At 66.2% G+C, this 47,622-nt stretch carries 42 protein-coding genes and 2 tRNA genes; 32 read left to right on the forward strand and 12 right to left on the reverse strand.

Annotated features, from left to right (window positions below; genetic code table 11):
• The first annotated feature begins 231 nt into the window (after nt 1–231).
• The 5 genes from HNR60_RS21110 (at nt 232) to HNR60_RS21130 (ending at nt 7,929) form a co-directional block, all read left to right on the forward strand.
• Nucleotides 232–3,360, forward strand: coding sequence for an efflux RND transporter permease subunit (locus HNR60_RS21110; protein ID WP_184261786.1), 3,129 nt, complete (start codon nt 232–234; stop codon nt 3,358–3,360).
• Nucleotides 3,361–6,465, forward strand: coding sequence for an efflux RND transporter permease subunit (locus tag HNR60_RS21115; RefSeq protein WP_184261789.1), 3,105 nt, complete (start codon nt 3,361–3,363; stop codon nt 6,463–6,465).
• Nucleotides 6,466–6,514: 49 nt separating this feature from the next.
• Nucleotides 6,515–7,240 carry a tRNA-uridine aminocarboxypropyltransferase gene (locus HNR60_RS21120; protein WP_184261791.1) on the forward strand — a complete coding sequence of 242 codons (726 nt, stop codon included), beginning with the start codon at nt 6,515–6,517 and terminating at the stop codon, nt 7,238–7,240.
• A 62-nt stretch (nt 7,241–7,302) separates the two neighbouring features.
• Nucleotides 7,303–7,376, forward strand: a tRNA-Cys gene (locus tag HNR60_RS21125).
• A 151-nt stretch (nt 7,377–7,527) separates the two neighbouring features.
• Complete coding sequence (locus HNR60_RS21130) at nt 7,528–7,929, forward strand: BLUF domain-containing protein (protein WP_184261793.1); 402 nt, start codon at nt 7,528–7,530, stop codon at nt 7,927–7,929.
• A 15-nt stretch (nt 7,930–7,944) separates the two neighbouring features.
• On the opposite strand, the gene HNR60_RS21135 is transcribed toward HNR60_RS21130, so the two are convergent.
• A complete protein-coding gene (locus HNR60_RS21135; protein WP_184261795.1) occupies nt 7,945–8,121 on the reverse strand; it encodes a hypothetical protein in 177 nt (58 codons plus the stop codon).
• A gap of 335 nt (nt 8,122–8,456) precedes the next feature.
• Here HNR60_RS21135 and HNR60_RS21140 point away from each other — a divergent pair, with 335 nt between their 5' ends.
• On the forward strand, nt 8,457–9,695 hold the full coding sequence (locus HNR60_RS21140; RefSeq protein WP_184261797.1) for an acyltransferase family protein: 1,239 nt from the start codon (nt 8,457–8,459) through the stop codon (nt 9,693–9,695).
• Here the strand turns inward: HNR60_RS21140 and HNR60_RS21145 are convergent.
• The 4 genes from HNR60_RS21145 to HNR60_RS21160 all read right to left on the reverse strand — a co-directional run bounded on the left by HNR60_RS21145 (nt 9,682) and on the right by HNR60_RS21160 (nt 11,503).
• A complete protein-coding gene (locus HNR60_RS21145; RefSeq protein ID WP_184261799.1) occupies nt 9,682–10,494 on the reverse strand; it encodes a sialate O-acetylesterase in 813 nt (270 codons plus the stop codon). The two genes, HNR60_RS21140 and HNR60_RS21145, sit on opposite strands and share 14 nt — an antisense overlap.
• 135 nt (nt 10,495–10,629) lie before the next feature.
• A complete protein-coding gene (locus HNR60_RS21150; RefSeq protein WP_184261801.1) occupies nt 10,630–10,989 on the reverse strand; it encodes a hypothetical protein in 360 nt (119 codons plus the stop codon).
• Between the two features lie 128 nt (nt 10,990–11,117).
• Nucleotides 11,118–11,321 carry a hypothetical protein gene (locus HNR60_RS21155; protein ID WP_184261803.1) on the reverse strand — a complete coding sequence of 68 codons (204 nt, stop codon included), beginning with the start codon at nt 11,319–11,321 and terminating at the stop codon, nt 11,118–11,120.
• A 107-nt stretch (nt 11,322–11,428) separates the two neighbouring features.
• A tRNA-Asn gene (locus HNR60_RS21160) sits at nt 11,429–11,503 on the reverse strand.
• A 169-nt stretch (nt 11,504–11,672) separates the two neighbouring features.
• Between HNR60_RS21160 and HNR60_RS21165 the strand changes: the two genes are divergently transcribed.
• From HNR60_RS21165 to HNR60_RS21185, 5 genes are all read left to right on the forward strand, one after another.
• Complete coding sequence (locus HNR60_RS21165; RefSeq protein WP_184261805.1) at nt 11,673–11,879, forward strand: hypothetical protein; 207 nt, start codon at nt 11,673–11,675, stop codon at nt 11,877–11,879.
• A 157-nt stretch (nt 11,880–12,036) separates the two neighbouring features.
• Nucleotides 12,037–12,702, forward strand: a complete 666-nt coding sequence (locus HNR60_RS21170) for a protein-L-isoaspartate O-methyltransferase family protein (RefSeq protein ID WP_184261808.1) — start codon at nt 12,037–12,039, stop codon at nt 12,700–12,702.
• Nucleotides 12,703–12,904: 202 nt separating this feature from the next.
• A complete protein-coding gene (locus tag HNR60_RS21175) occupies nt 12,905–14,299 on the forward strand; it encodes a TolC family outer membrane protein (RefSeq protein ID WP_184261810.1) in 1,395 nt (464 codons plus the stop codon).
• Between the two features lie 311 nt (nt 14,300–14,610).
• Complete coding sequence (locus HNR60_RS21180) at nt 14,611–15,420, forward strand: PopZ family protein (protein WP_184261812.1); 810 nt, start codon at nt 14,611–14,613, stop codon at nt 15,418–15,420.
• A gap of 188 nt (nt 15,421–15,608) precedes the next feature.
• Nucleotides 15,609–18,467 (forward strand): valine--tRNA ligase, encoded by a 2,859-nt coding sequence (locus HNR60_RS21185; RefSeq protein ID WP_184261823.1) that lies wholly within the window; start codon nt 15,609–15,611, stop codon nt 18,465–18,467.
• Nucleotides 18,468–18,663: 196 nt separating this feature from the next.
• Here HNR60_RS21185 and HNR60_RS21190 read toward each other — a convergent pair whose 3' ends face one another.
• Nucleotides 18,664–19,266 carry a DNA-3-methyladenine glycosylase gene (locus HNR60_RS21190; protein WP_184261826.1) on the reverse strand — a complete coding sequence of 201 codons (603 nt, stop codon included), beginning with the start codon at nt 19,264–19,266 and terminating at the stop codon, nt 18,664–18,666.
• Nucleotides 19,267–19,407: 141 nt separating this feature from the next.
• Between HNR60_RS21190 and lipA the strand changes: the two genes are divergently transcribed.
• Together lipA and HNR60_RS21200 are read left to right on the forward strand one after the other, a co-directional pair.
• Complete coding sequence (lipA, locus tag HNR60_RS21195; protein WP_184261828.1) at nt 19,408–20,367, forward strand: lipoyl synthase; 960 nt, start codon at nt 19,408–19,410, stop codon at nt 20,365–20,367.
• A gap of 8 nt (nt 20,368–20,375) precedes the next feature.
• On the forward strand, nt 20,376–20,852 hold the full coding sequence (locus HNR60_RS21200) for a type II toxin-antitoxin system RatA family toxin (protein ID WP_184261830.1): 477 nt from the start codon (nt 20,376–20,378) through the stop codon (nt 20,850–20,852).
• Nucleotides 20,853–21,063: 211 nt separating this feature from the next.
• Here HNR60_RS21200 and HNR60_RS21205 read toward each other — a convergent pair whose 3' ends face one another.
• Nucleotides 21,064–21,672 (reverse strand): CinA family protein, encoded by a 609-nt coding sequence (locus HNR60_RS21205; protein ID WP_184261832.1) that lies wholly within the window; start codon nt 21,670–21,672, stop codon nt 21,064–21,066.
• Between the two features lies 1 nt (nt 21,673).
• Nucleotides 21,674–22,870, reverse strand: coding sequence for a bifunctional 2-C-methyl-D-erythritol 4-phosphate cytidylyltransferase/2-C-methyl-D-erythritol 2,4-cyclodiphosphate synthase (locus HNR60_RS21210; protein WP_184261834.1), 1,197 nt, complete (start codon nt 22,868–22,870; stop codon nt 21,674–21,676).
• 266 nt (nt 22,871–23,136) lie between these two features.
• Here HNR60_RS21210 and dusB point away from each other — a divergent pair, with 266 nt between their 5' ends.
• The 9 genes from dusB (at nt 23,137) to gyrA (ending at nt 36,564) form a co-directional block, all read left to right on the forward strand.
• Nucleotides 23,137–24,144, forward strand: a complete 1,008-nt coding sequence (dusB, locus tag HNR60_RS21215) for a tRNA dihydrouridine synthase DusB (RefSeq protein ID WP_184261876.1) — start codon at nt 23,137–23,139, stop codon at nt 24,142–24,144.
• Nucleotides 24,141–25,313, forward strand: a complete 1,173-nt coding sequence (locus tag HNR60_RS21220; RefSeq protein ID WP_184261836.1) for a two-component system sensor histidine kinase NtrB — start codon at nt 24,141–24,143, stop codon at nt 25,311–25,313. Before dusB ends, HNR60_RS21220 begins: the two co-directional genes overlap by 4 nt.
• A 9-nt stretch (nt 25,314–25,322) precedes the next feature.
• Complete coding sequence (ntrC, locus tag HNR60_RS21225) at nt 25,323–26,765, forward strand: nitrogen regulation protein NR(I) (protein ID WP_184261838.1); 1,443 nt, start codon at nt 25,323–25,325, stop codon at nt 26,763–26,765.
• 186 nt (nt 26,766–26,951) lie between these two features.
• Entirely contained in the window at nt 26,952–29,243 is a 2,292-nt protein-coding gene (locus tag HNR60_RS21230; protein ID WP_184261840.1) for a sensor histidine kinase NtrY-like, read from the forward strand.
• Nucleotides 29,244–29,260: 17 nt separating this feature from the next.
• A complete protein-coding gene (gene ntrX, locus HNR60_RS21235; protein WP_184261842.1) occupies nt 29,261–30,631 on the forward strand; it encodes a nitrogen assimilation response regulator NtrX in 1,371 nt (456 codons plus the stop codon).
• A gap of 31 nt (nt 30,632–30,662) precedes the next feature.
• Nucleotides 30,663–31,520 carry a D-amino-acid transaminase gene (locus HNR60_RS21240; protein ID WP_184261844.1) on the forward strand — a complete coding sequence of 286 codons (858 nt, stop codon included), beginning with the start codon at nt 30,663–30,665 and terminating at the stop codon, nt 31,518–31,520.
• A 188-nt stretch (nt 31,521–31,708) separates the two neighbouring features.
• On the forward strand, nt 31,709–31,957 hold the full coding sequence (hfq, locus tag HNR60_RS21245) for an RNA chaperone Hfq (protein WP_006020546.1): 249 nt from the start codon (nt 31,709–31,711) through the stop codon (nt 31,955–31,957).
• Nucleotides 31,958–31,968: 11 nt separating this feature from the next.
• On the forward strand, nt 31,969–33,354 hold the full coding sequence (gene hflX / locus HNR60_RS21250) for a GTPase HflX (protein WP_184261846.1): 1,386 nt from the start codon (nt 31,969–31,971) through the stop codon (nt 33,352–33,354).
• A gap of 435 nt (nt 33,355–33,789) precedes the next feature.
• Nucleotides 33,790–36,564, forward strand: coding sequence for a DNA gyrase subunit A (gene gyrA / locus HNR60_RS21255; protein WP_184261848.1), 2,775 nt, complete (start codon nt 33,790–33,792; stop codon nt 36,562–36,564).
• A gap of 92 nt (nt 36,565–36,656) precedes the next feature.
• Here gyrA and HNR60_RS21260 read toward each other — a convergent pair whose 3' ends face one another.
• Nucleotides 36,657–36,914 carry a hypothetical protein gene (locus HNR60_RS21260; RefSeq protein ID WP_184261850.1) on the reverse strand — a complete coding sequence of 86 codons (258 nt, stop codon included), beginning with the start codon at nt 36,912–36,914 and terminating at the stop codon, nt 36,657–36,659.
• 323 nt (nt 36,915–37,237) lie between these two features.
• Here HNR60_RS21260 and coaD point away from each other — a divergent pair, with 323 nt between their 5' ends.
• The 5 genes from coaD to tgt all read left to right on the forward strand — a co-directional run bounded on the left by coaD (nt 37,238) and on the right by tgt (nt 41,215).
• Nucleotides 37,238–37,735: a pantetheine-phosphate adenylyltransferase gene (gene coaD / locus HNR60_RS21265; RefSeq protein WP_184261852.1), complete on the forward strand. Its 498-nt coding sequence runs from the start codon at nt 37,238–37,240 to the stop codon at nt 37,733–37,735.
• A gap of 29 nt (nt 37,736–37,764) precedes the next feature.
• Nucleotides 37,765–38,328, forward strand: a complete 564-nt coding sequence (locus HNR60_RS21270; protein ID WP_184261854.1) for a peptidylprolyl isomerase — start codon at nt 37,765–37,767, stop codon at nt 38,326–38,328.
• A 32-nt stretch (nt 38,329–38,360) separates the two neighbouring features.
• A complete protein-coding gene (locus HNR60_RS21275) occupies nt 38,361–38,831 on the forward strand; it encodes a peptidylprolyl isomerase (RefSeq protein WP_184261856.1) in 471 nt (156 codons plus the stop codon).
• Nucleotides 38,832–39,002: 171 nt separating this feature from the next.
• Entirely contained in the window at nt 39,003–40,085 is a 1,083-nt protein-coding gene (gene queA / locus HNR60_RS21280; RefSeq protein WP_184261858.1) for a tRNA preQ1(34) S-adenosylmethionine ribosyltransferase-isomerase QueA, read from the forward strand.
• Nucleotides 40,082–41,215, forward strand: coding sequence for a tRNA guanosine(34) transglycosylase Tgt (gene tgt / locus HNR60_RS21285; RefSeq protein WP_184261860.1), 1,134 nt, complete (start codon nt 40,082–40,084; stop codon nt 41,213–41,215). The genes queA and tgt overlap by 4 nt, the downstream gene beginning before the upstream one ends.
• 283 nt (nt 41,216–41,498) lie before the next feature.
• On the opposite strand, the gene HNR60_RS21290 is transcribed toward tgt, so the two are convergent.
• Nucleotides 41,499–41,714, reverse strand: coding sequence for a hypothetical protein (locus HNR60_RS21290; protein ID WP_184261862.1), 216 nt, complete (start codon nt 41,712–41,714; stop codon nt 41,499–41,501).
• A gap of 227 nt (nt 41,715–41,941) precedes the next feature.
• Here HNR60_RS21290 and cysK point away from each other — a divergent pair, with 227 nt between their 5' ends.
• The 4 genes from cysK to HNR60_RS21310 all read left to right on the forward strand — a co-directional run bounded on the left by cysK (nt 41,942) and on the right by HNR60_RS21310 (nt 44,820).
• On the forward strand, nt 41,942–42,922 hold the full coding sequence (cysK, locus tag HNR60_RS21295; protein ID WP_184261878.1) for a cysteine synthase A: 981 nt from the start codon (nt 41,942–41,944) through the stop codon (nt 42,920–42,922).
• 43 nt (nt 42,923–42,965) lie between these two features.
• Nucleotides 42,966–43,205 (forward strand): BrnA antitoxin family protein, encoded by a 240-nt coding sequence (locus HNR60_RS21300; protein WP_184261864.1) that lies wholly within the window; start codon nt 42,966–42,968, stop codon nt 43,203–43,205.
• A 156-nt stretch (nt 43,206–43,361) separates the two neighbouring features.
• Nucleotides 43,362–43,562, forward strand: coding sequence for a hypothetical protein (locus HNR60_RS21305; protein WP_184261866.1), 201 nt, complete (start codon nt 43,362–43,364; stop codon nt 43,560–43,562).
• A gap of 202 nt (nt 43,563–43,764) precedes the next feature.
• Entirely contained in the window at nt 43,765–44,820 is a 1,056-nt protein-coding gene (locus tag HNR60_RS21310) for a hypothetical protein (RefSeq protein ID WP_184261868.1), read from the forward strand.
• Between the two features lie 27 nt (nt 44,821–44,847).
• On the opposite strand, the gene HNR60_RS21315 is transcribed toward HNR60_RS21310, so the two are convergent.
• Both HNR60_RS21315 and HNR60_RS21320 read right to left on the reverse strand, forming a co-directional pair.
• Entirely contained in the window at nt 44,848–45,213 is a 366-nt protein-coding gene (locus HNR60_RS21315; protein WP_184261870.1) for a hypothetical protein, read from the reverse strand.
• 175 nt (nt 45,214–45,388) lie between these two features.
• Nucleotides 45,389–45,895 (reverse strand): collagen-like protein, encoded by a 507-nt coding sequence (locus HNR60_RS21320; RefSeq protein WP_184261872.1) that lies wholly within the window; start codon nt 45,893–45,895, stop codon nt 45,389–45,391.
• 376 nt (nt 45,896–46,271) lie between these two features.
• On the opposite strand from HNR60_RS21320, the gene HNR60_RS21325 reads away from it, so the two are divergent.
• Entirely contained in the window at nt 46,272–47,231 is a 960-nt protein-coding gene (locus HNR60_RS21325; protein ID WP_184261874.1) for a glycosyltransferase family 2 protein, read from the forward strand.
• Nucleotides 47,232–47,622 lie beyond the last annotated feature (391 nt).

Genomic DNA, 47,622 nt, shown 5'->3' on the forward strand with positions numbered 1-47,622 from the left:
TTTGGGGGGGGGGGTTTTTGGGGTGGTGCTCTGTGCCGCTCCCCTCCCCGGCGCCCGGGCCGGGCCGGGGGGGGGGGGGGGGGGGGGGGGCCCCCCCCCCCGGCGGGGGGGGGGGGGGGGCCCCCCCCCGTCGCGGCTGAACACGGGCGCCCCCTCACCCGAACGCCGTCGCTACGCGCCGGCGTTCGACCTCTCCCCGCGCGCGGGGAGAGGTGAAGGTGCGAGCGCGCCATGAGCGTCTCGGAGCCGTTCATCCGCCGGCCGATCGCGACCTCGCTGCTCGGGGTGGCGCTGCTGCTTGGCGGGTTGCTGGGTTATCTGGCGCTGCCGGTGTCGGCGCTGCCGCAGGTCGATTTCCCGACCGTGCAGGTCACCACGCAGTTGCCGGGTGCCAGCCCCGACGTGATCGCCTCGCTGATCACCGCGCCGCTGGAGCGCCAGCTCGGCCAGATCCCGTCACTGTCGGCGATGACGTCGACCAGTTCGTTCGGCGTCAGCCAGGTGTCGCTGCAGTTCGACCTCAACCGCGATATCGACGGCGCCACGCAGGACGTGCAGGCGGCGATCAACGCCGCCGCAGGCGTCTTGCCGAAGAACCTGCCGTATCCGCCGACCTACGCCAAAGTGAACCCCGCCGACGCCGCGGTGCTGACGCTGGCGCTGACGTCCGAGACCACGTCGATGCGGGCGATGAGCGACATCGCCGACACGCTGCTGGCGCAGCGATTGAGCCAGATTTCCGGCGTCGGCCGCGTCACCGTGCTCGGCGGGCTGAAGCCGGCGGTGCGGGTGCAGGCCGATCTGGCGCGGCTCGCGGCCTACGGCATCGCCATGGAAGATCTGCGCACGGCGATCGCGGGCGCCAACGTCTCCGGGCCGAAAGGATCGCTCGATGGCGCGCAGCAGGCCTACACCATCGCAGCCAACGACCAGATCGCCGCCGCCGACGCCTACCGGCCGATCATCATCGCCTACCGCAACGGCTCGCCGGTGACGATCGGCGACGTCGCCTCGATCGTCGATGGGCTGGAGAACGACCGCACCGGCGGCTGGTTCAACGGCACGCCGGCGGTGATCCTCGACATCCAGCGCCAGCCCGGCGCCAATGTCATCGAGGTGGTGCGGCAGATCCGCGAGGAGATCCCCAAGGTGCAGCGCGCGATCCCGGCCGGGGTCAAGCTGACCGTGGTGAGCGACCGCACCGTCACCATCCGCGCCTCGGTGCACGACGTGCAGTTCACGCTGCTGCTCAGCGTGGTCCTGGTGACGCTGGTGGTGCTGCTGTTCCTGCGTTCGATGCGCGCCACCATCATCGCCGGCGTGGCGCTGCCGCTGTCGCTGATCACCTCGTTCGGGGTGATGTATTTCGCCGGCTTCAGCCTCGACAATCTGTCGCTGATGGCGCTGACCATCGGCACCGGCTTCGTGGTCGACGACGCCATCGTGATGATCGAGAACATCGTCCGCCATATGGAGGACGGCGAAACCCCGATGCAGGCGGCGCTCGACGGCGCCAGCGAGATCGGCTTCACGGTGATTTCGCTCACCGTGTCGCTGATCGCGGTGTTCATCCCGCTGTTGTTCATGTCGGGATTGGTCGGCCGCATGTTCCGGGAATTCGCGCTGACGCTGACCATCGCGGTGGTGACCTCGGCGATCGTGTCGCTGACGCTGACCCCGATGATGTGCTCGCGGCTGTTGAAGCATCCGGGCGAGGAGCGGCAGATCCCCGGCCTCGCCACGATCAGCGCCTGGATCGATCGCGGCGCCGAGGCCTATCACCGCTCGCTGCTATGGGTGCTGCAGCGCCAGCGCGCCACGCTGGTGCTGACCTTCATCACCGTGGCGGCGACGCTGGCGCTCTACGTGATCGCCCCGAAGGGCTTTCTGCCGCTGCAGGACACCGCCTCGATCACCGCGGTCACCGAAGCCGGACCCGACGTCTCGTTCGCCGAAATGCAGGCGCGCCAGGCTGCCACCGCCGACGCCATCAAGGCCGATCCCGACGTCACCGGCGTGGTCTCGGTGATCGGCGCGGGCTCGGTCAATCCGACCACCAATGTCGGCCGGCTGGTGATGAACCTGAAGCCGCGCGGCGAGCGCAGCGCCGACGTCGCGCAGGTGATCGAGCGGCTGAAGCAACGCGTTGCCGGAATCCCCGGCATGACGGTGTATTTCCAGGCGGTGCAGGACGTCCAGATTTCGACCCAGGCCAGCCGCTCGCAATATCAATACACGCTGACCGGCACCGACGCCGCCGCGGTGACGCTGTGGTCGAACAAACTGGTCGCCGAGATGCGGCGCGATCCGTTGTTCCGTGACGTCTCCTCGGAAGCGCAGGAAGGCGGCCTGCGCGCCTCGCTTAATATCAACCGGCAGCGCGCCGGCCAGCTCGGCGTCAGCATCCAGGCGATCAACGACACCTTGAACGACGCGTTCGCGCAGCGGCAGATCTCCACCATCTACGGCCAGGCCAATCAGTACCGCGTGGTGCTGGAGGCGATGCCGCAATATCAGCGCGATCCCTCGATCCTGTCCAAGCTCTACGTGCCCGGCACCGGCGGCGCCCAGGTGCCGATCTCGGCGGTGGCGGAGATGACGCGGACCACCGCGCCGCTGGCGATCTCGCACCAGGCGCAGTTTCCGGCGGTGTCGCTCAGCTTCAATCTCGCGCCGGGCGAAGCGCTCGGCGACGCGGTCGACGCGGTGAAGGCGATCGAGACCAGGATCGGCATGCCGGGCTCGATCGTCGGGCTCTATGCCGGCGACGCCGCGGAGTTCTCGAAGTCACTGGCCGGGCAGCCCTGGCTGATCCTCGCAGCGCTAGTCACGATCTACATCGTGCTCGGCGTATTGTACGAGAGCTACATCCACCCGATCACGATTCTCTCGACGCTGCCCTCGGCCGGCGTCGGCGCGATCCTCGCTCTGATGCTGTTCGGCCAGGATCTCTCGGTGATCGGGCTGATCGGCATCATCCTGTTGATGGGCATCGTCAAGAAGAACGCCATCATGATGATCGACTTCGCACTCGAGGCCGAGCGCGGGCATGGGATGTCGTCCTACGATGCCATCGTGCAGGCCTGCCTGCTGCGCTTTCGGCCGATCATGATGACGACGCTCGCGGCGCTGTTCGGCGCGCTGCCGCTGGCGATCGAAAGCGGCACCGGCGCCGAATTGCGGTTTCCGCTCGGCATTTCCATCGTCGGCGGCTTGCTGCTCAGCCAGTTGCTGACGCTGTACACCACGCCGGTGATCTACCTGGCGCTCGACCGGCTGAACCGCCGCATCGAAGGCGCGCTGCCGCCGGCGCCGGCGTCACCTCTGCCGGTCGTCCGAGCTGCCGGGGAGGCGCCGTAGATGGCCTCGCTGTCCGAACCGTTCATCAGGCGGCCGGTCGGCACCACGCTGTTGGCGATCGGGCTGTTTCTGCTCGGGCTCGTGGCCTACAAGTTTCTGCCGGTGGCGGCGGTGCCCAACGTCGACTTCCCGATGATCTTCGTGCAGGCCTCGCGGCCGGGCGCCGACCCGTCGGTGATGGCGGCGACGGTCGCAGCACCCTTGGAGCGCCGGCTCGGCGAGATCGCCGGCATCGACCAGATCACCTCGACGAGTTCGCTCGGCTCGGCCCGCATTCAGCTGCAATTCGCCATCGGCCGCGACATCGACCGCGCCGCGCGCGACGTGCAGGCCGCGATCAATGCTTCGCTGAGTGATTTGCCGACCGACCTGCCGACGCTGCCGAAATTCCGCAAGGCCAATTCCGCCGCGATGCCGGTGTTCATCCTGGCTTTGACCTCGAAGACGATCTCGACCAGCGCGATCTACGACGTCGCCGACACCGTGATCGCACAGCGCATCTCGCAGGTGCCGGGCGTCGGCGAGGTCACGGTGTCGGGCGCCGACCAGCCGGCGGTGCGGATCGCGCTCAACCCGGTGGCGCTGTCGACCGCCAAGATTTCCACCGAAGACGTCCGCACCGCGATCGTCAACGCCAATCCGCTGGGACCCGTCGGCATTTTCAACGGCGCCCGGCAGAGCGAGACGCTGTCGACCAACAAGCAGATGCGCACCGCGGCGGAATTCCGCGACATCGTGATCAAGAGCAGCGGCGGCAGCTCGCTGCGGCTGTCCGACATCGCCACCGTCGAGGACGCCACCCGCTCGAGCCGGTCGATCGCCTGGTTCAACAAGCAGCCGGCGGTGCTGATCCAGATCACCAAGCAGGGCGACGCCAACGTCATCGACACCGTCGACCGGGTCAAGGCGCTGCTGCCGGAACTGAAGCAATGGATGCCGGCCGGCATCGAAATTTCGACGCTGACCGACCGCACCGGCACCATCCGCGCCAGCGTCGCCGACATGCAATGGACGCTGCTCGCCACCGCCGTGCTGGTGATGGGCGTGGTGTTCGTGTTCCTGCGAAGGCTGACGCCGACCATCGCCGCCGGGGTCTCGGTGCCCCTGGCGCTGGCCGGCACCTGCGCCGGGATGTGGGTCGCGGGCTTCTCGATCAACAACCTGTCGCTGATGGCTTTGGCGATCTCGGTCGGCTTCGTGGTCGACGACGCCATCGTGATGATCGAGAACATGTACCGCAATCTGGAACGCGGCATGGCGCCGCTGCAGGCGGCGCTCGACGGCGCCAAGCAGATCGGCTTCACCGTGCTGTCGATCAGCCTGTCGCTGGTCGCGGCGTTCACGCCGCTGTTGTTCATGGACGGCATCGTCGGCCGGCTGCTGCGCGAATTCTCGCTGACGCTGACCTTTGCCATTGCGGTGTCGACGGTGGTGTCGCTGACCGTGACGCCGATGATCTGCGCGCATTATATCCGCGGGGCGGTGTCGACCAACGAGACCTGGTTCGACCGCATGGTCGAAGGCGTGCTGTCGCGGATGGTGGCGTTCTACGCCACGACGCTGCGCGCGGTGTTGCTCTATCCCGGGCTGACCATGCTGGTGTTCTTCGCCACCATCGCGCTGACGGTGACGCTCTACATCAAGACCCCGAAAGGCTATTTCCCGAGCGACGATTCCGGCTTCGTGATCGGCGCCACCCGCGCCTCGGCCGACGTCTCGTTCCAGGCGATGAAGCAGATGCAGCAGCAGCTCGCCGACATCGTGATGGCGGATCCGGCGGTGGAGGGCATCGGCTCGTCGCTCGGCGGTGGCGGCGGGCCGGGCGGCGGCGGCTCCAATCGCGGCACGATGTTCATCAGCCTGAAGCCGATCGAGCAGCGCGACGGCTTGTCGAGCGAAATGGTGATCAACCGGCTGCGCAAGAATCTCGGTGCGGTGGCCGGGATCAAGCTGTTCATGTTCGCAGCCCAAGACCTGCGCGCCGGCGGCCGGCAGAGCGATTCGGATTATCAGTACACTTTGACCAGCACCGACCTGAACCTGTTGCAGACCTGGGCGCCGCTGGTCGGCAAACGGATGGAGAGCGTCGAGGGCATCACCGACATCTCCAGCGACCGCGATCCCGGCGGATTGCAGCTGACGCTGTCGATCGACCGCAACGTCGCGGCAAGCCTCGGCGCCCGGGTCCAGGACATCGACAACGCGCTCAACAACGCGTTTTCGCAGCGGCAGATTTCCACCATCTACACCCAGCGCAACCAGTATCAGGTGGTGCTGGAGATCGACGCCAAATTTCAGAACGACCCGACCGACCTCGAACGCATCTTCGTCGCGGGTACGGATGGCGCGCAGATTCCGTTGTCGGCGCTGGTCCATACCAAACGCGATCTGTCGCCGCTGGCGGTGTATCACTCGCAGTCGTTCCCCTCGACCACGGTGTCGTTCAACCTCGCGCCCGACGTGCCGCTGCAGACCGCCACCGCCAACATCCAGCGCGCGGTCGACGAATTGCACATGCCCGAAGGCATCCGCGGCTCGTTCGACGGCAACGCCGGCGACTTCGCCAAGACCTCATCGAAACAGCCGCTGTTGATCCTCGCAGCATTGGTGGCGATGTATATCGTGCTCGGCGTGCTCTACGAGAGCCTGGCGCATCCTCTGACCATCATCTCGACGCTGCCGTCGGCCGGGCTCGGCGCATTGCTGGCGCTGCAGGTGACCAATACGCCGCTGACCATCATCGCCTTCGTCGGCATCATCCTGTTGATCGGGATCGTCAAGAAGAACGGCATCATGATGGTCGACTTCGCGCTGGAGGCCGAGCGGCACCGCGGGCTGTCCTCGGCGGACGCGATCTTCGAGGCCTGCGTGGTCCGGTTCCGGCCGATCCTGATGACCACGATGGCGGCGCTGTTCGCCGGCATTCCGCTGGTGGTGGCGATCGGGCCGGGCACCGAGCTGCGCCGCCCGCTCGGCATCACCATCATCGGCGGGCTGTTCGTCTCGCAGGTGCTGACGCTGTACACCACGCCGGTGATTTACCTGCTGATCGACCGGCTGCGGCGGCGCTGGAGCCGGGCGCCGGCGGTTCAGCCCGCGGAATAGCTGACGCCGCGGCGGTTGTGGCGGGTGGCTGCGCGGCGTATAGGGGCCGATGACCAAGATTTCAGACCAAAACGCCGCGGCCGAGCCGATCCCGGAATGCCCGCGCTGCCAGAAGCCGGTGCCCTTGTGCATCTGCGACAGCGTCACGCCGCTGGAGAACCGCACCAAGCTGTTGATCCTGCAGCATCCGCAGGAGCAGGACCGCGCGCTCGCCACGGCGCGGCTGACCGCGCTGCATTTTCCCAACGCGGTGGTGCGGGTCGGGCTGTCCTGGCCGAGCCTATCCAAGGCCTGGGGCCAGCCGGTGCATGATCCGTCGCGCTGGGCGGTGCTGTATCTCGGCTCCGCCAAGGTGGCCGAGCTCGACACCGACCGCGACATCGTGGCGATCGACCGCAAAGGCCAGGCCGAGGAGAATCAGCGCGCCATTCTCAAGGACATCGAGGGTGTGGTGCTGCTCGACGGCACCTGGAGCCAGGCCAAGGCGCTATGGTGGCGCAACGCCTGGATGCTGAAGTGCCAGCGGGTGATTCTCGACCCCAAGGCGCCGTCGCGGTACGGCAAGCTGCGCAAGGAGCCGCGCCGCGACGGGCTGTCGACGCTGGAGGCGGCGGCGATGCTGATCGCAGGCTTGGAAAAGCGTCCGGACATCGAGACGACGCTGCTGGGCGCGTTCGACCGCATGCTGGCGCGTTTTCGCGAAGTGCAGGCGACCTTGCCGGAATTGGCGCCGAAGCCGAAGAAGCGTGACTATCGCCGCAAGAAGCACGCCTGAGCTTTTCGCGACGGCGGCTCGGTTGATTATCGGCATCAGGCCGTATATTGATCCGCCGATGGGGCCACGTGGCGGAGTGGTTACGCGCCGGTCTGCAAAACCGTTTACTCGGGTTCGAGTCCCGACGTGGCCTCCATCTATTTTGTGATTCGCTCCAAGCGCTTATCGCGGCTTCTTCCTCCATCAATTGAACGCGTTCGCGGCTGGTCCGCTCGGGCGGCACCCGAGCAAGCGCGGTCTGGCGGCGGCGGCGGCGGCTGTCGGCTTCTCCAACAGCGAGACCTGCGATGTCGATGATCCAGCTGATTTACGCCTCGCGGCCGTTCGGCTTCGACGAGGCGATGCTGAACGGCATCCTGATGGATGCGCGGCGCTGCAACGCGCGCGACGACATCACCGGCGCGCTGATCTGCCGGGCGGATCTTTATCTGCAGTTGCTGGAAGGGCCGCAGGCCGCGGTCGACGCCACCTTCGCGCGGATCTCCGACGACCACCGCCATCTCGACCTGCGGCTGTTGAGCCGGCGCGAGGTGACCAAGCGGCTGTTTCCGGACTGGACGATGCGGGATGATCCGGCGCGCTCCTGGATGTGGAGCCAGCAGGAGGTCACCGCCGGCGCCGTCGAGCGGGCCACCGCCGCCGAGGCGGTGGCGATTTTCGAGCGGCTCGCGGGCGAGCCGACAGGCTGAGCCGCGGTCGGCGGATCAGCAGCAGGCGGTCCAGCCGTCCGGGAACGGCAGCAGCGGCCATTCGATCTGATTGTCGTTGGCGGCGCGGGGCGGCATGCGCAGAACGGTGGCGCTTTGGACGTTGTCCTGCGCGCTGTCCTCCATCACCCAGGCGATATCATCCAGCATCCGGTTGTACTCGTACTCGTTCATCACACACTCCCCATTGCCCGGGGAATGTCTCAGAAAGGCTTTGTGCGGTGGTTGAGCGGATCGCTCAAATTTTATCGATCGCCGATAATTCTGTCGGCGCGGGCTAACCCCGGGTTCACCATGCCAGGCAGAAAAATTCGCTCGTGGGTGGGGAGGCTCCCGTCAGGTGACAAGGCGGGCCGGCTTATTTCTGCCTGCTTCGCCGCGGAACCAAGTTCCGGTGGGCGCCGTCGGCCGTTTCGCTTTGCTCTTAACTCTGGCGATAGGATCACTGGCGATAATGTCCGCCTCGTGAGTTGGGCGGATGCGCCCCTTCATGGATCGGGTTCGTCGGCATGGCTCTCGCCCAACAGACGTCGACCAGTGCCGAGCGGGTGCAGTACCTCGAGACGATCCGGGGGCTGGCGGCGGTGCAGGTGTTGCTGCTGCATTGCCTGTCGGCCTACGCGCCGGCGCTGGTGTTCTCCAGGCTGAGTGACGGGACGGTGGCCGCCACCCTCGGCGCGTCGCCGCTGTTCTTCCTCTATGACGGATATTCGGCGGTCTACATCTTCTTCATTCTCAGCGGCTACGTGCTGACACGGTCGTTCGAAAGCCATCCGGCGGGGCCGCTGGCGAACGTGCTGGCGCGGCTGGTCCGGCTCGGGATTCCGGCGGTGGCGGCCTGCGCGGTGTCGGCGGCGCTGTATGCGCTGTTCGCCGGCGCCAATATCGAGGCCGGACAGCTGCTGCAGTCGGCATGGTTTGCAAAGCTGTGGCGGCCGGATTTGACGCCGCTGTATTTTGCCAAGGACGCGGTCGCTAACGCGCTGCTGCTCGGCTATCAGAATGCCGAAGGTCTCGGGCTGTTCACCCCGCTGTTGGATCCGCCGGCCAGATCCTTCGTCGCGCCGCTGTGGAGCTTGAGCTGGGAATTCTGGGGCTCCCTGCTCACCCTGCTGATGGTGCTGATCCGCCGCGGCTCCGCGGAGTTTCGGCTCGCCGCATTGCTGCTGTTGACCGTGTGTTTTCTGAGCAGCTCGATGTTGTGCTTCATCGTCGGTCATGTCGCCGCGCTGTACAGGATCGCCGAGAAGCCGCCGGTGCTGAATCGCTGGGCCGGCTGGGCGCTGCTTGGCGCCGGCATCGGCTGCTGCGTGGTGTCGGAGACCTGGCAGCCTGATATCCTCAAGGCATTTTGCGGCTGGTCCGGCGTCACGGTGTATCCGGGGCCGGGGCCTTACCTGTTCCAGAAGGTCATCGGCTCCATTTTGATCTGCGCCGGAATAACGCAGTTGAGTTCGCTGCGCCGCCTGCTGTCGCGGCCGCGGCTGGTCGGATACGCGCAATTGTCGTTTCCGCTCTATCTGGTGCACTGGCCGATCCTGTTCGGCCCCGGCGCGGCGCTGTTTCTCGCGACCTACGCCACCTTCGGAATCGCCGCCTCGCAGGTGCTGGCGATCGCGTTCTGTATCGTCGCCTCGCTGCTGGCGGCGCAGGCCTTCGCGCCGGTCGATCGGCTCGCGGTGCAGCTGTCGCGGATGATCCGGCGTTGGCGCGGCAGCAGGGCTGAGGTCGGCGCTACGGTTGGATGAAGGCGGCCCACAACGCCGCGTTCGCCAGCGTGCCGATCCCATTCATGTGGCATCCGTCGCGCGCATCGCGACCTTCATTGCCGATTGCATCGGTGTCCGGGCCGCGGCGGATATCCAGCGCGGCATCGACCGCCAGCAGCTGCGCCTTGCGGATCGCAGCGACATTGACCGGCGTGTCACGGCCGCATCTGGTGCTCTGGCTCACAAAGAACGGCGCCGCGATGCCGGCGGCGCGAATTCGGCCGACCAGTCTGTGCACCTGAGAGACATACTCCTCGGTGGTGGTGGCCAGCTGTGCGTCGGTTTCGCCCTGCTGAAACAGAATGTGCGTCGGCTGAAGTCCGGCGGTCTTGAGCTGGGCGATCAGCTTGTCGAGCCGCCGCACATGGGTGGTGTTGAGCGCTTCGATCGAGGCGCCGCCCTTCGACGCGGTGGCGATCACCACGCGCTGGTAGCGCCCGCTCTCGATCAATAGGTCGCCGAGCCGGGTGCCGACATGACCGCCGATCGAGTCGGCGCCGAGCAGCGGGTCGACGGCGGCGAAGCATTTGCCGCTGGCCGGATCGAAATTGTCGACGGCGTGACGCGCCTGGTAGCGCTGACTGCCGAAATTGGCGGCGTTGCTCTGGCCGTAGATCACGATGATCGCGGTGCCAGGCGAGCCGGGCTCGCAGGGACGATCACGCCGCTCGGGCGCCGGCAGCGGCGACCCCAGCCGCACGCCTCCACCGATCCGCGTGCCGGCAACGCCGATCAGGATGCCGACACCGAGGAGGGCCCACCCAACCCATCGTTTCAAGACGAATCTCCGCCACCAACCGATGCGCCACCATGATGCAAAACGGGAATCGGCGCAGCCGATAATCCGGATGCAAAAATGCCGCCCCGAAGCGGGGCGGCATGTGGCCGGTATCAGAAGCTAGCGGAGTCCTGCTTACTGGCAGGGATGCATCCGGCCGTCCTCGCCGCGGAACCAGGTTCCCGGCTGGCAGACGAAGCCGTTCCGCTTGGCGTAGGAGTCGTCATAGGCGTAGGCATCGGGGCCGCCGAACGGCGCCGCGGTGATCGCGCCGGCCGTTCCGATCGCACCACCCACGACGCCGGCGGCGACATCGGCCGGCCAGAACGCGTTGCTGTCGTAGTTGCGGTCGTGACGGTAGCCGCGCTCGGCGCGATAATCCCGGCTGTAGCTGCGATCGGGACCGTTCCAACCCGACATCTGCTGCGCCATCACCGGGGTGGCCAGGGCGGTGGTCAGAACGCCGGCGGCGGCAATAATCGACAAACGAGACATGAAATCCTCCTGCGTGATTGATGCCAAACCAACCGTCCGCAGGGCAGCGTGTTCCGCCGCGTTGTGCAGTGCAGTTCAAACCGATGTGAGCCGCGTCGCTTCCACCGCCGGGCGCGGCGGCCTCGGCGTTAACCCTGGTTGCCGTCCGCGGCCAATTCGCCGGCGATGGCGCGGTCGATCGCGTCGATCAGAATCTGCGTCTCGACGAACTTGTTGCGGGACCGCTCGGCGGTGCTGCGGTCGAACGGCGCCGCGAGAATCTTGGCGAAGCTGTCGCGATCCTCGATCATGCGCCGACGCGCCTGTTTCAGGGTTTCCAAACGCTCAGTCATGCTTCAGTCCCCGATCGCGCATCGTGTGATGCGAACGCAAAGATTTGCCGGCGAGCGCCGCGGGCGGGTTCAGAGCCATGTGGTGACGGCGATCTGATTGAGAATGTTGGCTCCCCGGGCCGGATTCGAACCAGCGACCAACCGGTTAACAGCCGGTTGCTCTACCACTGAGCTACCAGGGAACAGAGCGAAGCGAAGCTCGCGAGCGTGCCTATAGCAAGGCCTCCGCGGCTTGCAAAGCGGGAAATTGCGCAACCCGCACCGAATGTACCCCGGAATGGTCGATGTTCTGCAGGAACTTGTCTCCGGGGCCGCGGTTGACCGCGCCATCCCGGTCCGCGGAGACGTCAAATGCCCGATCCTCAGAATGATTCGCTGCGCAGTGCTGCTTGGCGCGATTCGGTGTCGCCCAATGGTCCGCTCGATGCACAAGGCGCGGCCATCAGCGACGACGAATGCCTGCGGCGGCTCGAGGTCGCGGTGGGACTGCACGACGTCGAGCGGCTCGATGAAGTCGCTTCGCTGATCGGCCGTCTCGCGGTGCCTTTGGAATGTTGATCGGGCGCTGATCGCGGGCGTCGCAGGCGTCCGACGCGACGGGCAGGGGTGATCGCGCCAGGCGGGGCAACCCGGTGCCGCACGCTGTTGCGTTTTGACAATCCTTGCATCAAACATGGCGCGCGCGGCGCGACCGTTTTGATTGCAAGGATACCTCATGCCCGATTTCTCGACCGCCCGACGGTTCATGGTGGATGGTCAGATCCGGCCCAGCAGCGTCACCGACTGGCGAATCATCGACGCGATGCGCGCGGTGCCACGCGAGGCGTTCGTGCCGGACAGTCAGAGCGAACTGGCCTATCTCGACCTCGATCTCGACGTCAGCGGCCCCGGACCTGTGAAACGCTACCTGCTGCAGCCCGCCGTCACCGCCCGGTTGCTGCAATCCGTCAATCTGCAGGCGAGCGATCGCGTGCTGGTGGTCGGCTGCGCCACCGGCTACCTCGCGGCGCTGGCGGCCCGCATGGCGGACCTCGTGGTCGCGACCGAATGCGAGCCCAGCATCGCCGCCGAAGCCAGCCAGATCCTCGGCCGCCTCGGCGTCACCAACGTCCGGGTGCATCAGGCTCCGTCGGGCGAGGGCTATGCCGCCAGTGCGCCTTACGATGTGATCATTCTCAACGGCGCCACCGAGATCGTCCCGCTGCAATTGTACCAGCAGCTGCGCGAGGCCGGCCGGCTGATCGGCGTGTTCGCGCTCGGCCGCACGCCGCGCGCCGAGATCGTGACGCGCTCCGACGACGACTTCGGCAGCCGGCCGTTGTTCGATACCTCGGCCCCGGTACTGCCCGGGCTGGAACGCCCCAAGGGCTTCGTTTTCTAGCGATTCCTGGGGTAATTCTCGTTGAAAATCAGAAGTGTGACTTGGATGCCCCAGATCGAGAGTTTCGACCGGGGCTCCGGCGAAGGGGTTCCGTCGGGCGATGCTGTGCCTTATGTTGCGGCGGGACTTCGACTGTGAAGACAGGGCGGATCGACGCGGGGTTGCGTGGGTGGCGCTTTTTGGTTGGAATGGATTGCCACGGATGGGTGGGTTTCGACGATACGCTGCCGGCACCGCGATCGCCGGACTGATTCTGGCTCATCTCGGCACGACGCCGGTGCTTGCCGATACGATCGAAGCGGCACTGGTCCGCGCCTATCAGAGCAACCCGCAGCTCAACGCCCAGCGCGCCTCGGTGCGCTCCACCGACGAGAACGTGCCGCAGGCGTTGTCGGGCTATCGGCCGCGGGTCTCGGTGACCGCCAGCGGCGGCTATCAATACACCGACGTGATCGCGACGCAGGGCGGCCAGACCGGCCGCATCCACGGCGATACGGCGCCGCGCGCGGTCGGCGTCACCGCCACCCAGACCTTGTTCAACGGCAACCAGACCGCCAACCGCACCCGCGCGGCGGAAAGTCAGGTGTCGTCGGCGCGCGAAGGACTGCGCGTGCTGGAGCAGAGCGTGATGCTGTCGGCGGCGACGATCTACATGGACTACTTGCGCGATGCGGCGATCGTCGAAGTTCAGCGCAGCAACGTCCGGGTGCTCGAACAGACCTTGAAGCAGACCCGCGACCGCTTCAACGTCGGCGAGGTGACCCGCACCGACGTGGCGCAGTCCGAGGCGCAACTCGCCGCCGGCCGCACTCAGCAGCTCACCGCCGAATCCAACCTCACCACGACGCGCTCGAACTTCCGCCGCATCATCGGCAACGAGCCCCAGGCGCTGGCGCCGGGCTCGCCGGTGGATCGTTTTCTGCCGGCGACGCTGCCGACCGCCATCGAACTCGGCCTCACCGAAAATCCCAACGTCACCGCCTCGATGTTCGGCATCGACGTCAGCTTCCTCAACGTCAAGGTCAACGAGGGCGCGCTGTTTCCGACGCTGACGCTGCAGGGCAACGCGCAGCAGGGCTACGAACAGACCATCAGCACGCCGCGCCAGTTCATCGCCTCCGCGGTCGCGCAGCTGACGGTGCCGGTCTATCAGGGCGGCGCCGAATACGCGCTGATCCGGCAGTCCAAGGAAACCCTAGCGCAGCAGCGTCTCAACCTCGAGCAGGTCCGCGACCAGACCCGCGCCAGCGTGGTGCAGGCCTGGGGCCAGCTGTTGGCCGGCCGCGCCCAGGTGTCTTCGGCGCAGGCCCAGGTCTCCGCCTCGGAAATCGCGCTGAACGGCGTGCGCGAGGAAGCCCGGGCCGGGCAGCGCACCACGCTCGACGTGTTGAACGCGCAGCAGGCGCTGGTCAACGCGCGGGTGGCGCTGGTCACCGCACAGCACGACCGCGTGGTCGCCTCTTACGCCGTGCTCAATGCGGTCGGCCGGCTGTCGCCGCAGGTGTTGAAGCTCAACACCACGGTGTATGACCCGAGCGTGCACTACCAGCAGGTCCGCGACAGCTGGATCGGCGTGCGCACCCCCGACGGTCGCTAATCGTCGCATCACTCCGCCGCGCCGATGCAAATGGCGCGGCGTGAAGCCCGGCCTTTGCTTGCAATCGATTGTTGCCGTGCCATACCTTTTCTTGAGCGGGCAGGTCGATTCGTGCGCCGTGCTCGGCATCCTACGGGTGCCGAACAGCATGGCGTTTTGCGGGGCGGCGTCGGAAACTCTGCAGCGCTTGAACTGGGGACAAGTCACGCTCGCGTGCCGAAATCCGGCCCGCGGTTTTTCGGAACCGGAAATCTTGCGCGGCTTTGGTGTAAGACGAGTGTGAGCGCGTTGACGATGATGTGGAGTTGGGGATGACGCAACCTGCAAAGGTCCAAGAGCCCTCGATGGAGGAGATTCTGGCGTCAATCCGGCGCATCATCGCCGATGACGAAGCCAAGCCTGCCGCGGCAGCGCCGGCGCCCGTTGCGGCCGCGCCGAAGCCGGAACCTGCGAAGCCCGTCGCCGCAGCCGCAAAGGCCCCCGCGATGAGCAACATCCCGCCCTCGGCTCATCCGGCCGCGCAAGCCGCGGCGGCGAAGCCCGCGCCGGTCAAGCCGGCACCGCCGCCGGCCGCCGCGACCGCCGAATCCAACAATCAGGACGACATCGACGCGCTGTTGGCCGGGCTCGACGCCTCGACCACCGAGGCCGAGGTGCGGCCCGCCGCGGTGCCCGAGCCCGATCCGGATGAGGACGTGTTCGAACTCACCGACGAGATGGCGCTGCCGGATCCCGCGCCGACGTTTCAGACCGTGGAAAGCGAGGCCGACGTGGAATTCGCCGAGGCGATCCGCGCCGAGCGGGCGCAGGCGCAGCAGCCGTCCTGGTCGATGCCGGCCCCGGCCCCGGTGATGGAGCGCGCGGCGCCGCCGCCGTATCAGCCGCAGCCTTATCAGCCGGCGCAGCAGCCGGAGATGCTGTCGCGCTCGACGGTCTCGGCGGTGGAATCGGCGTTCAATTCCCTGGCCAACACCGTGCTGAGCAACAACGCCCGCACGCTGGAGGATCTCGTCAAGGAGATGCTGCGGCCGATGCTGAAGTCCTGGCTCGACGACAATCTGCCGCAACTGGTGGAGCGGATCGTCAAGGCCGAAATCGAGCGGGTTTCGCGCGGCCGTTGACCGCGGCGCCGCGGGCGCGGCCCGCCTCGGCAGGGCGGCATTGCTGCCATTCCGAAGCGATGCCGGATTTGCCGGCGAAATCCCGATTGAATCGGCCGAGCGTGTTGACTTGGGCCGCGCTGGCGGCTTTCTAGCGCGCGACCGGCGCAATTGCAGCCTGCCGGCGAGACCTCAGAATCGACCCCGCCATGATCGAAAAGACCTACCAGCCCGCCGACATCGAAGGCCGTATCGCGCAAGCCTGGGAAGCCGAAGGCGCCTTCAAGGCCGGCCGCCCGGAGCGCCGCGACGCACCGCCGTTCTCGATCGTGATCCCGCCGCCCAACGTCACCGGCTCGCTGCATATGGGCCACGCGCTCAACAACACGCTGCAGGATATTTTGTGCCGGTTCGAGCGGATGCGCGGCCGCGACGTGCTGTGGCAGCCCGGCACCGATCACGCCGGCATCGCCACCCAGATGGTGGTCGAGCGGCAGCTGATGGAGCGCCAGGAGCCGAGCCGCCGCGACATGGGCCGCGAGAAGTTTCTCGAGCGGGTGTGGCAGTGGAAGGCCGAGAGCGGCGGCGTCATCGTCAACCAGCTGAAGCGGCTGGGCGCCTCCTGCGACTGGTCGCGCGAGCGTTTCACCATGGACGAGGGGCTGTCGCGCGCCGTGGTCAAGGTGTTCGTCGAGCTGCACCGCCAGGGCCTGATTTACAAGGACAAGCGGCTGGTCAATTGGGACCCCAAGCTGCTGACCGCGATCTCCGATCTCGAAGTGCAGCAGGTCGAGGTCAAGGGCAATCTGTGGCATCTGCGCTACCCGCTGGACGGCGTCGACTTCAACCCAGACGATCCGGAAACCTTCATCGTCGTCGCCACCACGCGGCCGGAGACCATGCTGGGCGACACCGCGGTGGCGGTCAATCCGGACGACGTGCGCTACTCGCATGTGGTCGGCCGTCACGTCATCCTGCCGCTGGTCGGGCGCAAGATTCCGATCATCGCCGACCTCTATTCCGATCCGGAAAAGGGCTCCGGCGCGGTGAAGATTACGCCTGCGCACGACTTCAACGACTTCGAGGTCGGCCGCCGGCATAACCTGCCGCAGATCAACGTGCTCGACATCGAGGGCCGCATCGATCTCGTCGACAACGAGGCCTATCTGCACGGCCTGCCGGAAGGCGCCGCGCAATTCGCCGAAGAACTGCATGGCCTCGAGCGCTTCGCCGCCCGCAAGAGCATTTTGGCTCGGCTCGAAGAGCTCGGCTACCTGGAGAAGATCGAGCCCAACGTCCACATGGTGCCGCATGGCGACCGTTCCGGCGTGGTGATCGAGCCGTATTTGACCGACCAGTGGTACGTCGACGCCAAGACGCTGGCGCAGCCGGCGATCGCCGCGGTGCGCTCGGGCGCGACGACCTTCGTGCCGAAGAACTGGGAAAAGACCTATTTCGAATGGATGGACAACATCCAGCCGTGGTGCATCTCGCGGCAATTGTGGTGGGGGCATCAGATCCCGGCCTGGTACGGCCCGGACGGCAAGGTGTTCGTCGCCGAGAGCGAAGAGGAAGCGGTCGGCAACGCGCTCGGCTACTATGTCGAGCAGGAAGTCATCACGCCGGCGCAGGCGCACGCGATGACGCAAGATGCTTCGCTTCGCGAGGGCTTCATTACCCGCGACGAAGACGTGCTCGACACCTGGTTCTCTTCGGCGCTGTGGCCGTTCTCGACGCTGGGCTGGCCGGACGACGACACCGACGTCAAGCGCTACTACCCGACCAACGTGCTGGTCACTGGCTTTGACATCATCTTCTTCTGGGTCGCCCGGATGATGATGATGGGACTGCACTTCATGGACGACGTGCCGTTCCCGACGGTCTACATCCACGCCCTCGTCCGCGACGAGAAGGGCGCCAAGATGTCGAAGTCGAAGGGCAACGTGATCGATCCGTTGCACCTGATCGACGACTACGGCGCCGACGCGTTGCGCTTCACGCTGGCCGCGATGGCGGCGCAGGGCCGCGACATCAAGCTCGCCTCGAGCCGCGTCGAGGGCTACCGCAATTTCGCGACCAAGCTGTGGAATTCGAGCCGCTTCGCCGAGATGAACGCCTGCGCGCTGCCTGAGGATTTCGATCCGACCGCGGCGAAGCAGACGCTGAACCGCTGGATCGCGCACGAGACGGTGCGCGCGGTGCGCGACGTCACCGAAGCGATCGAGGCCTATCGCTTCAACGACGCGGCGGGCGCCGCCTATCGCTTCGTCTGGAACGTGTATTGCGACTGGTATCTCGAACTCGCAAAGCCGGTGCTGCTCGGCGAGGACAGCCCGGCGAAGGCCGAGACCCGGGCCATGGTGGCCTGGGCGCGCGACGAGATCTTGAAGTTGCTGCACCCGTTCATGCCGTTCATCACCGAGGAACTGTGGGCGGTGACGGCTGAGCGCGACACGCTGCTGACGCTGACGCCGTGGTCGCGCAAGGCGGAAGCCCGCGTCGAGGTGTTCGACGCCCCGGCGCTGACCGATCCGATGGTGCCGCCGGTGATGCTGCCGGCGCCGCAGGTGGCCGACTTCAGCGATCCCGCGGCCGAGGCCGAGATCGGTTGGGTGGTCGATCTGGTCACCGCGATCCGTTCGGTGCGCGCCGAGATGAACATCACGCCGTCGACATTGACGCCGCTGGTGCTGGCCGGCGCCTCGGCGGAGACCCGCGACCGCGCGCAGCGCTGGAGCGACGTGGTGAAGCGGATGGCGCGGCTCGGCGAGATTTCCTTTGCAGACAGCGCGCCGCAGGGCGCGGTGCAGCTGCTGGTGCGCGGCGAGGTCGCGGCCCTGCCGTTGAAGGGCGTGATCGACGTCGCCGCCGAGCAGGCCCGGCTCGACAAGGAACTGGCCAAGGCCGAAGCCGACATCAAACGGGTCGACGCCAAGCTCTCCAACGAGAAATTCGTCGCCAACGCGCCGGAAGAGATCGTCGAGGAAGAGAAGGAAAAGCGCGAGGCCGCGGTGGCGCGCAAAGCGAAAATCCTCGAGGCGCTGGAGCGGCTGAAGAACGCGGAGTGAGGGCGGTTGGGACACGGTTAGTGTGCGGCGCGCTTCCAACCCAAGCGCCGTCATCCTGAGGAACGCGCCCGCGAGGGCGCGTGTCTCGAAGGATGACGACACGCGTGGCGCATCCTTCGAGACACCCGGCGACGCGCTTCGCGCGACGCCGGGCTCCTCAGGATGACGGCGCGAGTGTTGAGAGACCGACCGAATCTCACCCCGCAAACGGCTTGCTGACAAACTTCGAGCCGCGCAGCCCGTAGCGCCATGGCAGCTCCGCGGCCTTGCTGATGCCGATCCTTGGACCTGCGACAATGTCGGGCTGCTCCAGCCGCGCGTGCAGCGCGAACGGCGGCGCGTCGAGCTTCAGCCCATTGTGCGCGATGGTGACGCCGAGCGCCTGCGCCAGCTTGCCCGGCCCGGAACACAGCGCGCGCTCGTCCTCGACGCCGCGCCGCCACTGCATCGCGGCGAGGCCATGGGTCGGCGCCAGCGCCCGGATCAGCACCGCGCTGGCCGAGCCTTGTTCCTCGCAGACCACGTTGAGACACCAGTGGATGCCGTAGGAGCGATAGACATAAGCCACCCCGGGCGGGCCGAACATCACGGCGTTGCGCGGCGTCAGACCGCCATAGGAATGCGCCGCGGGGTCGCTGTGGTGATAGGCCTCGACCTCGACGATCACCCCGCCGACGCCGTCGACCAACAGCGTCGCGCCGATCAGGTCCGGCGCCACATGATGCACGCTGCGGGCAAAGAACGGCCGTTTCAGTCTGGCGCCGAGTTTCGGGACAGCTTTGACGCGCAAATCGGCCATGGGAACTTCACGATGGCGGGGAGTGGAACGGCGAATGAATACAGTTTGAGCATTATTCCAATGGATAATCCCCAGCAAGCCGGCCGGGTTGCGGGATGCGGCCCGGCGGATTAGGTAAAGCCTTCGCAGAACGGACATTTCATGGTCGTCGTCGTCGATACCGTCTCCGCCCAGCCGATCCGCCCGCGCCATCCTGAAAAGGCGGCGCGGCCGGATGCGCTGTCGCCGAAGAAGCCGGAGTGGATCCGGGTGCGCGCGCCGACCTCGCGCGGCTATGCCGACACCCGCGCCATCGTCAAAGAGAACGGCCTGGTCACGGTCTGCGAAGAGGCCGGCTGCCCGAATATCGGCGAGTGCTGGGACAAGAAGCACGCCACCTTCATGATCATGGGCGACACCTGTACAAGGGCTTGCGCGTTCTGCAACGTCAAGACCGGGATGCCCGAGGCGCTGGATCTCGCCGAACCCGACAACGTCGCCGAGGCGACCTTCAAGCTCGGCCTCAAGCACATCGTGATCACCTCGGTCGACCGCGACGATCTCGCCGACGGCGGCGCCGCGCATATCGCCGCCACCATCCGCGCAGTGCGGGCGCGCTGCCCGACCACCACGATCGAAATCCTCACCCCGGATTTCCTGCGCAAGGACGGCGCCTTGGAAACCGTGGTCGCGGCCAAGCCCGACGTCTTCAACCACAATCTGGAAACCGTGCCGTCGCGTTATCTGTCGGTGCGGCCGGGCGCGCGCTACTTCCATTCGATTCGGCTGTTGCAGCGGGCCAAGGAACTCGATCCGTCGCTGTTCACCAAATCCGGCATCATGGTCGGGCTCGGCGAGGAGCGCCACGAGGTGTTGCAGGTGATGGACGATCTACGCAGCGCCGACGTCGATTTTCTCACCATCGGGCAGTATCTGCAGCCCAGCCTGAAGCACCACGCGGTGATGCGCTTCGTGCCCCCGGAGGAATTCGCCGGCTACGAGTCGGTGGCTTATTCCAAAGGCTTCCTGATGGTGTCGTCGAGCCCGATGACCCGCTCGTCGCATCACGCCGGCGACAATTTCACCAAACTGCAGGCGGCGCGCGCCGCGCTGTCGCGCTGAGTGTTTCGATGCCGCAATTTCAAAGCAAGCGCCGGGTCCGTCACAGCGCGCTGAAGATGTTCGATCTGGTCGCCGACATCGAGCGCTACCCGGAATTCGTTCCATTGTGCAGCGGGCTGAAGATCAAGCATCGCGCGCAGCGGCCCGACGGCCAAGAGGTGCTGACCGCCGACATGACGGTGTCGTTCAAGCTGGTGCGCGAGACCTTCACCAGCCGGGTGACGCTGGACCGCGCCAATCTGAAGATCCTGGTGGAATATCTGCAGGGGCCGTTCTCCAATCTGGAGAACCGCTGGAGCTTCGAGACGCGCGGCGACGATGCCTGCGACGTCGGTTTCTTCCTCAGCTACGAGTTCAAGAACCGGATGCTGGCGCTGCTGATGGGCACGATGTTCGACACCGCGTTCCACCGTTTCGCCGCAGCGTTCGAACAGCGCGCCGACGCGATCTACGGCCGTGCCGCGCTGCGCAAGCTGACGGTGTAGCAAAGCCGTCATTCCGGGGCGCGAGGCCGTCAGGCCGAGCGAACCCGGAATCTCGCCGCAGTTACGAACTCAAACCAGTTACGAGATTCCGGGTTCGCTCGCGCTACGCTCTCGCGCCCCGGAATGACCGGGAATGGCGTTGGGTCAACGCCGCGGCGCCCCGCAGGGGCGGGGACGACTCGTTACTACGCGATGTTCCGCTACGCGCGGCTCAGCTCTTCTTCGGCTTCAACGGCGGCGCGACGCGGCGTTTCACCGCGCTGCGCCGCGGGCTGCGCGCCACGCGCGCCCGCGACACGCTGACCGGGCTCGGCTTCGCCGGCTTCGGCCCGCGCGCCAACTCCAACAGCATCCGCAACGCTTCCACCACCGAGCGCTGCCGCACCAAGCTGCGGCCGATCGCGCCGAAGCGGTGCTCGCGATGGGAAATGCGGCCGTCGCGCGAGGCCACCGCGATGTGCACCAGACCGACCGGCTTGCCGGGCGTAGCACCGCCCGGGCCGGCGATGCCGGTAATCGCCACCGTGAGATCGACCTCGGCGTGCTCCAGCGCGCCGATCGCCATCGCGATCGCGGTCTCCTTGCTGACCGCGCCGAAGGTCATCAGCGTCGCGGTCTCGACGCCCAGCATGGCGTGCTTGGCGTCGTTGGAATAGGTGACGAAGCCGCGGTCGATCACGTCGGAGGAGCCGGGGATTTCGGTCAAGGCGCCGGCGACCAGGCCGCCGGTGCAGGACTCGGCGGTGGCAATCGTCAGCTTGCGCGAGCGGCACAGATCAAGCAGCGCGCGGGCGAGGGCACGCGGGTCGCTGCCAGCCATCTCAGTCCGCCAGTCCGTTGGCGCCCCACGGCAGACGGAGCGTCGCCGAGGCGGTGGCGGCGATGCCTTCCTCGCGGCCGGTGAAGCCGAGCCGTTCGCTGGTGGTGGCCTTCACCGCGATCCGCGCCACCGGCAGCCCGGTGATCTCGGCGATGCGTTGCCGCATCGGCTCGCGCAACGGGCCGATCTTCGGCCGCTCGCAGATCATGGTGACTTCGAGATTGGCGATTCGGCCGCCGCGCGCCGTGACGCGATCGATGGCGTATTTCAAGAACTTGTCGGAGGCGGCGCCCTTCCACTGCGGATCGGTCGGCGGGAAGTGCGAGCCGATGTCGCCATCGGCCAGCGCGCCGAGAATCGCGTCGACCAGCGCGTGCAGCCCGACGTCGCCGTCGGAATGCGCCAGGAAGCCGCGATTGTGCGGCACCTTGAGGCCGCACAGCCAGACATGGTCGCCATCGCCGAAGGCGTGGACGTCGTAGCCGGTGCCGGTGCGGATATCGCCGAGCAGCGCGCCGAGGCGGGATTCCTCGCGGACGAAATCTTCCGGGGTGGTGAGCTTCATGTTCGCAGCATCGCCCTCAAAGGTCGCCACCGTCAATCCCGCCCATTCGGCGATCGCCGCATCATCGGTGAAATCGTCGCGGCCCTCGCGGGCGGCGCGGCGATGCGCCTCCAGAATCACATCGAAGCGGAACGCCTGCGGGGTCTGCGCGATGCGTAAGCGCGCGCGGTCCGGGGTGGCCGCGACGCAGCCGTTGCTGTCGACCTGCTTGATGGTATCGGTGACCGCAATGGTCGGCACCGCGGCGCCGGTGATTTGCGCAGCGTTTATCGCCCGCGTGATCAGCGCGGCGTCGACGAACGGCCGTGCGGCGTCGTGGATCAGCACGATGTCCGGCGCCTGATCGGCCAGCGCTTCCAGCCCGGCGCGCACCGAGCCCTGTCGGGTGGCGCCGCCGGGGGCGGGGGCCTGGTAGTTCAATCCGGCCACCGCCTGTTTGAACATCTCCGCATCATCGGGGCTGGTCACCGGCTGCACGGCGAAAATCTCGGGATGCGTGCAGAATGGCTGCATTGCCCGAAAAATGACCGGCTGCCCGGCCAATGAGCGGTATTGTTTCGGTCCGCCGGCGCCGGCCCGCAAGCCGCGGCCGCCGGCGACGATAATTGCGGCAGTTTTTGTGGGTTTCGACATGGGTGTTAGCAGTCAGACCGGATCGAGGGGATGATAAGCGAGGCCAAGCACTTACCACGCCGGGGCCGAAAAACATCACGATTCAGGGGAAATAAGGTGCAAATCCTTGAGGGATTGCTGCAATGCACTTGCAAGTCTGCTCAAAATGGCTAAACTGTAGGCAGATGAAATTTTTGCTCAAGATTTGAGCGCAAGACGACGCAATGTTGCGATCGCCGAACCACGAGTAGGCTGTGACCTCCACTCCTTTAACATGTCATGAGGCGCTGCGAATTGGCGTTGTCGAGGTGGTAAACAGGGCATTCCTGGCCCCCATGTCCGGCATCACCGACGCGCCGTTCCGACGACTCACCGCGGCGCTCGGCGCCGGCATGGTGGTATCGGAAATGACCGCCAGCGACGATCTGGCGCGCGGCCGGCCGATGTCGGTGCGCCGCTGCGACACCGCCGGGATCGGGCCGCATGTGGTGCAGCTCGCCGGCTGCCAGGCGCGTTGGATGGCCGAGGGCGCGCGAATCGCCGAAGCCGGCGGCGCCGACCTGATCGACATCAACATGGGCTGTCCGGCCCGCCACGTCACCGGCGGCAGCGGGCAGTCCGGCTCGGCCTTGATGCGCGACCTCGACCACGCGCTGACGCTGATCGAGGCCACCGTCGGCGCGGTGCGGGTGCCGGTGACGCTGAAGATGCGGCTCGGCTGGGACCGCGATTGCCTCAACGCCCCGGAGCTGGCGCGGCGTGCCGAGGCCGCCGGCGTGCAGCTGATCACCGTGCACGGCCGCACCCGCAATCAGTTCTACAAGGGCACCGCGGATTGGGCGGCGGTCCGCGCGGTGCGCGAGGCGACCGCGCTGCCGCTGGTGGTGAACGGCGATATCACTTCGGTCGAAGCCGCGCGCGAGGCGCTGCGGCAGTCCGGCGCCGACGCGGTGATGATCGGCCGCGGCGCGCAGGGCCAGCCCTGGCTGCCGGGGCAGATCGGCCGGCAACTGCAGACCGGCATCGCCGAGGCGGCGCCGTCGCTGGCCGAGCAGCTCGGCTATCTGCAGACGCTGTATGACGAACTCTTGGAGCTTTACGGCGTGCACGTCGGCTTGCGCCATGCCCGCAAGCATCTCGGCTGGTCGCTCGAGGTTGCCGCCGCCGCAACCGACGCGGAGCCGGCGACGCTGAAATCCTGGCGCGAACGGATCCTGAGGTCGGAGGACCCGGCCGCAGTGCGCCGCGCGCTGGTTGACGCGTTTGATGATTTTGCCTGGAGGAAAGCCGCATGAGTAGCGCCGCTGAATCGCGCCGCACCGCGCATACCGATGGCGACGCCATCCTCAACGCGTTGCCGAACCCGGTGATGCTGGTGGCGCCCGACGGCAAGATCGTCGACGCCAACATGGCGGCGGAATCCTTCTTCGAGATTTCCACCCAGCTGCTGCGCCGGCAGTCGCTGACCGAGCTGGTGCCGTTCGGCAGTCCGCTGCTGGCGCTGATCGATCAGGTCCGCGACTCCGGCTCGCCGGTCAACGAATACAAGGTCGATCTCGGCACGCCGCGGATCGGCGCCGACCGCCAGGTCGATCTGCACGTAGCACCTTTCGCCGAGCGTCCCGGCTACATCGTGGTGATGCTGCAGGAGCGCACCATCGCCGACAAGATGGACCGCCAGCTCACCCACCGCAGCGCCGCGCGCTCGGTGATCGCGCTGGCGGCGATGCTGGCGCACGAGATCAAGAACCCGCTGTCCGGCATTCGCGGCGCGGCGCAACTGTTGGAGCAGGCGGCGTCGTCCGAAGACCGCATGCTGACCCGGCTAATCTGCGACGAGGCCGATCGCATCGTCACGCTGGTCGACCGCATGGAAGTGTTCGGCGACGAGCGCCCGGTGGCGCGCGGCCCGGTCAACATCCATTCGGTGTTGGATCATGTGAAGCGGCTGGCGCAGTCCGGCTTCGCCCGTAACATCAAGTTCACCTCGGACTACGACCCGTCGCTGCCGCCGGTGCTAGCCAATCAGGATCAGCTGATCCAGGTGTTTCTCAACCTGGTGAAGAACGCCGCCGAAGCCGTGGTCGATCTCGGTACCGACGGCGAGATCCAGCTCACCACCGCGTTTCGCCCCGGCGTCCGGCTGTCGGTGCCGGGCAAGAAATCGCGGGTGTCGCTGCCGCTGGAATTTTGCGTCAAGGACAACGGCCCCGGCGTGCCGGAGGATCTGTTGCCGAACCTGTTCGATCCGTTCGTCACCACCAAGCCGTCGGGCTCAGGCCTCGGGCTTGCGCTGGTGGCGAAGATTGTCGGCGACCACGGCGGCATCATCGAATGCGAGTCGCAGCCGCGCAAGACTACGTTCCGCGTGCTGCTGCCGATGTACAACACCGCGAAGAACTACAATCAAGGCCTTGGTGACGACGCGCCGGCGTCGTCCCGTGGCACCCAGGATGCAAGATGAGGACTGACAATGCCCGCAGGTAGTATTCTTGTTGCCGATGACGACACCGCCATTCGCACGGTGCTCAATCAGGCGCTGTCGCGTGCCGGATACGAGGTGCGGCTGACCGGCAACGCCGCGACGCTGTGGCGCTGGGTCAGCCAGGGCGAGGGCGATCTGGTGATCACCGACGTGGTGATGCCCGACGAAAACGCCTTCGACCTGTTGCCGCGGATCAAGAAGATGCGGCCCAATTTGCCGGTCATCGTGATGAGCGCGCAGAACACCTTTATGACCGCGATCCGCGCCTCCGAGCGTGGCGCCTACGAATATCTGCCGAAGCCGTTCGACCTGAAGGAGCTGATCGCCATCGTCGGCCGCGCTTTGGCCGAGCCGAAGGACCGCGCCGCCAGCCACGCCGATGAGTCCGAATTCGATTCGATCCCGCTGGTCGGCCGCTCGCCGGCGATGCAGGAAATCTACCGGGTGCTGGCGCGACTGATGCAGACCGACCTCACGGTGATGATCTCCGGCGAGAGCGGCACCGGCAAGGAACTGGTGGCGCGCGCGCTGCACGACTACGGCAAGCGCCGCAACGGCCCGTTCGTCGCGGTCAACATGGCGGCGATCCCGCGCGACCTGATCGAGTCCGAATTGTTCGGCCACGAGCGCGGCGCCTTCACCGGCGCCAACACCCGCGCGTCGGGCCGCTTCGAGCAGGCCGAGGGCGGCACGCTGTTCCTCGACGAGATCGGCGACATGCCGATGGAAGCGCAGACCAGGCTGCTGCGCGTGCTGCAGCAGGGCGAATACACCACGGTCGGCGGCCGCACCCCGATCAAGACCGACGTCCGCATCGTCGCGGCCTCCAACAAGGATCTGCGGATCCTGATCCAGCAGGGCCTGTTCCGTGAAGATCTGTTCTTCCGGCTCAACGTGGTGCCGCTGCGGCTGCCGCCGCTGCGCGAGCACATCGAGGATCTGCCGGATCTGGTCCGGCACTTCTTCGCGCTGGCCGAGAAGGACGGGCTGCCGGCCAAGAAGCTCGACGCCATGGCGCTGGAGCGGCTGAAGCAGCATCGCTGGCCCGGCAACGTCCGCGAGCTGGAAAATCTGGCGCGGCGGCTCGCGGCGCTGTACCCGCAGGAGGTCATCACCGGCCCGGTGATCGACGGCGAACTGGCGCCGCCCGCGGTGGTGTCCGGCGGCAGCATCTCCAACACCGTCGACAACCTCGGCGGCGCGGTCGAGACCTATCTGTCGTCGCACTTCTCCAGCTTCCCGAACGGCGTGCCGCCGCCCGGGCTGTATCACCGCATCCTGCGCGAGATCGAGGTGCCGCTGCTGACCGCGGCGTTGGCCGCCACCCGCGGCAACCAGATTCGGGCCGCCGACCTGCTGGGGCTGAACCGCAATACGCTGCGCAAAAAGATCCGCGACCTCGACATCCAGGTCTATCGCAGCGGCGGATGAACCTTCCGGGGCTGGATTGCGTCTAATCGGCGCGATCCACGACAGAATTGCCGGATCCGGCGCAGTTTCGCGGCCAAGGGTGCCGCGGAATTGTCGTAATTGAGCAACATTGTTGTAGGAATGCATCAGTCGGCTCGTGCTCGCACGGCAGCCCGGCAGCGTTCTCACGCTCACCCCAGTTCCGGTATGACCAGCGCAGACACGGCGGCCCCATCTTCCGACCCGCTCAAGGCAGAGCCGCGCAGGCGAACGCTGCGCAAGCTGCTGGCGCCCTTTGCGGTGGCGCTGGCGCTGTTGTCGGCGTTCCTGACCTTCGTGGTGCTGACCGGGCTGACCCCGATCGCGCCGACCCGCCAGGTCGTCATCACCTTCCTGATGATCAACGCCGCCACCGTGCTGCTGCTGGTGATGATCATCGCCCGCGAGCTGTGGCAGGTGGTGCAGGCGCGGCGACGCGGTCGTGCCGCGGCGCGGCTGCACGTCCAGATTGTCAGCCTGTTCTCGGTGATCGCGGTGCTGCCGGCGGTGCTGGTGTCGATCGTCGCCAATGTCACCATCGACCGCGGCCTCGACAAGCTGTTCTCCGGGCCGACCCGCGCGGTGATCCAGAATTCGCTGATCGTCGCCAACGCCTATCTGCACGAACATGCCCAATTGATCCGCGGCGACATCATCGGCATGGCCGCCGACATCACCCATGCGCGGCCATTGTTCGACCAGGACCGCCAGACCTTCCGGCAATTGCTGACCTCGAGTGCGGCGTCGCGCAATCTTCCCGGCGCGATGCTGATCGACAAGGACCGCAACATCCTGGAATCCGCGCAGACCGGGATCCGTCAGGACTTCGACACCCCGGCACCGGAATTCCTCAGCAACGTCGACGAGAACGAACCGCAGATCGCGGTGTTCATCGAGGCCAACTACGTCGCCGCGGTGATCCGGCTGCGCGCTTTCGACGACACCTTCCTCTATGTGGCGCGGCTGCTCGATCCGCGGGTGGTGGCGCAACTGCGTCAGACCCAGGCCAGCGTCGCCGAATACGCCGAGGTGGAAGCCCGCCGGCTCGGTGTGCAGGTCGCCTTCGCGCTGATGTTCACGGTGATCGCACTCACGGTGCTGATGTCCTCGGTGCTGATCGGGCTGAATTTCGCCAATTGGCTGGTGGCGCCGATCCGCAGACTGATGGGCGCCGCCAACATGGTGTCGACCGGCGATCTCGACGTCCAGGTGCCGGTGATCAAATCCGAAGGCGATCTGGCGCATCTCGGCGAGACCTTCAACAAGATGACGCAGGAGTTGCGCAGCCAGCGCGACGAATTGGTCAGCGCCAGCGAGGTGATCGACAGCCGCCGCCGCTTCATCGAGGCGGTGCTGTCGTCGGCCTCGGCCGGTATCATCGGCGTCGATGCCTCCGGCTCGATCGGCATTCTCAACCGCTCGGCGGAGAAGCTGATCGGCCACTCGGAGTCCGAAACGCTCGGTCATCCCCTGACCGAGATCATTCCCGAACTCGACGAGATGATGAAGACCTCGCGCGAGAGCGCGCAGCGGCTGCTGCAGGGCCAGGTCACCATCAATCGCGAGGGCCACGAGCGCAATCTTTCGGTGCGGATCAGCGCCGAGCAGTCCGGTCAGTCGCAGGACAGCTACATCATCACGCTCGACGACATCACCGAACTGGTGTCGGCGCAGCGTACCTCGGCCTGGGCCGACGTCGCCCGCCGCATCGCCCACGAGATCAAGAACCCGCTGACCCCGATCCAGCTGTCGGCCGAACGCATCAAGCGCAAATTCGGCAAGCTGATCGTCGAGGACAAGGGCATCTTCGAGCAGTGCACCGACACCATCATCCGCCAGGTCGACGACATCCGGCGCATGGTCGACGAATTCTCGCGCTTCGCCCGGATGCCGAAGCCGGTGATCGAAGGCGAGGACGTCGCCGACACCGTGCGGCAGGCGGTGTTCCTGATGCGGGTCGGACATCCCGACGTCGACATCGAAGCCGAAATCAGAGACGAGCCGCTGCGGGCGCGGTTCGACCGCCGGCTGATCTCGCAGGCCTTGACCAACATCATCAAGAACGCCACCGAGGCGATCGAAGCGGTGCCGGCCGAAGAGCTCGGCAAGGGCAAGATCGAAGTGGTCGCCGCGCGCGAGGGCGAGGACATCGTGATCGACGTGATCGACAACGGCATCGGGCTGCCCAAGACCGCGCGGTCGCGGCTGCTCGAGCCTTACGTCACCACGCGCGAAAAGGGCACCGGGCTCGGGCTCGCCATCGTCGGCCGGGTGCTGGCCGATCATGGCGGCGCGATCGAACTCAACGACGCTTCCAACATCCGCCCCGAGCAGCAGCGCGGCGCCTGGATGCGGCTGCGCTTCTCGATCTCGGGCCAGCCCCCGAAAGAGCAGCCCGCCCAGCCCGGCATTTCGGTGCCCGGCAGCGAACCGAAAATCCCAGTCCCAAGCGGCAACTAAGATGACAGGCGCGACCCATGGCCAATGACATTCTGATTGTCGACGACGAAGCCGACATCCGCGACCTCGTCGCTGGTATCCTCGAAGACGAGGGATTCACCACGCGGACCGCGCGCGACAGCGATTCCGCGCTGGCCGAGGTGTCGAACCGGCGGCCCAATTTGGTGTTCCTCGACATCTGGCTGCAGGGCTCAAAGCTCGACGGTCTGCAGCTCCTGGAGCAGATCAAGCGCGAGCACGCCGACGTGCCGGTGGTGATGATCTCCGGCCACGGCAACATCGAAACCGCGGTGGCGGCGATCAAGCGCGGCGCCTACGACTTCATCGAGAAGCCGTTCAAGTCCGACCGGCTGATCCTGGTGGCGACCCGCGCGCTGGAGACCTCGCGGCTGAAGCGCGAGGTCAAGGAACTGAAGCAGCAGGCGCCGATCGCCTCGACGCTGATGGGGCATTCCGCCTGCATGAATCAGCTGCGCCAGACCATCGAGCGCGCCGCCAAGGCCAACAGCCGGATCCTGATCGTCGGCCCAAGCGGCGCCGGCAAGGAGCTCGCGGCGCGCACGCTGCACAACGCCTCCGGCCGCGCCGAGGGGCCGTTCGTGGTGATCAACGCCGCGGCGATCACCCCCGAGCGAATGGAAGTCGAGCTGTTCGGCGTCGAGCAGAGCAACGGCGAGCAGCCGCGCAAGGCCGGCGCGCTGGAAGAGGCCCATGGCGGTACGCTGTTCATCGACGAGATCGGCGACATGCCGCGCGAGACCCAGAACAAGATTCTGCGCGTGCTGGTCGATCAGACCTTCCAGCGCGCCGGCGGCACCATCAAGGTCAATGTCGACGTCCGCATCATCTCCTCGACCGCGCGCAATCTCGAAGAGGAAATCGCCGAAGGCCGCTTCCGCGAGGACCTCTATCACCGGCTCTCGGTGGTGCCGATCCGGGTGCCGCCTTTGTCGGAGCGCCGCGAAGACATTCCCGAACTGATCGAATATTTCATGGACCAGATTTCGCTCGCCACCGGCCTGCCGAAGCGCCAGATCGGCGCCGACGCCATGGCGGTGCTGCAGTCCCATGTCTGGCCGGGCAATGTCCGCCAGCTGCGCAACAACGTCGAGCGGGTGATGATTCTCGCCGGCGGCGGCCCGGAGGTGATCATCACCGCCGACATGCTGCCGCAGGACGTTGGCTCGATGGTGCCGACCATGCCGACCGGCAACAATGGCGAGCACATCATGGGGTTGCCGTTGCGCGAGGCCCGCGAGGTGTTCGAGCGCGACTACCTGATCGCGCAGATCAGCCGGTTTTCCGGCAACATCTCGCGCACCGCCGAATTCGTCGGGATGGAGCGCTCGGCGCTGCATCGCAAGCTCAAGGCGCTCGGCGTAGGCTGAGCGTTAGCTTTGGTTGCACTTGGAATGGAACATGGCTCGCATCGCCTATGTCAACGGCCACTATCAGGATTTGCGTGACGCCAGCGTCAATATCGAGGATCGCGGCTATCAGTTCGCCGACGGCGTCTACGAGGTCTGCGAGATCCGCGACGGGAAGATCGTCGACTTTGCCCGGCACATGGCGCGGCTGCAGCGCTCGCTCGGCGAATTGCGGATCGCGATGCCGATGCCGCTGTCGGCGCTGCTGATCGTGCTGCGCGAAGTGGTGCGGCGCAACCGCGTCGGCTACGGCATCGTCTATCTGCAGGTCACCCGCGGCGTGGCGCGGCGCGACCACGGCTTTCCGCCGGCTGGCGTGAAGCCGAGCCTCGTCGTCACCGCACGGCCGCTGAGCTTTGCCAAGAACCAGGACACCGCGGCGCACGGCATCAAGGTCATCACCCATCCGGAAAACCGCTGGCCGCGGGTCGACATCAAGTCGGTGGCGCTGCTGCCGAACGTGCTGGCCAAACAGGCGGCGCGCGAGCAGGGCGCCTACGAGGCGTGGTACGTCGATGCCGACGGCTATGTCACCGAGGGGGCATCCAGCAACGCCTGGATCGTCACCACGGAGGGCCGGGTGGTGACCCGCTCGGCCGCAACCGGCATCTTGGCCGGGATCACCCGCGCGGTGCTGATCGAGGCGCTGGCGGCGTTGCAGCTGCGATTCGAGGAGCGGCCGTTCACCCCGCAGGAGGCGCATGACGCCGCCGAGGCCTTCGTCACCGCGTCCAGCCAGATCGTGATGCCGGTGGTGGCGATCGACGGACAACCTGTGGGCGACGGTAAGCCTGGTAAAACTACGAGGCGACTCCGAGAGGAATTCCACCGCTTTTCAAGTTTTTCGTGAACTTTTTGTCGCGGGTCGCACCACCGCAGCGCGAACTGGCTTGCCTTCAAACGACCCGTGCCGTCTAATCATCTTGACAACTGGCCGGAGGGGGATCTCAGGGCCAGGTGGCAACCGAGGCAATTCTCCCGGCAGGGAGCGGCGTCTGGTTTAAAAAAAGAAACAAAACGACACTCGGGACAAAAAAAATGGCGGCCGACCGCGCACAGAATCTACAGGACACATTTCTCAACCACGTACGGAAAACCAAGACGCCACTGACGATCTTTCTGGTCAATGGCGTAAAGCTGCAAGGCATTGTCACCTGGTTCGACAATTTCTGCCTGCTGCTGCGGCGGGACGGACATTCGCAGCTGGTCTACAAGCATGCGATCTCCACCATCATGCCGGGCGCACCGATCCAACTGTTCGAAGGTGGCGAGGACGCCCCAGCTTGAGATTGATCTGATTGGAACCCCGGAGCTTCGAAGGGGACGCTGACCGGCCGCGGCCGTCAGACCACCAGCCGACCGGACGAGCCATCGTCATCGGTCCGTATCTGCGTGCGCGTCGGGGTGACCCCGACCCGCAGGCGGAAATCCACGCCCAGCGCAGTTCACAGGCCCGGCTCGAGGAAGCCGCCGGCCTTGCGCTGGCGATCGACCTCACGGTGGCGGAAGCCATCCTGGCGCCGATCAGCCAGATCCGCCCGGCGACCTATCTCGGCAAAGGCAAGGTCGAGGAGATCTTAGGCTCCATCAAGGCCCACGAGGCCGACCTGGTGGTGATGGATTGCGCGCTGTCGCCGATCCAGCAGCGCAATCTGGAGAAGGCCTGGGGCGCCAAGGTGCTGGACCGCACCGGGCTGATCCTGGAGATCTTCGGCCGCCGCGCCAAGACCAAGGAAGGCGCGCTGCAGGTCGAGCTCGCGCATCTCAACTATCAACGCTCGCGGCTGGTGCGCTCCTGGACCCATCTGGAGCGGCAGCGCGGCGGCTTCGGCTTCATGGGCGGCCCCGGCGAAACCCAGATCGAGGCCGACCGCCGGCTGATCGGCGATCGCATCAGCAAGATCGAAAACGAGATCAAGAAGGTGCAGGGCACCCGCCGGCTGCATCGCGCCGGCCGGCAGCGCGTGCCGTACCGCGTGGTGGCGCTGGTCGGCTACACCAATGCCGGCAAGTCGACGCTGTTCAACCGCTTGACCCGCGCCGACGTGCAGGCCGCCGACATGCTGTTCGCCACGCTCGATCCGACGCTGCGCGCGCTGCATCTGCCGCACGGCGGCAAGGCGATGCTGTCCGACACCGTGGGCTTCATCTCCAACCTGCCGACGCAATTGGTGGCGGCGTTCCGCGCCACGCTGGAAGAAGTGCTGGAAGCCGATCTGATCCTGCACGTCCGCGACATCGCACATGAGGATGCTGACGCCCAGCAGGACGACGTCTCAGCCGTGCTGCGCCAGCTCGGCATCGATCCGGAAGCCGGCGGCGGCGGCCGCATCATCGAGGTCTGGAACAAGATCGACCAGTTCGCCTCCGACGAACTCGACAACCTGCGCAACATCGCCGCGCGCCGCGATCCGGAGCATCCCTGCCTGTTGGTCTCCGCGGTGACCGGCGAGGGCGTCGACGCGCTGTTGCTGGCGATCGAGGATCGGCTGGCCGCCGCTCGGATCACGCTCGATCTTTCCATCGACGCCTCCGACGGCGCCGGCGTCAGCTGGCTGCATCGCAACACCGAGGTGCTGGAGAAAGAGCTGCAGGACGGCCGCTTCGCCATGACGGTGCGGGTCGATCCGACCAAGCGCGACACCGTGATCAGCCGATTCGGTGCGGTGCTGCATCCGGAGTGAAGGGCTGACACCCCAACGTCGGCTTTGAGGTCTTGTGTCCCGGGCGCGGCGCAGCGCGAAGCGCTGCTCCGCAGAACCGGGACCATTCCAGAAACCGCGATTCGTGACGGCCCCGGATCTGCAGCGCACCAACAGGTACGCACACGCGCGTCGCCCCCCGCCGAAGCCGTCATTCCGGGGCGCGAGCAGCGAAGCTGCGCGCGAACCCGGAATCTTGCGACGGGTGCTGCGCCGTTTGCTGTGCTTGCGGCAAGATTCCGGGTTCGCTCGGCCTGCGGCCTCGCGCCCCGGAATGACCCTTTGGGCGGGGCGTGGCTGCGCCGTAAGTAATTGGAAAAACGAACGGAAAAACCCTCGGCCGGAACCGTTTAAGGGTGGTTCGGCAGCCGTCGATCGGCTATAAATTGCCGAACAGATTCTGACCGGAAATCACCTTTGGCCGACACCGACGACAACAAACCTGGGGAGCCGCCGGCGCCCTCGGATATCCGCCCCGTTTCAATTCTCGACGAGATGAAACGCAGCTACCTCGATTACGCGATGAGCGTGATCGTGGCCCGCGCGCTGCCGGACGCACGCGACGGCTTGAAGCCGGTGCACCGGCGGATTCTCTACGCGATGTACGAGAACGGCTTCGAGTGGAACAAGCCGTATCGCAAGTCGGCGCGCACCGTCGGCGACGTCATCGGTAAGTATCACCCGCATGGCGACCAGTCGGTCTATGACGCCATGGTCCGCATGGCGCAGGACTTCTCGATGCGCGTGCCGCTGATCGACGGCCAGGGCAATTTCGGCTCGGTCGACGGCGATGCCGCGGCCGCGATGCGGTACACCGAATCCCGCCTGACCAAGATCGCGCAGCTGTTGCTCGACGATCTCGACAAGGACACCGTCGACTATCAGGACAACTACGACGGCTCGTTCCGCGAGCCCCGCGTGCTGCCGGCGAAATTCCCCAATCTCTTGGTCAACGGCGCCGGCGGCATCGCCGTCGGCATGGCCACCAACATCCCGCCGCACAATCTCGGCGAGGTGATCGACGCCTGCGTGGCCCTGATCGACGATCCCGTGCTCAGCATCGATGATCTGACCAAGATCGTGCCGGGACCGGATTTCCCGACCGGCGGCATCATCCTCGGCCGCGCCGGGGTGAAACTCGCCTATCACACCGGCCGCGGCTCGATCGTGATGCGCGGCAAGGTCGCGATCGAGCCGACCCGCAAGGACCGCGAAGCGATCATCATCTCGGAAATTCCCTACCAGGTGAACAAGGCCACCATGGTGGAGCGGATCGCCGAACTGGTGCGCGAGAAGAAGATCGAGGGCATCTCCGATCTGCGCGACGAATCCGACCGCGACGGTTTTCGCGTCGTGATCGAACTGCGGCGCGATGCGGTGCCGGACGTGGTGCTGAATCAGCTGTATCGCTTCACCCCGCTGCAGACCAATTTCGGCGCCAACATGGTGGCGCTCGACGCCGGCCGTCCGCAGTTGATGAACCTGAAGGATCTGCTGCGGCTGTTCGTGGCGTTCCGCGAGCAGGTGGTCACCCGCCGCACCAAATTCCTGCTCAACAAGGCGCGCGACCGCGCCCATATCCTGGTCGGCCTCGCCATCGCGGTGGCCAACATCGACGAGATCATTCGGGTCATCCGCACCTCGCCCGATCCCGCCACCGCGCGCGACACCTTGATGGCGCGCGACTGGGAGGCCAAGGACGTCGCCGCGATGATCACGCTGATCGACGATCCGCGGCATCGGCTCAACGCCGACGGCACCGCGCGGCTGTCGTTCGAACAGGCCAAGGCGATCCTCGACCTGCGGCTGGCGCGCCTGACCGCGTTGGGCCGCGAGGAAATTTCCGAGGAACTTGATAAGCTGGCGATCGAGATCGCCGATTACTTGGAAATTCTGCGCTCGCGCGCGCGCGTCCAGACCATCATCAAAGAAGAACTCGCGGCGGTGAAGGCGGAGTTCGCCACCCCGCGCAAGACCACCATCATCGAGCAGGAAGGCGAGGTCGAAGACGAAGACCTGATCCAGCGCGAGGACATGGTGGTGACGGTGTCGCACGCCGGCTACGTCAAGCGGGTGCCGCTGTCGACCTATCGGGCGCAGCGCCGCGGCGGCAAGGGCCGCTCCGGCATGGCGACCCGCGAGGAAGACTTTGTCAGCCGGCTGTTCGTGGCGTCCACGCACACGCCGGTGCTGTTCTTCTCGTCGCGCGGCCAGGTCTACAAGGAAAAGGTCTGGCGGCTGCCGATCGCGCCGCCGAACGGCCGCGGCAAGGCCTTGATCAACATCCTGCCGCTGGAGCAGGGCGAGCGCATCACCACCATCATGCCGCTGCCGGAGGATGAATCCTCCTGGGCCGAGCTCGACGTGATGTTCGCCACCACCCGCGGCACCGTTCGCCGCAACAAGCTGTCCGACTTCGTCGACGTGCGCCGCTCCGGCATCATCGCGATGAAGCTCGACGAGGGCGAGGCGATCGTTGACGTGCAGATCTGCACCGACCGCGACGACGTGCTGCTGACCGCCGCCGGCGGCCAGTGCATCCGTTTCCCGGTGACTGACGTCCGCGTGTTCCAGAGCCGCGCCTCGATGGGCGTCCGGGGCATGGCGCTGGCCAATGGCGACCAGGTGATTTCGCTGACCATCCTGCGGCATTTCGAGGCCAACCCGGCCGAGCGCACCACCTATCTGAAGCAATCCGGCGCGTTCCGCCGCGCCGCCACCGGCGAAGAGGTCGAGGCGGTCGAGGCGGTGGAAGTTGCCGAGACCGAGGCGGAGGAGGTCGACGCGATCGCCGCGCTCTCTTCGGAGCGCTACGCCGAAATGTCGGCCAACGAGCAGTTTGTGCTGACGCTGAGCGAGAACGGCTTCGGCAAGCGCACCTCGTCGTTCGAGTACCGCACCACCGGCCGCGGCGGCAAAGGCATCGTCGCGATGGCGGTGAACCCGCGCAACGGCAAGCTGGTGGCTTCCTTCCCGGTGGAGGAGGAAGATCAGATCATGCTGGTGACCGACAAGGGGCAACTGATCCGCTGCCCGGTCGGCGGCATCCGCATCGTCGGCCGCTCCACCCAGGGCGTCACGGTGTTCAATACCGCCGAGGACGAGCACGTGGTCTCGGTCGAACGGATCGGCGAGGACACCGAGAACGGCAACGGCAACGGGCATGAGAACGGGGCTGAGGGCGAAGGCTGAGCCGCCCCGAATCGAAAAGGCCCCCGGCGGGCACTCCGGGGGCCTTCGAAGAGCGCTACTTGGAGGAAGCGCTTTGGTAAACTCGAATTCGGTCAGCGGCGCTCGGTGGTCACCAGGCGGGCTTCGTGGATGGTCAGCGTCTTGGCGCCGGCGGTGCGCAGGCAGGAGGCTTCGAAATTCGGCCAGGCCTGCTGCGAGCAATCCCGGCCCACCGGGCGGACGTCGAGCCGGTCGCTCTTGGCGAGCGCCTGCGGCACGCTGGCTTCGACCTGCGGCGCAAAGCCCGGCAGAATGGTCAGGGCGGCTGCAACGAAAGCGGCGACGGCGATTGCTGAAAGAGCCTTGATCATGACGATTCCCTGTCGAATGGACCTTTGCGGTCCGGTTAGTTTGTCGCGTCCCTATGCTGGTGGTTTACCCAGCTCCGGTTTCTGGACGTTGTCGTCCGCCCGGTATTAAGGCTTCATCGCAGCGCCGATTGTTTCATCGCATCGGCGTTACGAAACATTGCGAGAAAAGCTGCAATGTTTTCAGAGTTTTGCTTGTTGCACCCAGATGACGCGCGAGCCCCCATTTGGTTCAAGGGTCAATCGAAAATAAACCTTGACGCCCGCGCCAGGTGCCGTGGAACGGATCGGCTTGCGACGCTGCGGCGGGCAGGCTAGGAGGGGGGATGCCCCGTATTGCTCTGTATCCAGGCTCTTTCGACCCCGTCACCAACGGCCATCTCGACGTGGTCCGGCAGGCGGTGCGGCTGTGCGACCGGCTGATCGTGGCGATCGGGGTGCATCCGGGCAAGAAGCCGTTGTTTTCCACCCAGGAGCGGCTGGAGATGGTGGAGGCGGTGTTCGCGCCGCTGGCGGCCACCGTGCATTGCGCGTTCGACTGCACCACCTATGATAACCTCACCGTCACCGCGGCGCAGCGGGTGGGGGCGACCATCCTGATCCGCGGCCTGCGTGACGGCACCGACCTCGACTACGAGATGCAGATCGCCGGCATGAACGAGACCATGGCGCCCGAGCTGCATACCGTCTTCATCCCGGCAGGCGTCAGCGTCCGCCCGATCACCGCCACACTGGTGCGGCAGATCGCTCAGATGGGCGGCGATGTGTCGGCCTTCGTGCCGCCGCAGGTCGCCCACAGCCTGAAGACCAAGTTCGCCGGCTGACCGGCTTTTCTCACTGATCCGGAGTTATCATGATCCGAATTCTAGGCCTCATCGCCGCGTTATTGTGTGCGGCTCCCGCCATCGCCCAGCCGTTGCCGGCCAATCTCGACAAGGCCAATGCGATCGTGATCGACTCGACCAAGGGTCGCATCGTGATCAAGCTGCGCACGGACCTGGCGCCGCAGCACGCCGAGCGCATCAAGCAGCTGACCCGCGAAGGCTTCTACAACAACGTGCCGTTCCACCGGGTGATGGACGGCTTCATGGCGCAGACCGGCGACGGCCAGAACTTCAACGGCACCGGCGGCTCGAAATATCCCAACCTGAAGCAGGAATTCTCCCAGGTGCCGTTCAAGCGCGGCATCGTCGGCATGGCGCGGCGCGGCGACAGCGTCGACACCGCCAACTCGCAGTTCTTCATCATGTTCGCCGACGGCTCCGGCCTCAACGGCCAGTACACCGTGATCGGCGACGTGGTGTCCGGCATGGACGTGGTCGACAAGTTGAAGAAGGCGCCTCCCGGCTCCGCCGGCGGCGCGGTCACCGACCCTGACAAGATGGTCAAGGTCCAGGTCGCCTCCGACATCAAGTAATCACCGAACATCCATCGAACAGGAATTCCAACATGGCCGTTACCGAAAACACCCTGATCCTCGACACCACCCAGGGCCCCGTCACCATCGAGATGCGCCCGGATCTGGCGCCGAACCACGTCGCCCGCATCAAGGAGCTGGTCCGCGAAGGCTTCTACGACGGCATCGTGTTCCACCGCGTCATCGAAGGCTTCATGGCGCAGACCGGCTGTCCGCAGGGCACCGGCACCGGCGGCTCGGGCAAGAAGCTGAAGGCCGAATTCAACAAGGAGCCGCACGTCCGCGGCACCACCTCGATGGCGCGCGCGGCGAGCCCGGATTCCGGCGACAGCCAGTTCTTCATCTGCTTCGATGACGCTTCGTTCCTCAACAACCAGTACACGGTGTGGGGCAAGGTCGTGGAAGGCATGGAGAACGTCGACAAGATCAAGCGCGGCGAGCCGGTGCAGAACCCCGACAAGATCGTCAAGGCCCGCATGGCCGCCGACGACGCAGCCGAATAACGATCAGCGCCTCTTCACCTCTCCCCGCGTGCGGGGAGAGGTCGACCCGGCGGAGCGTGAGCGAAGCCGGGTCGGGTGAGGGGGCGTTGCGATAGGTCGCAGCTCATCAACCCCCTCACCCCACCCCTCTCCCCGCAAGCGGGGAGAGGGAGCATTCAGTGCCAGCCTCTCATGCGCACCGATCTGTTTGACTTCGACTTGCCGGCCACGGCAATCGCGCTGCGGCCGGCGCAGCCGCGGGATTCCGCGCGCCTCCTCGTGGTGCAGCCCGGAGCGGCGCTGCATGACGGCGTGGTGCGTGATCTGCCGGACTGGCTCGCGCCCGGCGACGCGCTGGTGGTCAACGACACCCGCGTGATCGCCGCGCAGCTGAGTGGCCGCCGCATCGGCCGCGAGACCGAAGCCAAGATCGAGGCCACGCTGATCAAGCGGCTCGACGGCTCGCGCTGGCAGGCGCTGGTCAAGGGCGCCAAGAAACTCAACGAAGGCGACACCGTGCGTTTCGGCCATGACGGCCGGGTCTGTCTGCTCGGCCAGTTGGATGCCACCGTCGAGCACAAGGGCGAAGCCGGCGAGATCACGCTGGCGTTTTCGTTTCACGGCCCCGCGCTCGACCAGGCGATCGCCGAACTCGGCGCGCCGCCGCTGCCGCCCTATATCGCCTCGAAGCGCGCGCCGGACGACCGTGACGCCGCCGATTATCAGACCATGTTCGCCGCCCATGAGGGCGCGGTGGCAGCGCCGACCGCCGGGCTGCATTTCACGCCGGAGCTGGAAGCCGGCTTGGCCGCACGCGGCGTCGCCATCCACCGCGTCACGTTGCATGTCGGCGCCGGCACGTTTTTGCCGGTGAAAGTCGACGATACCGAGGACCACAAGATGCACGCCGAATGGGGCTGCGTCTCCCGCGAAACCGCCGACGCGCTGAATGCCGTGCACGCCAATGGCGGCCGCATCGTCGCGGTCGGCAGCACCTCGCTGCGGCTCCTCGAGAGTGCCGCGGCCGACGACGGCAGCATCCGGCCGTTCGCCGACGACACCGCAATCTTCATCACCCCGGGCTATCGCTTCAAGGCGGTGGACCTGATGATGACCAATTTCCATCTGCCGCGCTCGACGCTGTTCATGCTGGTGTCGGCGTTCGCCGGCCGCGAGACCATGCAGCGGGCCTATGCGCATGCCATCGCCACCGGCTATCGGTTCTATTCCTATGGCGACGCCTGCCTGCTGTTTCCGGAACGAACGACCTCATGACGCTCGCTAATCACTTCGAACTGCTGGGACAAAGCGATGCCGCGCGGCTCGGCCGGCTGACCACGCCGCATGGCGTGGTACGCACGCCAGCCTTCATGCCGGTCGGCACGCTCGGGGCGATGAAGGGGCTGCACTGGCGCGAGGTGCGCGACGCCGGCGCCGACATCGTGCTCGGCAACACCTATCATTTGATGTTGCGGCCCGGCGCCGAAAGGATCGCAGCCCTCGGCGGCCTGCAAAAATTCACCACCTGGAACGGGCCGATGCTGACCGACTCTGGCGGCTTCCAGGTGATGTCGCTGGCGCAGCTGCGCAAGGTCAGCGAGAAGGCGGTGAATTTTCGCTCGCATATCGACGGCGCGGCAATTGAGCTATCGCCGGAGCGCGCCATCGAGGTGCAGCTATTGCTCGGCTCCAACATCGCCATGCAGCTCGACGAATGCGTGCGGCTGCCGGCGGAACGCGACGATATCGACCGCGCGATGCGGCTGTCGCTGCGCTGGGCCGAGCGCTGCAAGCGCGCCTTCGAGACTGCGCCGGACGGCCACATGCTGTTCGGCATCGTGCAGGGCGGCGACGTGCCGGAGCTACGCCAGCAAAGCGCGCGCGGGCTGATCGAGATCGGGTTCCACGGCTACGCGATCGGCGGGCTCGCGGTCGGCGAGCCGCAGGAGGTGATGCTGGCGATGATCGACGAGACCGCGCCGGTGCTGCCGCAGGACCGGCCGCGCTACCTGATGGGCGTCGGCACGCCGGAGGACATTCTGGAGGCGGTGGCGCGCGGCATCGACATGTTCGATTGCGTGATGCCGACAAGGAACGGACGGCACGGTGTGGCGTTTACGCGGTTTGGTTCGGTGAACCTGCGCAACGCCCGCCACGCCGACGATCCGCGTCCGCTCGACGCGGAAAGCAGCTGGCCGTCGACGCGCAACTGCTCGCGGGCCTATCTGCATCATCTGGTGAAGTCGGGCGAGACGCTCGGCGCGATGCTGCTGTCCGAGATCAACATCGCTTACTATCAGAGCCTGATGAGCGGCATCCGCGCGGCGATCAGCAACGGCACGTTCGAGTCGTTTCGCCAGCAGACACGCGCCCATTGGGCGCAGGGCGACATCGCGGCGCTGTAGGCCTCGGCTGTCATCCCGGGGCATGAGCGGCGTGAGCCGCGAGTGAACCCGGGATCCAGTACTCACCGCCCTGCAATACTGGATTCCGGGTTCGCTCGTTCTACGAACTCGCGCCCCGGAATGACGGGCTACAGTTTCGATTACGTCAGTACGTCCATCGATCAGGCTGGATGTGCATTCCGGCGGTTGCAATGATCCGAAAACAAAAGTGGCGCTCAACGCGCCACGATCAGATCATCAACTAACGAGTTTTAAACCAATTCGACGCGGGACTTGCCCCGCTTCAATTGCACGAGAAACGCTTCACGGCATGCTTCGTCACAAAACCGTAGCCGCAGGTGTCGCAGCTCCACAGATAGCTGATCACGTTGTCGGCGACGAAGGCGGAGGCCTCGGCCGCGACCATGGAATCGGCGCAAACCGGGCAGGTAGGCAGATCACTTCCACGCGGAGCGGGACGAGGCGTATTGGTCGACATGACTTCAGCAACTGCTGGCATCGGGGACCTCCTCAACGGATCAGTTGCACAAATCATACACCGGAAACTCTGACGATGTCGCAACACAAATGCGTTTCTTGTGTGATTTCTTTTCCGCCGCGGAATTGATGGTTGCATTGCAGCGATAATCAGCACGCTTTGGCGCTTGCATGCATCCGACATCCTGGCGATAATTTGTGCTACTTGCTTGTTTTCAGGCCCTCTTGCCGCGTTGGAGATGTTCCATGATGACGACGTCAAATCCGAATGCAGTGCACACACGGGCGCCCGGCCGAGGCCGAATTTTCGACAGCGTCGTCGACTCGATCGGCGATACGCCGATTGTGCGGTTGCGAAGACTGCCCGAGCAGCACGGCGTCAAGGCGACGATTCTCGCCAAGCTGGAATACTTCAACCCGGCGACCAGCGTGAAGGATCGCATCGGGGCTGCGATGATCATCGCGATGGAGCAGGCCGGCGTGGTCAATGCCGACAGCGTGCTGATCGAGCCGACCTCGGGCAACACCGGCATCGCTCTCGCCTATGTGGCCGCCTCGCGCGGCTATCGGCTGAAGCTGGTGATGCCGGATTCGATGTCGATCGAGCGCCGCAAGATGCTGGCGTTTCTCGGCGCCGAATTGGTGCTGACGCCGGCCGCGCAGGGCATGAAGGGCGCGATCGCCACCGCCGAGGAACTGGTGCGCAGCACGCCGAACGCGGTGATGCCGCAGCAGTTCAAGAACCTCGCCAATCCGGAGGTGCATCGCCGCACCACCGCGGAAGAGATCTGGAACGACACCGCCGGTAAGCTCGATTACTTCGTCGCCGGCGTCGGCACCGGCGGCACCATCACCGGCGTCGGCCAGGTGCTGAAGCCGCGGATCCCGTCGCTCAAGGTGGTCGCGGTGGAGCCGGCGGAGAGCCCGGTGTTGTCCGGCGGCACCCATACGCCGCACAAGATCCAGGGCATCGGCGCGGGCTTCGTGCCGGAGATTCTCGATCGCTCGGTGATCGACGAGATCATCCAGATTTCCAGCGCCACCGCGCTCGAGACCTCGCGGGCGCTGGCGCGCAACGAAGGCATTCCCGGCGGCATCTCGTCGGGCGCGGCGATCGCCGCGGCGCTGGAGATCGGCAAGCGGCCGGAGAGCGAGGGCAAAGTGATCCTGGCGATCGTGCCGTCGTTCGCCGAGCGCTATCTGTCGACCGCGCTGTTCGAGGGCATCTGAGTTTTTCGATCGCATTCACCACGCCACACAAGAGAGTCATTCGATGGCACAACCTCCACGACGCCCGCGCACCCTGGCCGATGCGCGGACCGAAGCCGAAGCCGCCTTCAAGAAGACCACCACCAAGGTCGCCGAATTGCCGCCGAAGCCGGTCGCCATTCCCGGCGTCAAGGAGATGGTCTCGCTGCGGATCGATCAGGACGTGCTGGAATATTTCCAGGACGGCGGTCCGGGCTGGCAGGACCGCATCAACGATGCGCTGCGCAAGGCGGCGGGGAAGTAGTCCGGGCGGTTCGAAGGAGGGGCCGCGGGCGCAGCGTCTCCACGCGCGCGGACGTCCGCTTGTGTTGATCGGCGCCGCGGAGTATCTCCGCCGCCGATGCAGGTGCGGCACGCGGGTGCCTTCCACCCGCCACCGTGCGCTCAAAGGACAAAGCAGATGACCCAGCGTTCCACCTCGGCCGACTTCGTCACCGGCTTTGCGACCGGCTGGCCGGAGCACCAGCCCGACCTGATGATCCTGTCGCTGACCACCGCCAAGGGCGTGCAGGACTTCGCCGTCAACAAGGAGCAGGCGCTGTTGATCGCCAACACCATCAAGAAGACCGCCGACGCGCTGGCGGAGCCCAAGACAGTCTGAGCGCTCTGCCCGCGGCGGCTTTTCTGCCCGCGGCGGCTTTGCCGGCGCCCTGAACGAAATATTAGCCGGCGCGGTCTCAAATCAGCGTTTTGCTGATGGGGGCGAGATGTCGGGCGAACGATCGGGCGAAGCGCTGCGCCTTAACGCCCGCCTTGCCGCCCGCCTGGCCCCGCGCCGGGTTGGCGCCCGCGCCGTGGTCGCGATGGCCACGCTGCTCCTGCTGCTGTCGCTGATCGCGCTCGGGCTCACCCGCGATGCCGCACCGCCGCAGCCGCCTCCGACCGACGGCATCGGCGATCTCGCGCTGTACAGCCGCGTGGTCGATCGCCTCCGCCACGGCGAAGGCTATTACGCCGCGATCACCGGCGAGCTGCGCGCCAACAGCTATCCGCTGCGCCCGTTCGTGGCGGTGCGGCCGCCCGCGCTCAGCGTGGCAATGGCTGCGACCAGCGACGGCGTGATCCGGCTGGCGCTGGCGGCGCTTGCCGCCGTCACCTTCGCCGCCTGGGCGTGGCGCTGGCGCGGCCTGCGCGGCGAGCCGTTGCGCTATACGGCCCTCCTGCTGCTGCTCGGCAGCGGCCTGGCGCCGGCGCTGGCGCCCAATGCCTATCCGCTGCACGAGGTGTGGGCCGGACTGTTGATCGCGCTGTCGCTGGCGCTGCGCCGCCGCAACAGTTGGTGGCTGAGCCTGGCGATCGCCACGCTGGCGGCGCTGCTGCGCGAGCTGGCGGCGCCGTATCTGGTGGTGATGGCGGTGCTGGCGCTGAAGGACGGCTGCCGCAAGGAGGCCGCCGGTTGGTTCGGCGGCTTGGCGCTGTTTGCGCTGGCGCTCGGCTGGCACGCGCTCGAGGTCAGCTCCGTGGTGAGCGCTGCCGATCCCGGTTCGCCGCCCTGGCTGCGGTTCGGCGGCTGGAGCTTCGTGCTGCAGACCGCGAGCTGGAATCTGATGTTGGCCGCGGCGCCGGCCTGGCTCGGCGCAGTATTGCTGCCGCTGGCGCTGCTCGGGCTATCGACGCTGCGCAGCGCGCTTGGGTTGCGGCTGGCGCTGACCGTGGCCGGCCACACCATCGGCTTCCTGATCGTCGGCCGGCCGAACAATTTCTACTGGGGGCTGATGATCGCGCCGCTGTGGCCGCTCGGATTGCTGCAAGCCTGGCCGGCGTTGCGGCGGCTCGGGCATGAGCTGCGCGTGCTGCCGGCGCGGCGCGCGGCGACGCCAATGGCGGCGGTTGGGCGCGCCGATCTCATCGGCAAGTAGCAGCGTGGATTGAGTGCGCAGCCGCGATCAGACGTCGCGCTTGGCGGTGCCGGTGACCAGGCTGGTCTGGCTGGTGACCGGGTCGGTCACCGCGGTCTTGACCGTGGCCTTGTTGTTGCCGGTCAGCGTGAACTTGCTGTCGCCGACCCGGAACGAATTGTCCTTGATCAGCACCGACTGAAACTTGAGGCTGCCTTCGCTTTCATATTTGACCTGGGCGCGAAAGCCGCTGACGTCGGACACCGTGACCTTGAATTTCTTGGTGTTGGCATAGGTGCCTTGCCAGGTGCCTTCATAGCTCTTGGCGTCGACGTTCTTGTAGGGCGTCTTGGTGCCCGTGTTCAGTGCCGCCGCCGTATAATGCGACGACAGAATGCTCATCATGTCGGCCATGCCGATGCTCCGCGCCAACGTCGTCAAGCGCCAAGCGCTGCGACGCGGTCATTAGACCCGGCTGCGGTTAACGGAACGTAAATTGAAATATTTGCGAGGCGCGGCGCGGCGCGGTTGCATCGACAACGCGGCGCGCCATGGCGCCACGTCTCGTGATGTAGGCCGATCGGCGCGATCAGCCCTTGGGGCCGGGCTCGCCCTGCGGTCCGGTGTCACCCTTGGGTCCGGGTTCGCCCTTCGCACCAGTGTCGCCCTTCGGACCCGCATCGCCGCGCGGGCCGGAATCGCCCTTGGCTCCGGGTTCACCCTTGGCTCCGGGTTCGCCCTTCGGACCGGCTTCGCCGCGCGGGCCGGGTTCGCCCTTGGCGCCTGGCTCGCCCTTCGGGCCGCGCGGCGCGCAATTGGCCACCAAGAGATCCTTCAGCACCTCGTCGCCGACCTTGAGGTCGAGCTTGCAGGTCTCCGGCTGATAGGACAGCGACAACCGAAACCGCCGTGACGACGAGCTCTGCGTCTTGTCGCCGCTGTTGAGCAGCTCGACCGGCTGTTTCGGCTTGTCGGTGCGGCCGGTGATCACGAGCTTGCCGCTCTGGATCGCGACGTCGTCGAGATCGAGCGCGGAGGCGGTTGTCGCCGCCATCAGCAACGCGGCAGAGCCAAGTAGCACAGAGTGTTTCAGCATCTGGTTTCCCTTTGTTTCCTCGAGGCAGGATGGCGCGCCGACGAACGACCAATCCGGCGCGCGGCGTCCCGTTCCGCGCGTCCGGCGCGGGTCCGCCGGCATCGTAATCAGAAAAGATAACAGTTTCGCCCGCGCGCGGCATCCGGGATGGGGCAGAAGAATCGTCTCCAGCGAAGCCGATCGACGCATGCAGTGATGGCCGCGGCCTTGCTCACCGCGTCGGCGCGCACAGCGGTCGAAACCGTGGTCGCCCGACCACGATCTTGTGACGGTGCCGGTGTTCGGCTCAGTTGACAAAATGTGGCCACTCCGATTTGTCCTGTTCCGCCCTTCCGGCCGCTCCATGGCGCCGGCTGTCGCCGAGCGGAAGCATGTAATGATAGGTGAACTCGCCCATACGTTGCGCATGAAGTTGCTCCGGCGGTTTGCCCTTGATCCCGAAATCAAAGCTCTTCGGGAGCGCGTCGAAAGGTTGGAAAACGGACTGAATGACCGGCTCGGCGCCGCCCTCGATGAACGCTTTGAAAAGGCGTCGCGTGAGGAAGCTCGGCTGGATGGCCTGCAGGCGCGCTTGTTCGCGCTGCAACAGCTCGTCACAGCGTCACCGAGCGCGCGGCCGCCGGGGGCACGCGAGGCCGTGGCGAAGCTTGGTACCCCTGCGGTGTCGGTCATTCTGCCGACTTACAACCGGGAGCGCTTTGTCGGGGAGGCGATCGCGAGCGTCCAGGCGCAGAGCTTTCCGGCGTGGGAGCTTGTCGTCGTCGACGACGGCAGCAGCGACGCGACCGAACAGGTCGTCGCTGCGTTTCTGAGCGACCGCCGCATCAGCTACGTTCGTCAGCACAACGCCGGCAGTTCGGCCGCTCGCAACCGTGGTCTCGAAGCGACCTCGGCCCCGCTGGTCGCGTATCTCGACTCTGATAACACCTGGTATCCTGATTTTCTGGCGCTCGCCGTCGATCATATGTCGGTGCATCCGGAGATCGATTTCGTCTATGGCGCGCTCGTCACCTTCCTGCACAATCTGAACTCGGCCTGCATCTTGTGGGAGCCGTTCGACCGCGAGCGGCTGGTGGCCGGCAATTTCATCGACACCAATGTCGTGGTGCACCGGCGTGAACTCGTGGCGCGCTACGGTCTCTGGGACCCGCGGCTCAGCCGCCTGAACGACTGGGACCTCGCGCTGCGCTACACCGCCGACAAGCGGGCCCATCCGCTCAAGGCGCTGGCGGCGTACTACCGACAGGTGGACAGCAAGCGGGTCAGCGAGACGATCGACGCCGATCCGGAGATCGAGACCATCCGCGCCAAGCTGCGCTCGAGCCAGCGTCTGTAGCGCCAGCGGCTTGGCCGCGCGGCGGATGCAGCGGGCTGACACGGAACGCGCATGGCGGCGGCCGTGCCGCGGTCGCCGTCGAGCCCGGCGATCGGAGCGGGTTGGCAGGGCAGGCGACCTGACCGCCGCACGTCCGATTTGCCATCGCACCCGGCGAATCCACAAACACAATTCTGCCGACAGTGCGCGGGCACGACAAAGCAAGCCGTCGAAAACGGCTCGCCTTGAACCTTGAAGATATTATTTAGTCATCCGTGAAGAACACATAAGTCGTTGAGCGAGAATCGGTTTTGTGTGGCTGCAAGTATAGATTTTTGCCGGTTTGGGCGGGTCTGACGCCGGTTTTCTGGCAAATTGATTTGGCGTTCTGATCGTGATTCCATCGCCCAGC

This window comes from Rhodopseudomonas rhenobacensis (genome assembly GCF_014203125.1).
Lineage (GTDB): Bacteria > Pseudomonadota > Alphaproteobacteria > Rhizobiales > Xanthobacteraceae > Rhodopseudomonas_A > Rhodopseudomonas_A rhenobacensis.

What these genes read in the sequence shown, in the direction of transcription:
- HNR60_RS21270 (WP_184261854.1), top strand. Translation starts at nt 37,765, where the DNA reads ATGATCCGAATTCTAGGCCTCATCGCCGCGTTATTGTGTGCGGCTCCC.
- HNR60_RS21290 (WP_184261862.1), bottom strand. Translation starts at nt 41,714, where the DNA reads ATGCCAGCAGTTGCTGAAGTCATGTCGACCAATACGCCTCGTCCCGCT.
- HNR60_RS21275 (WP_184261856.1), top strand. Translation starts at nt 38,361, where the DNA reads ATGGCCGTTACCGAAAACACCCTGATCCTCGACACCACCCAGGGCCCC.
- HNR60_RS21190 (WP_184261826.1), bottom strand. Translation starts at nt 19,266, where the DNA reads ATGGCCGATTTGCGCGTCAAAGCTGTCCCGAAACTCGGCGCCAGACTG.
- HNR60_RS21220 (WP_184261836.1), top strand. Translation starts at nt 24,141, where the DNA reads ATGAGTAGCGCCGCTGAATCGCGCCGCACCGCGCATACCGATGGCGAC.
- HNR60_RS21200 (WP_184261830.1), top strand. Translation starts at nt 20,376, where the DNA reads ATGCCGCAATTTCAAAGCAAGCGCCGGGTCCGTCACAGCGCGCTGAAG.
- HNR60_RS21310 (WP_184261868.1), top strand. Translation starts at nt 43,765, where the DNA reads ATGGCCACGCTGCTCCTGCTGCTGTCGCTGATCGCGCTCGGGCTCACC.
- HNR60_RS21210 (WP_184261834.1), bottom strand. Translation starts at nt 22,870, where the DNA reads ATGTCGAAACCCACAAAAACTGCCGCAATTATCGTCGCCGGCGGCCGC.
- HNR60_RS21315 (WP_184261870.1), bottom strand. Translation starts at nt 45,213, where the DNA reads ATGGCCGACATGATGAGCATTCTGTCGTCGCATTATACGGCGGCGGCA.
- HNR60_RS21135 (WP_184261795.1), bottom strand. Translation starts at nt 8,121, where the DNA reads ATGAACGAGTACGAGTACAACCGGATGCTGGATGATATCGCCTGGGTG.
- tgt (WP_184261860.1), top strand. Translation starts at nt 40,082, where the DNA reads ATGACGCTCGCTAATCACTTCGAACTGCTGGGACAAAGCGATGCCGCG.
- HNR60_RS21230 (WP_184261840.1), top strand. Translation starts at nt 26,952, where the DNA reads ATGACCAGCGCAGACACGGCGGCCCCATCTTCCGACCCGCTCAAGGCA.
- HNR60_RS21325 (WP_184261874.1), top strand. Translation starts at nt 46,272, where the DNA reads ATGATAGGTGAACTCGCCCATACGTTGCGCATGAAGTTGCTCCGGCGG.
- HNR60_RS21140 (WP_184261797.1), top strand. Translation starts at nt 8,457, where the DNA reads ATGGCTCTCGCCCAACAGACGTCGACCAGTGCCGAGCGGGTGCAGTAC.
- HNR60_RS21150 (WP_184261801.1), bottom strand. Translation starts at nt 10,989, where the DNA reads ATGTCTCGTTTGTCGATTATTGCCGCCGCCGGCGTTCTGACCACCGCC.
- HNR60_RS21305 (WP_184261866.1), top strand. Translation starts at nt 43,362, where the DNA reads ATGACCCAGCGTTCCACCTCGGCCGACTTCGTCACCGGCTTTGCGACC.
- HNR60_RS21260 (WP_184261850.1), bottom strand. Translation starts at nt 36,914, where the DNA reads ATGATCAAGGCTCTTTCAGCAATCGCCGTCGCCGCTTTCGTTGCAGCC.
- HNR60_RS21180 (WP_184261812.1), top strand. Translation starts at nt 14,611, where the DNA reads ATGACGCAACCTGCAAAGGTCCAAGAGCCCTCGATGGAGGAGATTCTG.
- ntrX (WP_184261842.1), top strand. Translation starts at nt 29,261, where the DNA reads ATGGCCAATGACATTCTGATTGTCGACGACGAAGCCGACATCCGCGAC.
- queA (WP_184261858.1), top strand. Translation starts at nt 39,003, where the DNA reads ATGCGCACCGATCTGTTTGACTTCGACTTGCCGGCCACGGCAATCGCG.
- coaD (WP_184261852.1), top strand. Translation starts at nt 37,238, where the DNA reads ATGCCCCGTATTGCTCTGTATCCAGGCTCTTTCGACCCCGTCACCAAC.
- lipA (WP_184261828.1), top strand. Translation starts at nt 19,408, where the DNA reads ATGGTCGTCGTCGTCGATACCGTCTCCGCCCAGCCGATCCGCCCGCGC.
- HNR60_RS21170 (WP_184261808.1), top strand. Translation starts at nt 12,037, where the DNA reads ATGCCCGATTTCTCGACCGCCCGACGGTTCATGGTGGATGGTCAGATC.
- HNR60_RS21205 (WP_184261832.1), bottom strand. Translation starts at nt 21,672, where the DNA reads ATGGCTGGCAGCGACCCGCGTGCCCTCGCCCGCGCGCTGCTTGATCTG.
- HNR60_RS21300 (WP_184261864.1), top strand. Translation starts at nt 42,966, where the DNA reads ATGGCACAACCTCCACGACGCCCGCGCACCCTGGCCGATGCGCGGACC.
- HNR60_RS21155 (WP_184261803.1), bottom strand. Translation starts at nt 11,321, where the DNA reads ATGACTGAGCGTTTGGAAACCCTGAAACAGGCGCGTCGGCGCATGATC.
- HNR60_RS21110 (WP_184261786.1), top strand. Translation starts at nt 232, where the DNA reads ATGAGCGTCTCGGAGCCGTTCATCCGCCGGCCGATCGCGACCTCGCTG.
- HNR60_RS21165 (WP_184261805.1), top strand. Translation starts at nt 11,673, where the DNA reads ATGCCCGATCCTCAGAATGATTCGCTGCGCAGTGCTGCTTGGCGCGAT.
- HNR60_RS21240 (WP_184261844.1), top strand. Translation starts at nt 30,663, where the DNA reads ATGGCTCGCATCGCCTATGTCAACGGCCACTATCAGGATTTGCGTGAC.
- ntrC (WP_184261838.1), top strand. Translation starts at nt 25,323, where the DNA reads ATGCCCGCAGGTAGTATTCTTGTTGCCGATGACGACACCGCCATTCGC.
- HNR60_RS21175 (WP_184261810.1), top strand. Translation starts at nt 12,905, where the DNA reads ATGGGTGGGTTTCGACGATACGCTGCCGGCACCGCGATCGCCGGACTG.
- HNR60_RS21185 (WP_184261823.1), top strand. Translation starts at nt 15,609, where the DNA reads ATGATCGAAAAGACCTACCAGCCCGCCGACATCGAAGGCCGTATCGCG.
- HNR60_RS21115 (WP_184261789.1), top strand. Translation starts at nt 3,361, where the DNA reads ATGGCCTCGCTGTCCGAACCGTTCATCAGGCGGCCGGTCGGCACCACG.
- hfq (WP_006020546.1), top strand. Translation starts at nt 31,709, where the DNA reads ATGGCGGCCGACCGCGCACAGAATCTACAGGACACATTTCTCAACCAC.
- HNR60_RS21320 (WP_184261872.1), bottom strand. Translation starts at nt 45,895, where the DNA reads ATGCTGAAACACTCTGTGCTACTTGGCTCTGCCGCGTTGCTGATGGCG.
- HNR60_RS21130 (WP_184261793.1), top strand. Translation starts at nt 7,528, where the DNA reads ATGTCGATGATCCAGCTGATTTACGCCTCGCGGCCGTTCGGCTTCGAC.
- HNR60_RS21120 (WP_184261791.1), top strand. Translation starts at nt 6,515, where the DNA reads ATGACCAAGATTTCAGACCAAAACGCCGCGGCCGAGCCGATCCCGGAA.
- cysK (WP_184261878.1), top strand. Translation starts at nt 41,942, where the DNA reads ATGACGACGTCAAATCCGAATGCAGTGCACACACGGGCGCCCGGCCGA.